The organism is Limosilactobacillus vaginalis (assembly GCF_025311515.1).
GTDB classification, from domain to species: domain Bacteria; phylum Bacillota; class Bacilli; order Lactobacillales; family Lactobacillaceae; genus Limosilactobacillus; species Limosilactobacillus vaginalis.
In genome coordinates, this window is the sequence record NZ_CP104399.1 from 1,263,621 (window position 1) to 1,321,291 (window position 57,671).

General features: G+C 39.7%; 60 protein-coding genes, 2 tRNA genes, 1 pseudogene, 1 riboswitch and 1 other annotated feature (2 of these 65 cut by a window edge). Of the genes and pseudogenes, 14 read left to right on the forward strand and 49 right to left on the reverse strand.

Annotated features, from left to right (window positions below; translation table 11 throughout):
* The 5 genes in view from N4627_RS06345 to polA are tightly spaced (at most 42 nt apart) and all read right to left on the reverse strand, a layout consistent with a single transcriptional unit that may run on beyond the window.
* On the reverse strand, nucleotides 1–30 hold the start of the coding sequence (locus N4627_RS06345) for a replication initiation and membrane attachment family protein (protein WP_003717271.1). The gene continues 1,350 nt to the left of window position 1, outside the view; 30 of the gene's 1,380 nt are visible here — the first part of the coding sequence; the start codon lies at nucleotides 28–30; its stop codon lies beyond the left edge, outside the window.
* A gap of 17 nt (nucleotides 31–47) precedes the next feature.
* Nucleotides 48–509, reverse strand: coding sequence for a transcriptional regulator NrdR (nrdR, locus tag N4627_RS06350; RefSeq protein WP_040531378.1), 462 nt, complete (start codon nucleotides 507–509; stop codon nucleotides 48–50).
* 42 nt (nucleotides 510–551) lie between these two features.
* Nucleotides 552–1,157 carry a dephospho-CoA kinase gene (gene coaE / locus N4627_RS06355; protein WP_003717269.1) on the reverse strand — a complete coding sequence of 202 codons (606 nt, stop codon included), beginning with the start codon at nucleotides 1,155–1,157 and terminating at the stop codon, nucleotides 552–554.
* Nucleotides 1,150–1,992: a DNA-formamidopyrimidine glycosylase gene (mutM, locus tag N4627_RS06360; RefSeq protein ID WP_260964320.1), complete on the reverse strand. Its 843-nt coding sequence runs from the start codon at nucleotides 1,990–1,992 to the stop codon at nucleotides 1,150–1,152. The genes coaE and mutM overlap by 8 nt, the downstream gene beginning before the upstream one ends.
* Nucleotides 1,993–2,010: 18 nt before the next feature.
* Nucleotides 2,011–4,671, reverse strand: a complete 2,661-nt coding sequence (gene polA / locus N4627_RS06365) for a DNA polymerase I (protein WP_003717267.1) — start codon at nucleotides 4,669–4,671, stop codon at nucleotides 2,011–2,013.
* 123 nt (nucleotides 4,672–4,794) lie between these two features.
* Here polA and N4627_RS06370 point away from each other — a divergent pair.
* Nucleotides 4,795–5,463: pseudogene (locus N4627_RS06370) on the forward strand (YoaK family protein).
* 61 nt (nucleotides 5,464–5,524) lie between these two features.
* On the opposite strand, the gene N4627_RS06375 reads toward N4627_RS06370, so the two are convergent.
* The 4 genes from N4627_RS06375 to N4627_RS06390 form a co-directional block, all read right to left on the reverse strand.
* On the reverse strand, nucleotides 5,525–6,238 hold the full coding sequence (locus N4627_RS06375; RefSeq protein ID WP_003717265.1) for a Bax inhibitor-1/YccA family protein: 714 nt from the start codon (nucleotides 6,236–6,238) through the stop codon (nucleotides 5,525–5,527).
* Between the two features lie 80 nt (nucleotides 6,239–6,318).
* A complete protein-coding gene (gene murC, locus N4627_RS06380) occupies nucleotides 6,319–7,626 on the reverse strand; it encodes a UDP-N-acetylmuramate--L-alanine ligase (protein ID WP_003717264.1) in 1,308 nt (435 codons plus the stop codon).
* Between the two features lie 40 nt (nucleotides 7,627–7,666).
* Complete coding sequence (gene ytpR / locus N4627_RS06385; protein WP_260964324.1) at nucleotides 7,667–8,317, reverse strand: YtpR family tRNA-binding protein; 651 nt, start codon at nucleotides 8,315–8,317, stop codon at nucleotides 7,667–7,669.
* 89 nt (nucleotides 8,318–8,406) lie between these two features.
* The gene (locus tag N4627_RS06390; RefSeq protein ID WP_003717262.1) at nucleotides 8,407–8,727 is read right to left on the reverse strand and encodes a thioredoxin family protein; all 321 of its coding nucleotides are present in this window, start codon (nucleotides 8,725–8,727) and stop codon (nucleotides 8,407–8,409) included.
* A 140-nt stretch (nucleotides 8,728–8,867) separates the two neighbouring features.
* Here N4627_RS06390 and N4627_RS06395 point away from each other — a divergent pair, with 140 nt between their 5' ends.
* Complete coding sequence (locus tag N4627_RS06395; protein ID WP_098044758.1) at nucleotides 8,868–9,215, forward strand: PepSY domain-containing protein; 348 nt, start codon at nucleotides 8,868–8,870, stop codon at nucleotides 9,213–9,215.
* Between the two features lie 82 nt (nucleotides 9,216–9,297).
* Here N4627_RS06395 and N4627_RS06400 read toward each other — a convergent pair whose 3' ends face one another.
* From N4627_RS06400 to N4627_RS06415, 4 genes are read right to left on the reverse strand one after another with little or no spacing between them, the layout of a single operon-like run.
* Nucleotides 9,298–9,687 (reverse strand): HesB/YadR/YfhF family protein, encoded by a 390-nt coding sequence (locus N4627_RS06400; RefSeq protein WP_260964327.1) that lies wholly within the window; start codon nucleotides 9,685–9,687, stop codon nucleotides 9,298–9,300.
* Nucleotides 9,688–9,697: 10 nt separating this feature from the next.
* Nucleotides 9,698–10,354, reverse strand: a complete 657-nt coding sequence (trmB, locus tag N4627_RS06405; protein ID WP_260964329.1) for a tRNA (guanosine(46)-N7)-methyltransferase TrmB — start codon at nucleotides 10,352–10,354, stop codon at nucleotides 9,698–9,700.
* 8 nt (nucleotides 10,355–10,362) lie between these two features.
* Nucleotides 10,363–11,565: an ABC transporter permease gene (locus tag N4627_RS06410; RefSeq protein ID WP_260964331.1), complete on the reverse strand. Its 1,203-nt coding sequence runs from the start codon at nucleotides 11,563–11,565 to the stop codon at nucleotides 10,363–10,365.
* Nucleotides 11,558–12,295, reverse strand: coding sequence for an ABC transporter ATP-binding protein (locus tag N4627_RS06415; protein ID WP_003717257.1), 738 nt, complete (start codon nucleotides 12,293–12,295; stop codon nucleotides 11,558–11,560). The genes N4627_RS06410 and N4627_RS06415 overlap by 8 nt, the downstream gene beginning before the upstream one ends.
* A gap of 128 nt (nucleotides 12,296–12,423) precedes the next feature.
* Here N4627_RS06415 and N4627_RS06420 point away from each other — a divergent pair, with 128 nt between their 5' ends.
* Together N4627_RS06420 and N4627_RS06425 are read left to right on the forward strand one after the other, a co-directional pair.
* Entirely contained in the window at nucleotides 12,424–12,861 is a 438-nt protein-coding gene (locus N4627_RS06420) for an HIT family protein (RefSeq protein ID WP_003717256.1), read from the forward strand.
* Nucleotides 12,842–13,066 (forward strand): hypothetical protein, encoded by a 225-nt coding sequence (locus tag N4627_RS06425; RefSeq protein WP_003717255.1) that lies wholly within the window; start codon nucleotides 12,842–12,844, stop codon nucleotides 13,064–13,066. The genes N4627_RS06420 and N4627_RS06425 overlap by 20 nt, the downstream gene beginning before the upstream one ends.
* A 69-nt stretch (nucleotides 13,067–13,135) precedes the next feature.
* On the opposite strand, the gene N4627_RS06430 is transcribed toward N4627_RS06425, so the two are convergent.
* The 6 genes from N4627_RS06430 to argS form a co-directional block, all read right to left on the reverse strand.
* On the reverse strand, nucleotides 13,136–14,068 hold the full coding sequence (locus N4627_RS06430; protein WP_003717254.1) for a peptidylprolyl isomerase: 933 nt from the start codon (nucleotides 14,066–14,068) through the stop codon (nucleotides 13,136–13,138).
* A 106-nt stretch (nucleotides 14,069–14,174) separates the two neighbouring features.
* On the reverse strand, nucleotides 14,175–16,643 hold the full coding sequence (locus N4627_RS06435) for an ATP-binding protein (protein WP_003717253.1): 2,469 nt from the start codon (nucleotides 16,641–16,643) through the stop codon (nucleotides 14,175–14,177).
* A complete protein-coding gene (locus tag N4627_RS06440) occupies nucleotides 16,633–17,838 on the reverse strand; it encodes a metallophosphoesterase family protein (protein WP_260964335.1) in 1,206 nt (401 codons plus the stop codon). The genes N4627_RS06435 and N4627_RS06440 overlap by 11 nt, the downstream gene beginning before the upstream one ends.
* A 94-nt stretch (nucleotides 17,839–17,932) precedes the next feature.
* Entirely contained in the window at nucleotides 17,933–18,307 is a 375-nt protein-coding gene (locus N4627_RS06445) for a YlbF family regulator (RefSeq protein WP_003717251.1), read from the reverse strand.
* Nucleotides 18,308–18,374: 67 nt separating this feature from the next.
* Nucleotides 18,375–20,540 carry a PBP1A family penicillin-binding protein gene (locus N4627_RS06450; RefSeq protein ID WP_003717250.1) on the reverse strand — a complete coding sequence of 722 codons (2,166 nt, stop codon included), beginning with the start codon at nucleotides 20,538–20,540 and terminating at the stop codon, nucleotides 18,375–18,377.
* Nucleotides 20,541–20,692: 152 nt separating this feature from the next.
* On the reverse strand, nucleotides 20,693–22,393 hold the full coding sequence (gene argS / locus N4627_RS06455) for an arginine--tRNA ligase (protein ID WP_098044760.1): 1,701 nt from the start codon (nucleotides 22,391–22,393) through the stop codon (nucleotides 20,693–20,695).
* A 387-nt stretch (nucleotides 22,394–22,780) separates the two neighbouring features.
* On the opposite strand from argS, the gene thiD reads away from it, so the two are divergent.
* Together thiD and N4627_RS06465 are read left to right on the forward strand one after the other, a co-directional pair.
* Nucleotides 22,781–23,608, forward strand: coding sequence for a bifunctional hydroxymethylpyrimidine kinase/phosphomethylpyrimidine kinase (thiD, locus tag N4627_RS06460; protein ID WP_098044761.1), 828 nt, complete (start codon nucleotides 22,781–22,783; stop codon nucleotides 23,606–23,608).
* Nucleotides 23,608–24,540: an L-lactate dehydrogenase gene (locus N4627_RS06465; protein WP_260964339.1), complete on the forward strand. Its 933-nt coding sequence runs from the start codon at nucleotides 23,608–23,610 to the stop codon at nucleotides 24,538–24,540. Before thiD ends, N4627_RS06465 begins: the two co-directional genes overlap by 1 nt.
* Before the next feature lie 51 nt (nucleotides 24,541–24,591).
* Here the strand turns inward: N4627_RS06465 and N4627_RS06470 are convergent.
* Nucleotides 24,592–24,662, reverse strand: a tRNA-Gly gene (locus N4627_RS06470).
* 47 nt (nucleotides 24,663–24,709) lie between these two features.
* Nucleotides 24,710–25,027, reverse strand: coding sequence for a hypothetical protein (locus N4627_RS06475; RefSeq protein WP_003717246.1), 318 nt, complete (start codon nucleotides 25,025–25,027; stop codon nucleotides 24,710–24,712).
* A gap of 140 nt (nucleotides 25,028–25,167) precedes the next feature.
* On the opposite strand from N4627_RS06475, the gene N4627_RS06480 reads away from it, so the two are divergent.
* Entirely contained in the window at nucleotides 25,168–25,509 is a 342-nt protein-coding gene (locus N4627_RS06480) for a hypothetical protein (RefSeq protein WP_003717245.1), read from the forward strand.
* Here N4627_RS06480 and N4627_RS06485 read toward each other — a convergent pair.
* The 8 genes from N4627_RS06485 to N4627_RS06520 all read right to left on the reverse strand — a co-directional run bounded on the left by N4627_RS06485 (nucleotide 25,483) and on the right by N4627_RS06520 (nucleotide 30,350).
* A complete protein-coding gene (locus N4627_RS06485) occupies nucleotides 25,483–25,941 on the reverse strand; it encodes a non-canonical purine NTP pyrophosphatase (protein ID WP_260964341.1) in 459 nt (152 codons plus the stop codon). The two genes, N4627_RS06480 and N4627_RS06485, sit on opposite strands and share 27 nt — an antisense overlap.
* Before the next feature lie 151 nt (nucleotides 25,942–26,092).
* A complete protein-coding gene (locus N4627_RS06490; RefSeq protein WP_003717243.1) occupies nucleotides 26,093–26,488 on the reverse strand; it encodes an ASCH domain-containing protein in 396 nt (131 codons plus the stop codon).
* A gap of 65 nt (nucleotides 26,489–26,553) precedes the next feature.
* Nucleotides 26,554–27,564 carry a hypothetical protein gene (locus N4627_RS06495; protein WP_098044763.1) on the reverse strand — a complete coding sequence of 337 codons (1,011 nt, stop codon included), beginning with the start codon at nucleotides 27,562–27,564 and terminating at the stop codon, nucleotides 26,554–26,556.
* A 381-nt stretch (nucleotides 27,565–27,945) separates the two neighbouring features.
* A tRNA-Leu gene (locus N4627_RS06500) sits at nucleotides 27,946–28,029 on the reverse strand.
* 60 nt (nucleotides 28,030–28,089) lie between these two features.
* Complete coding sequence (locus tag N4627_RS06505; RefSeq protein WP_040531364.1) at nucleotides 28,090–28,374, reverse strand: hypothetical protein; 285 nt, start codon at nucleotides 28,372–28,374, stop codon at nucleotides 28,090–28,092.
* Nucleotides 28,375–28,788: 414 nt separating this feature from the next.
* The gene (locus tag N4627_RS06510; protein WP_199160699.1) at nucleotides 28,789–29,463 is read right to left on the reverse strand and encodes a CPBP family intramembrane glutamic endopeptidase; all 675 of its coding nucleotides are present in this window, start codon (nucleotides 29,461–29,463) and stop codon (nucleotides 28,789–28,791) included.
* On the reverse strand, nucleotides 29,460–29,687 hold the full coding sequence (locus N4627_RS06515; protein WP_040531362.1) for a hypothetical protein: 228 nt from the start codon (nucleotides 29,685–29,687) through the stop codon (nucleotides 29,460–29,462). Before N4627_RS06515 ends, N4627_RS06510 begins: the two co-directional genes overlap by 4 nt.
* A gap of 54 nt (nucleotides 29,688–29,741) precedes the next feature.
* Nucleotides 29,742–30,350, reverse strand: a complete 609-nt coding sequence (locus N4627_RS06520) for a hypothetical protein (protein WP_003717239.1) — start codon at nucleotides 30,348–30,350, stop codon at nucleotides 29,742–29,744.
* Between the two features lie 213 nt (nucleotides 30,351–30,563).
* On the opposite strand from N4627_RS06520, the gene N4627_RS06525 reads away from it, so the two are divergent.
* Nucleotides 30,564–31,199: a deoxynucleoside kinase gene (locus N4627_RS06525; RefSeq protein WP_003717238.1), complete on the forward strand. Its 636-nt coding sequence runs from the start codon at nucleotides 30,564–30,566 to the stop codon at nucleotides 31,197–31,199.
* A 147-nt stretch (nucleotides 31,200–31,346) separates the two neighbouring features.
* Here N4627_RS06525 and N4627_RS06530 read toward each other — a convergent pair whose 3' ends face one another.
* From N4627_RS06530 to pepV, 4 genes are all read right to left on the reverse strand, one after another.
* Nucleotides 31,347–32,402 (reverse strand): glycoside hydrolase family 73 protein, encoded by a 1,056-nt coding sequence (locus tag N4627_RS06530; protein ID WP_098044765.1) that lies wholly within the window; start codon nucleotides 32,400–32,402, stop codon nucleotides 31,347–31,349.
* A 166-nt stretch (nucleotides 32,403–32,568) separates the two neighbouring features.
* Complete coding sequence (locus tag N4627_RS06535; protein WP_098044766.1) at nucleotides 32,569–33,957, reverse strand: L,D-transpeptidase; 1,389 nt, start codon at nucleotides 33,955–33,957, stop codon at nucleotides 32,569–32,571.
* Nucleotides 33,958–34,135: 178 nt separating this feature from the next.
* Nucleotides 34,136–34,633 carry a universal stress protein gene (locus N4627_RS06540; protein WP_098044767.1) on the reverse strand — a complete coding sequence of 166 codons (498 nt, stop codon included), beginning with the start codon at nucleotides 34,631–34,633 and terminating at the stop codon, nucleotides 34,136–34,138.
* A gap of 62 nt (nucleotides 34,634–34,695) precedes the next feature.
* A complete protein-coding gene (gene pepV, locus N4627_RS06545) occupies nucleotides 34,696–36,096 on the reverse strand; it encodes a dipeptidase PepV (RefSeq protein ID WP_260965084.1) in 1,401 nt (466 codons plus the stop codon).
* Between the two features lie 94 nt (nucleotides 36,097–36,190).
* On the opposite strand from pepV, the gene N4627_RS06550 reads away from it, so the two are divergent.
* Nucleotides 36,191–37,051: an NAD(P)H-hydrate dehydratase gene (locus N4627_RS06550; protein WP_098044769.1), complete on the forward strand. Its 861-nt coding sequence runs from the start codon at nucleotides 36,191–36,193 to the stop codon at nucleotides 37,049–37,051.
* Nucleotides 37,052–37,130: 79 nt separating this feature from the next.
* Here the strand turns inward: N4627_RS06550 and N4627_RS06555 are convergent, their stop codons facing one another.
* From N4627_RS06555 to N4627_RS06580, 6 genes are all read right to left on the reverse strand, one after another.
* Complete coding sequence (locus tag N4627_RS06555) at nucleotides 37,131–38,762, reverse strand: putative polysaccharide biosynthesis protein (RefSeq protein ID WP_098044770.1); 1,632 nt, start codon at nucleotides 38,760–38,762, stop codon at nucleotides 37,131–37,133.
* 93 nt (nucleotides 38,763–38,855) lie between these two features.
* Nucleotides 38,856–39,119 (reverse strand): type II toxin-antitoxin system HicB family antitoxin, encoded by a 264-nt coding sequence (locus tag N4627_RS06560; protein ID WP_003717229.1) that lies wholly within the window; start codon nucleotides 39,117–39,119, stop codon nucleotides 38,856–38,858.
* A gap of 102 nt (nucleotides 39,120–39,221) precedes the next feature.
* On the reverse strand, nucleotides 39,222–41,642 hold the full coding sequence (leuS, locus tag N4627_RS06565) for a leucine--tRNA ligase (protein WP_098044771.1): 2,421 nt from the start codon (nucleotides 41,640–41,642) through the stop codon (nucleotides 39,222–39,224).
* A 71-nt stretch (nucleotides 41,643–41,713) separates the two neighbouring features.
* Nucleotides 41,714–41,925, reverse strand: a binding site (T-box leader).
* 44 nt (nucleotides 41,926–41,969) lie between these two features.
* Nucleotides 41,970–43,157, reverse strand: coding sequence for a methionine adenosyltransferase (metK, locus tag N4627_RS06570; RefSeq protein WP_098044772.1), 1,188 nt, complete (start codon nucleotides 43,155–43,157; stop codon nucleotides 41,970–41,972).
* Nucleotides 43,155–43,261: riboswitch (SMK box riboswitch) on the reverse strand. (Overlaps the previous gene by 3 nt.)
* A 44-nt stretch (nucleotides 43,262–43,305) precedes the next feature.
* On the reverse strand, nucleotides 43,306–43,842 hold the full coding sequence (locus N4627_RS06575) for a DNA-3-methyladenine glycosylase I (protein ID WP_003717226.1): 537 nt from the start codon (nucleotides 43,840–43,842) through the stop codon (nucleotides 43,306–43,308).
* A 44-nt stretch (nucleotides 43,843–43,886) separates the two neighbouring features.
* Nucleotides 43,887–45,326 carry an MFS transporter gene (locus N4627_RS06580; RefSeq protein WP_098044773.1) on the reverse strand — a complete coding sequence of 480 codons (1,440 nt, stop codon included), beginning with the start codon at nucleotides 45,324–45,326 and terminating at the stop codon, nucleotides 43,887–43,889.
* A 119-nt stretch (nucleotides 45,327–45,445) separates the two neighbouring features.
* On the opposite strand from N4627_RS06580, the gene N4627_RS06585 reads away from it, so the two are divergent.
* Entirely contained in the window at nucleotides 45,446–45,901 is a 456-nt protein-coding gene (locus N4627_RS06585; protein ID WP_040531347.1) for a Fur family transcriptional regulator, read from the forward strand.
* Between the two features lie 60 nt (nucleotides 45,902–45,961).
* Here N4627_RS06585 and N4627_RS06590 read toward each other — a convergent pair whose 3' ends face one another.
* Nucleotides 45,962–47,296: an amino acid permease gene (locus N4627_RS06590; protein WP_098044781.1), complete on the reverse strand. Its 1,335-nt coding sequence runs from the start codon at nucleotides 47,294–47,296 to the stop codon at nucleotides 45,962–45,964.
* Between the two features lie 150 nt (nucleotides 47,297–47,446).
* On the opposite strand from N4627_RS06590, the gene N4627_RS06595 reads away from it, so the two are divergent.
* The 3 genes from N4627_RS06595 to N4627_RS06605 all read left to right on the forward strand — a co-directional run bounded on the left by N4627_RS06595 (nucleotide 47,447) and on the right by N4627_RS06605 (nucleotide 48,842).
* Nucleotides 47,447–47,977 carry a VanZ family protein gene (locus N4627_RS06595; protein WP_098044775.1) on the forward strand — a complete coding sequence of 177 codons (531 nt, stop codon included), beginning with the start codon at nucleotides 47,447–47,449 and terminating at the stop codon, nucleotides 47,975–47,977.
* Nucleotides 47,978–48,015: 38 nt separating this feature from the next.
* A complete protein-coding gene (locus N4627_RS06600) occupies nucleotides 48,016–48,183 on the forward strand; it encodes a hypothetical protein (protein WP_164476887.1) in 168 nt (55 codons plus the stop codon).
* A gap of 131 nt (nucleotides 48,184–48,314) precedes the next feature.
* A complete protein-coding gene (locus N4627_RS06605) occupies nucleotides 48,315–48,842 on the forward strand; it encodes an HdeD family acid-resistance protein (protein ID WP_003717220.1) in 528 nt (175 codons plus the stop codon).
* 59 nt (nucleotides 48,843–48,901) lie between these two features.
* Here N4627_RS06605 and N4627_RS06610 read toward each other — a convergent pair whose 3' ends face one another.
* On the reverse strand, nucleotides 48,902–49,333 hold the full coding sequence (locus N4627_RS06610; protein WP_003717219.1) for an Hsp20/alpha crystallin family protein: 432 nt from the start codon (nucleotides 49,331–49,333) through the stop codon (nucleotides 48,902–48,904).
* Nucleotides 49,334–49,615: 282 nt separating this feature from the next.
* Between N4627_RS06610 and N4627_RS06615 the strand changes: the two genes are divergently transcribed.
* Nucleotides 49,616–50,464, forward strand: coding sequence for an aldo/keto reductase (locus N4627_RS06615; protein WP_260964352.1), 849 nt, complete (start codon nucleotides 49,616–49,618; stop codon nucleotides 50,462–50,464).
* 77 nt (nucleotides 50,465–50,541) lie between these two features.
* Here the strand turns inward: N4627_RS06615 and N4627_RS06620 are convergent, their stop codons facing one another.
* The 8 genes from N4627_RS06620 to N4627_RS06655 all read right to left on the reverse strand — a co-directional run.
* Nucleotides 50,542–50,865, reverse strand: a complete 324-nt coding sequence (locus tag N4627_RS06620; RefSeq protein ID WP_260964354.1) for a metal-sulfur cluster assembly factor — start codon at nucleotides 50,863–50,865, stop codon at nucleotides 50,542–50,544.
* An 11-nt stretch (nucleotides 50,866–50,876) separates the two neighbouring features.
* Nucleotides 50,877–52,280, reverse strand: a complete 1,404-nt coding sequence (sufB, locus tag N4627_RS06625) for a Fe-S cluster assembly protein SufB (RefSeq protein WP_260964356.1) — start codon at nucleotides 52,278–52,280, stop codon at nucleotides 50,877–50,879.
* Between the two features lie 2 nt (nucleotides 52,281–52,282).
* Nucleotides 52,283–52,738, reverse strand: coding sequence for a Fe-S cluster assembly sulfur transfer protein SufU (sufU, locus tag N4627_RS06630; RefSeq protein ID WP_003717215.1), 456 nt, complete (start codon nucleotides 52,736–52,738; stop codon nucleotides 52,283–52,285).
* Nucleotides 52,725–53,960, reverse strand: a complete 1,236-nt coding sequence (locus tag N4627_RS06635; RefSeq protein WP_003717214.1) for an aminotransferase class V-fold PLP-dependent enzyme — start codon at nucleotides 53,958–53,960, stop codon at nucleotides 52,725–52,727. Before N4627_RS06635 ends, sufU begins: the two co-directional genes overlap by 14 nt.
* Nucleotides 53,953–55,221 carry a Fe-S cluster assembly protein SufD gene (gene sufD, locus N4627_RS06640; protein ID WP_040531344.1) on the reverse strand — a complete coding sequence of 423 codons (1,269 nt, stop codon included), beginning with the start codon at nucleotides 55,219–55,221 and terminating at the stop codon, nucleotides 53,953–53,955. Before sufD ends, N4627_RS06635 begins: the two co-directional genes overlap by 8 nt.
* Before the next feature lie 13 nt (nucleotides 55,222–55,234).
* The gene (gene sufC / locus N4627_RS06645) at nucleotides 55,235–56,032 is read right to left on the reverse strand and encodes a Fe-S cluster assembly ATPase SufC (protein WP_098044779.1); all 798 of its coding nucleotides are present in this window, start codon (nucleotides 56,030–56,032) and stop codon (nucleotides 55,235–55,237) included.
* Nucleotides 56,033–56,595: 563 nt separating this feature from the next.
* Nucleotides 56,596–57,249, reverse strand: a complete 654-nt coding sequence (gene apf / locus N4627_RS06650) for an aggregation-promoting factor (protein WP_124031574.1) — start codon at nucleotides 57,247–57,249, stop codon at nucleotides 56,596–56,598.
* A gap of 400 nt (nucleotides 57,250–57,649) precedes the next feature.
* On the reverse strand, nucleotides 57,650–57,671 hold the final stretch of the coding sequence (locus N4627_RS06655) for a phosphoenolpyruvate carboxykinase (RefSeq protein WP_098045529.1). Its footprint extends 1,676 nt past the window's final position; 22 of the gene's 1,698 nt are visible here — the last part of the coding sequence; the start codon falls outside the window, past its right edge; the stop codon is at nucleotides 57,650–57,652.

A 57,671-nucleotide genomic window follows, 5' to 3' on the forward strand; every position in this document is an offset into this window, starting at 1 on the left:
TGGATCAAATATTGATTTGCTTTTAGTCATTATGGCCTCGTTCCCCTTTACTTCTTATTATTTTTCATCATGGATTCCAACTCGTTCATAAACGCATCAACATCCTTGAATTGACGGTAAACACTTGCAAAACGAATGTAGGCAATTTCGTCAACATCTTTTAATTCTTGCATGACAAATTTACCGATTACCTGACTGGAAACCTCATTTTCGCCAAGGCTACGAACCTCTTTTTCAATTTTATCAGTTACTTTTGTTAGCCGTTCCATGCTAACAGGACGTTTTTCCGCTGATCTAACAATCCCGTTTAAAATCTTTTGACGACTAAATTCTTGTCGTGTTCCGTCTTTCTTTATCACTAATAATGGAGTTTCTTCATACCGTTCAAAAGTGGTAAAACGGAAACCACAGTGAATGCATTCCCGACGTCGTCTAATAAAAGTGCCATCTTCACTTGGCCGACTATCAACAACACGCGAACCGTTTTTATGACAGTGTGGACAACGCATCTGGCCTTCCTCCTTGCTTACTATTAAATAGTTTTCATTTTATCATAACCTATTATTATGCATCTGATCAATTAATCCAGCAACTTGGCGCTTTAATTCTTCCTTACTCCCGTTATTATCAATTACAATATCAGCCAATCGTTTTTTCTCTGCTAATGGCATCTGAGAGTCAATACGCTGCTCTGCCTCAGCTTGCGAATAACCATTTCGTTTCATCAGCCGTTGAACCTGAATTTGATGATCAGTAGCAACAACTACAACCAGGTCACATTCATCAGCATAGTTTTCCTCAAACAGGAGCGGGGCATCTAAAATGACATACGGGATTTGTTGCTTTTGGTAGTTCTTTACCTGTCGCCAAATCTCATCACGAATCAGTGGCTGCATTACCATATTCAACTTAGCTAGTTTAGTTTGATCACTGAAGACAAGGGAACCCAGTGCCTGTCGATTTAACGTCTGGTCAGCATTCAGAATTCCACTACCAAACACTGCTGTCAACCGTTCTAATCCTTTTGAATGTGCCGTTTGCAGCTGACGAACAAGTTGATCCGCGTCAATTACCGGATACCCGCTCAGCCTTAGCAAAGTACTAACGGTTGATTTACCAGTTGCAATTCCACCGGTTAGTCCAATTAACTTAGTCATTTTCACTCTCCAATAGCGGTTGGCAATGTGGACAAAATGTGGTTCCCCGTTGATTAACTTTTATTTTCACCATTTTGGTACCACATCGCGGACAGTGATCGCCACCATGACCATATGCGTTTAACTGCTCCTGAAATGCTCCAGCATCGCCAAACGCATTCTTAAAGGTATGAACAGTTGTCCCTTTGTATTCAATTGCCCTTGATAATTCTTGAATAATGTTGTCATGCAGAGTTTGAATCTGCTTATCAGTAAGGGTATTAGCCGGTTGTTCAGGATTAATTTTGCTCATCCAAAGGACTTCATCAACATAAATATTTCCTAAACCAGCAACGTGTCGCTGATTAAGTAAAAAAGGCTTTATTTTCCCGCGGCTCCGTTGCAAAATTCTCTTAAAATAATCAATCTTAAAATCAGCCGCAGTCGGCTCGGGACCAATTGTCTTTAACCCGCCAACAGTCATCTCATCCCCTGTTTTTACCAGTGTCATCCGGCCGAATTTTCGGGTATCGCGATAGCAGAGTTCTGTGCCGTCAGTAAATTTAAAAACAACGTGGGTATGCTTATCAATTGGAGCATCGACTGGCTGTGTGTAATAGCTGCCCTCCATTCGCAAATGTGAAACCATTGTTAAGTGATTGCTAAAACGAAAAAGAAGGTATTTGCCACGACGGTCAACAGTTTCGAGCGTCTGACCAATCAACGACTGCCGAAATTGTTCAACATCATTAGTGATTGTCTTACCATAGTGAACATCAATCCCATTGATCTTCCGCCCTGCAGCGATCTTTAATAATCCACGACGAACCGTTTCAACTTCTGGTAATTCTGGCATTTGAGTTTCCTCCCCAAATTATTTCTTCAAATCATACCACGTGTCGCCATATTTACTATCGACCTTTAACGGAACAGACAGCTTAACCGCTGAATCCATTACATCAGGAACCAGTTTACTCAATACTGGGATCTCTTCTTTTGGCGCTTCAAAAACCAATTCGTCATGAATTTGGAGAAGCATCTTAGCCTTTAACTGACGCTTTTCTAATTCATCCTGCATCTTAATCATTGCAATTTTAATGATATCTGCTGCACTTCCCTGAATTGGCGTATTCATAGCAGTTCGTTCAGCAAATGAACGCCGACTAAAGCTCTTTGAGTTAATATCCGGCAAGTAGCGGCGACGATGAGTTATCGTTTCAACATAACCATTCTGCCGTGCAAATTCGATCGTGTCATGGATATAATCTTTGACCTTTGGAAATTCCTTAAAGTAATTTTGAATAAATTCGTGAGCTTGACTTCGGCTAACGTGAATTCGTTGGGCTAACCCATAGTCACTAATTCCATAAACAATTCCAAAATTAACCGCTTTTGCCCGACGACGCATATTACGGTCGATTTCTTGGTCCGGTTTCAAATGGAAAATCCGACGAGCCGTGCTGGCATGAATATCTTCACCGTTCTTAAAATCTTCTTGAAGGTTATGATCACCTGTAATATGAGCAAGAACCCGCAATTCAACCTGTGAATAATCAGAAGAGAATATCTGCCAGCCCTCATGACTCGGAACAAACGCCTGGCGAATAAGCCGTCCTTCTGGTAATCGTACTGGGATATTCTGTAAATTAGGATCAACCGATGACAAGCGTCCTGTTTGAGTTAACGTTTGTAGGTAACGGGTATGAATCTTTTGATCACTCGAATGAATAACCTTTAGTAGCCCCTTAATATACGTCGATTGAAGCTTTGAGATCTGGCGATATTGAAGAATATTTTCAACGATCGGTGCCTGAGGGGCTAATTTTTCGAGAACATCAACAGCTGTTGAATACCCCGTCTTCGTTTTCTTAATAACAGGCAACTTTAGCTTTTCAAAGAGAATTTTACCAAGCTGTTTAGTGGAATTAATATTAAACTCTTCACCAGCTTCTTGATAAATCTGTTCCTCAATCTCCGTTAACCGTTCAGTTAACTTGCTCCCCATATTTTTTAACGTTTGTGCGTCAACATGAACACCAGTAATTTCCATTTTGGCTAAAACATGAGTTAATGGTAATTCAATATCGGTATAAAGAGGTAACTGTTCATTCTTTTCTAACTGCTCAAATAGCTGGGGACGTAATTGCTCAATTGCCCGTGCTTTATTGGCAAGGTGCTGGAAGAATAGCTGATCGTCATCAGGAATTGTCCTCTTAGCTCCCTTTCCATAAACCTCTTCATCCGTTTGCACATCGTCATACCCATGCTCATGAGCTAATTTTCCCAGATCATTGCTATTATCATTGGTATTTAAAAGATAGGATGCCAAAAGAAGATCAAAATCAATTCCGTCAAGGGAAATTCCTAATCGATTTAAGCCAACAATCTGCGCTTTAGCATTAAAAACATCCTTTTTAATCTTAGAATTAGTTAGCCAGTTTTGGACTTCAGGCGCCTTCAGTAACTCAGGATCACGACTTACTAACCATTGCTCATCATTACCCAAAGCAAAGCCGGCAAATGGCGAGGTATGGTAGTTAGGATCTGGCATCTCTAAATAAAAGCTTCCCCGATCACCTAATTTAGCAATAAGATCCAGGTTGTCAGCAGTTAATTCCGTATACTTAATCGGCGCAATTTCGGGTTCCTGATCATCTGGCGAAACAGCCATTTTCTTCAAGAATGACTGAAAGTCCATCTTCTGGTAGAAATCAATTAACTTTTCTGTTTGTGGGCCATGATATTCAAGATCGGCTAGCTTAACTTCAATTGGTGCATCACGCAGAATCGTAGCTAACGTCTTGCATTGCCGGGCAATCTCCTCCTCTTCTACTAGATGTTCCTTCATCTTGCTCTTTTTCAATTCATCAATATTTTCATAAATACCTTCGACAGAGCCAAATTGTTTTACCAGCTTAATGGCAGTCTTTTCCCCGATTTTAGTAACCCCAGGATAATTATCAGAGGTATCACCCATCAAGGCCTTCATATCGATAATTTGAGCCGGTGTGATCCCAAGTTTTTCTTGAACATGTTCTGGCGTATAATGTTCAGTGTCGGTAACTCCCTTGTGGGTAACTGCTACCGTAGTGTGCTCACTGGCGAGTTGAGTTAAATCACGATCACCTGTAACAATCAATGTCTCATAGCCAGCGGCATCGCCTTCTTTAGCAAGAGTTCCAATAATATCGTCAGCTTCATAACCCTTTAATTCATAACTATGTAGTCCAGAATCTTTTACTAGTTCACGAACATACGGAAGTTGCTCGGTTAATTCTTCGGGAGTCTTGCTTCGACCACCCTTGTAGTCACCGTACATTTTAGTTCGAAAAGTAACCTTACCAGCATCAAAAGCTACTAATGCTGCATCCGGATGAAAGTTTTCTAAAACATGATCAAGCATCAATTTGAAGCCATAAATAGCTGCCGTATGTAAGCCATCTTTGTTAGTGAACTTATCAATCTGGTTGTGCATCGCAAAAAATGCCCGAAAAACAATGCTGTTACCATCAATTAATAATAGTTGCTTTGCCATTTAATTACCGCTCCTTCTCTTATTCTTAATAATTGTACCAAAGATTGGAAGGCTCCGTTAGTTTCCTGTTCACGAATTTAATGAGATCGTTAGAGTTTTATCATCAGTTAAAGAAGGGATCTTTTGAACAAATTACTTAATACCCATCACGTCGAAGAAGCACGGCTGTTTGCCATCGTCATGACTTTTTGCGGTGGCTTTCTCGATGCATTTACCTATATTCAATGTGGTCATACGCTTGCCGCAGCACAAACTGGAAATATCGTGTTTCTCGCCGCAGCATTAGTTAATCATAACGTTATTGGAATTATTGACCGGTGTGGCGCAATCATCCTCTACGTTCTTGGTATTATCGTTGCCATTACCTTCCAGGCTCATATCAAATACTAGCGAATCTTCTGTCTTTTCCCAATCCTAATCATTGGCGGATTTGTGGGCGCTATGCCTGAAAACTTTCCTACATATCTTTCAGTTGGTCTGGTTTCCTTTGGGCTTGCTTTACTAAATACCGCCTTCAGTAAAATTGAGGGGCTCGGTTATAGCAGTGTTTTTACTACCGGTAACATTAAAAAATCAGTGGTTTTCGGTACTGAATACATCTACCATCATCGTCAACAAGACTTAAAAATTGCTGTCAATTACTTCATCGTCGTTTTAGCATTTACCCTTGGTGCAATTTCATCAGCAATCATTCAGCCGTTTTTCCGGATGAAAACGATTTGGGTTGCAGTCGCAATTATTCTTTTAACTGATATATTTTATTATTATCAAAAAGTCCATGAATCTAATTAAAATAACTACTAAAAAAGGAAGTCAGGAAAAAGCAAATTGCTTTTTCCTGACTTCCTTTTGCTTAATTTCGATCACTCATTCCGAAAATTTGAAGAAGTGAAATGAAGAGGTTAACAAAGTCTAAGTACAATTGAAGTGCACCTAAAACTGCTAATCCAGTCACTGAAACTTGATCACCATGATTAACATAAATCTGCTTCATTTTCTGTGCATCCCAGCCAGTTAACACTGTAAAAATAATTACTGCGATGAAAGAGAAAATGTAAGCAATCGCAGGACTTTGCAGGAACATGTTAATAATGTAAGCAATGATCAAAGCAATTAATGCTGCCATTGCATGTGATCCAAACTTAGTTAAGTCCCGTTTAGTTACGGTCCCGTAAATTGCCATTACAATAAAGATTACTGATGATGAAACAAAAGCTGAAGCAATGCTTGCACCAGTATAAACACCGGCAATCAATGCAAACTCAACCCCATAAATGATTGATATCAGCATCAGCATTACAAAAGCACCAACAGGATTTCTGGTAGCACTGAAACTAATTCCCATTGATAAGGCAATTGGCAACAGTAAGATAAGCCAGATCATTGCTGGATGGGCGCCAAAGTAACCGAAAACTTCACGACGAAATGTGTTCATCGTTAAATAGGCGGAGAATGCAGAAACCAAAATTGCAACCACCATGTTACCGTACATCCGCGTCAAGAACCGATTCAATCCAGCAGAATCGGTAACAATCCGGCGATCCGGTTGTTCAGAAAAGTTATTCATTTATATCATTCCTTTTAATTTGACTTTCTCTGACCTTTACAAAATAATAACAAATCTAATAGCAGTCTTCAACTTTCCAACTACTTGTTCAGTAGCTCTTTATACTTATCTTCATATTTTTCAATATCTCCGGCACCCATGAAGACAATCACAGCATCATGATAATGAAGGAGTTTAGTCATCGTATCCATATCAATTCCTTCACTATCAGGAATCTTTGCTTCAAGGTCTTCACTTGAAACATGGCCAGCTTGCTCCCGAATAGAACCAAAGATTGGCGTAACAAAAACCTTATCTGCCTTTCTTAATGATTCTGCAAAGCCATCAATATAAGCTGCTAAACGTGAGTAAGTATGTGGTTGGAAAACAGCGATCACTTGGCGATCCGGATACTTTTGCCGAGCTGCATCAATGGTTGCCTTAATTTCGCTTGGGTGGTGAGCATAGTCATCAATCAATGTTTCGTCGGCAATGTCGGTCTCGCTAAACCGCCGCTTAACACCAGTAAAGTTTGCCAATTCACGTTTAATATCAGCCATATCGACATGTTCCATGTAAGCAACGGCAATTACTGCTAAGCTGTTAAGAACGCTATGTTCACCATAAAGATGAATGGTAAACGTTCCTAATTTTTGGTCTTTAAAGTAAGCATCATAGGTCGAACCAGCTGGTGTTCGTTGAATATTTTCTGCACGGAAATCGTCCTTGTCATTTGTTCCGTAGTAGTATACAGGAACATCAACATCGAGCTTCCGAAGATTCTCATCATCACCCCAAGCAAAGATCGCTTTTTTAACTTGCTTTCCGTACGTTTCAAAGGAATTGCGAACATCATCAATATCCTTAAAAAAGTCAGGGTGATCAAAATCAATATTCGTCATGATGGCATAGTCAGGATGATATGCTAAGAAGTGGTCACGGTATTCATCCGCTTCAAATACAAAGAACCGGTCCTTAGCATTTCCCTTACCAACACCATCACCTATTAAGTAGCTAGTAGGTTCAACACCGTCAAGAACATGAGCCAAGAGGGCTGTTGTACTGGTCTTACCGTGCGCACCAGCAATCCCAATACTGGTATGGCTAGCGACTTCGTTTTCTACCGCTTCAGGGTAGCTCATAACCGTTAAGCCAAGCTCATGAGCCTTCTTTACTTCTGGATGATCTTCACCAAAAGCATTTCCTTGAATAACAATCATCCCCGGCTTCAAATTGGCCGGATCAAACGGTAAAATCTTAATACCATTCTTCAATAATGGTCCCTGAGTAAAGGTTTCTTTTTCGATGTCTGAACCTAAAACCTCATTTCCCTTATCATGAAGAATTCGGGCGAGTGATGCCATCCCTGTTCCTTTAATTCCAATAAAATAGTAAGTTTTCTTATCCATCAGTCTGGTTCCTTTCACAAATAATTGTCAAATTAGCAGTCTAGTTTTGGGCTGGGAAGTAAGTATTGGCCCGTTCAAAGTCAACTGCCTCACCAGTTTCCTGCCAATCATCAGGAATTATCCATAGCCCTTTCTTATCAGGAGCATTTTTTAAACGAAGCTCGCGAAAACCGCAAAGCATCCCTTCACTTTTGACTCCCATTAATTCACCAGGCCAGATAATTTTACCGCTCGGCATCATTGCACCAGGACGTGCTGCAACAACTTTAATATGCTCTTTAACGTTAGGGGATCCACAAACAATTTGAACAGTCTTGCCGTCTTCTACTCGTGTTTGGGTAATTTTAAGGTGATCTGACTTAGGATGATCCTCAATTTTTTCAACATAACCAACAACAAACTTAGGTGTATAGTCAGCCGTTAATTCATCAGTAAAACCTGCTTGAGTCAATACCTTATTTAACTTAGCAACCTGTTCATCGCTTAAAAATACTTGTCCCCGTTCACTCTTCAACTCTGGCAATACTTCACTCGCATTAAAGAAGTTATAGCCAAGAAGGCTTCCATCTTTAGCAGCAGTAATTTGTGTAACGTTGCCCTTAGAATTTACAATCTGGTCAGCTACATCAGGGCCAGTAATAACAACTAAAACATCACCCATCTCTTGAGGGTTATAACTAGAAATTAACATCAGATTTTCCTTTCTCCATCAAAATAACAATGAAGGGAATCGTGATTAACAATTCACCGACCCCTTCATTCTTTTTACCGTTTACCATTTTACTTCAAATCATTTAAAAAATCTTCTACTTGTTGCTTAGTTTTTCGATCTTTGTTCACAAAGCGACCAATTTCTTTGCCATCACTGTAAACAACAAAGCTAGGAATACCAAAAATATTTAATTCAGCAGCAAGGTCAATGTTCTCATCACGATCGACCTCAATGAAGGTGTATTCTGGAAAATCTTTTTCAATCTCTGGCATTGCCGGCTTAATAAAATGACAGTCGGGACACCACCCAGCATCAAAAAATAGGACGTATTTCCCCTTACTAATCTTTTCTAATAACTGATCTTCTTGCATTTGCGGTAATTTTTCCATGTTTTTACCTCCATGATAAATCTGAAGTAATTATATCATTATGCTATCACATTAGCTCTTAATTAGCTTTTTCTATCCGTTAATGTTAAAATTAACATTATTAATTTTGATACTAACTGACAAAGGAAGCAATTAATTAAATGAATGATTCTAATAATTCACTCAATCCTTGGTTATTACCAGTAACACTCGGTGCATCTGGGGTGGTTGGGTTCCTTGCTGGAAAGTTGTTTGGTCAACGACGAATTTCAGCTGACCAAATTCTCAAAATGATTCGCGATGATTTCAAGCGTGAGGGAGAAGTTACCGGTAGTTGGATTAACCAACGGCGGATCCCCTATCAACGTTTCGCAGTTAAAACCGAAGCCTACGAAGGCGGTGTTACCCGTTTAGAAGATGATCAGCCAGTTGATTATCAATTTATTGCTGACGCAAAAACAGGGAGTCTTCTTTCATTAAAACGGGTTGAGCGATCATTGAACAACTAAAAAAACTATCATAAATAGAAAAAATATAGGGTTCCATAGTTCGGTATTTCCGAGCGTTGGAACCCTATATTTATCTGCTTTATTATTCCCAATAATCTTCAAATTTGCTTGAAGCTCCAGTAGTAGCATCAACATTTTCACCAGTAAAGTTATCAGCAGTTACTGTTTGCCCATTTTCTTCCCGTTGAAAGAAGAAAACAGGCCACTGATCATTATTCCGATAGTCAATTAACGTTACTAGACCCGAGAAAAACCAGCTATCGTTAAAATTAATATGATAGTTAATTCCGTCCTTCTTCTCGACTACCGTTGCCTTTGATAAATCCTTTTCTGGGGTGAATCCCTGCCTTAGGCCATGGTGAACATTTCGTGGTTGAACGGTTTTCCCGTAAATTCTAACCCCATCCCCAGGTTTAAGGGCATAATTATTTTGAAACCATTTACTGGCACTGTTCGTAATAATTAATTTCACTCAATCATCCCTATAGCTTATCTTTTTTAGGCATAGTTGCAGTTAGCTTATAAATTGGCTGACCCTTCGAAGAAAACTTATGTTCATATTCAGTTTCGACATTATGTTCATTTTCATCACTATTATGAAGATTAAGCCAAAGTCCCGCAAACTTCATCCCAAAATTATTCATACTAACAACGGAAAATTCAAAGAATCCCATGTTATCAGTTTTTAGTTCAACTTGTCCTTGTGACTGCAAAATTAATTGATATTCACTTAAAAAGGTGTGATAAGTTAACCGTCGTTTTGCGTGCCGTTTCTTTGGCCATGGATCTGAAAAGTTCAAGTAAAGTTTTTCAACTTCACCGGGTTCAAAATATTCAGTTAACTCCTCACCTTCACCACAAATCAACTGCAAGTTAGGTAGCTTTTCAGGAAGGGCCTTCTTTAAGGCAATCGCAGCAACGGTCCGCTGAATTTCCAAACCAATAAAGTTAGTCTCCGGATGTGCCTTTGCCATTCCAATAATAAACTGGCCCTTTCCCATTCCGACTTCAAGATGAAGAGGCTGTTTCTTAGGGAAACGTGATTGCCACTTTCCTTTAAACTTTGCTGCATCGTCAACCAATAATTCAGGGTGTTCCGCCATTAACGGGTCCGCCCACTTCTTATGTTTTACACGCATAATATTCCTCACTTTGTTATTTTTTTAATTCGACTTTGAAAATAAAATTTAGTTAAAAGGTAGCTTTCTGCAATCCCTAAAACTAAGTTCAGTCCTAACCGTTGCCAATTAAGATCCCGCCCAATACTTGCGATCACTATCAACAACATTTCAATAATAATTACCCTATTCAATAACCGCTGAAAGTCCTTAACCTGAACTTCATGAGTAACCGGATAAATATGAGTAAAGACGTTATTTTGGTACTGCTCGTAAAATGGCATTAGCTGGGTAGCAACAAGGTAGATAAATAGCAGAGCAATAACGGTATTCAACCAATTGACCGGGATAAAGAAGACAACTAGCATCCCAACAATCGTTAATCGGGTTACTAACCCACTTACCTCGGTATTTCGAACAAAACCATGCGCATATAAATATGCCCAAGGATGATTATCATTTTCGAGTATTTTGATTAAACCAGTTGCCCATCTTCGGCGCTTAATGTTTCCCTGAACACTTGGAACGTCAGTGAAGAGGTTAAAGAATCGATAAATACTAAACATCCGATCTTGCTCTGCACGAACAGCCAGTCGCCAATCAATCGCAACATTTCTATAATAAGTAGTCATTGCAATTAATAAGATTACGGATACCAGCAGACCCCAAATAGGCCCCACAAGCCACGTCACTAGCCAGACGATCAATGGATTTATCCAGTATTCAGCAACCGTCCTTCTCCGTTGCGCTCCCCAGCGAATACTGATCGCTTTTCTGGCTGTCCAATGCCACGTTACCTTAGTAATCAGCGCGGTGATTAAAATTAAACTAATATCAAGTCTTGTTAACCGCTCTGTTGTTAAAGCAAACGGCAGTGCAATTGCCGCAAGGGTAAGCATCATGAGCACGCCTAAAACCATACTATAAATAGTTGCTTGTTTCAGATAACGGCTAATAGATTTTACCTGGGGAAGAAGAAAGACAGGATCAGGGCGTTTAAGCAGCGTTGCCAGCCGTCCAACTTGAGTAATTAACACAAACCAAAGGACTAGCAACCATCGTGACCACCAAAGATGATTATTTAATTGCGGCAACCACTGTGAATAACCATAAGCCAGTGCACCAAAGAGGAAGAATAAAGCAATGACAAAGTGATCATTAAATACCAACCGCCAATACTTTAGCAACTCCATAAAATGCCTTTGCCGGCGTTGACTAAATAAATTATTCATTTTGATCATCCCTTGCTAGGCTGAGGTAAATATCATCGAGTGACTCATCAGGCTTATCTGCTTTTTGCCGTAATTCGTCTAATGTTCCCCGAGCACGAACCTTACCGTTAGCTAACAGAACAAAGCGATCACAGTAGCGTTGAGCAGTATCAAGGACGTGGGTTGACATCAAAACTGCAGTACCGGCTTTCTTCCGTTCTTCAATCAATTCCAATAAATCATGGACCGCCAACGGATCAAGACCATAGAAAGGCTCATCGACAATTAATAATTTAGCATTGGTCATTAGGGCACAGCAAATCATTACTTTCTGTTTCATTCCTTTTGAAAAGTTAGCTGGAAACCAGTCAAGCTTATTATCTAACCGAAATGTTTTTAATAATTTCCGGGCCCTTATCCATGCCTCCTCAGTATTTAAGGAGTACGCCTTAATTGTTAACTCAATATGTTCCCGAAGAGTTAGCTCATCGTACAAGATTGGTGTTTCGGGAACATAGGCGATTTGCTTTTTATAGTCAACGGGATCCTGCTGAATATTAATCCCGTTTAAGGTAATTTCGCCTGAAAATGGTCTTAGTAACCCAATTACATGATTAATTGTTGTTGACTTACCAGCACCATTTAGACCAATTAGGCCAACAAGTTCACCAGGTTTAACCTGAAAACTAATCCCCTTTAATACTGGGATTCGGGAATATCCCCCAATCAAATTTTTTATTTCAAGTGCCATTATTTTCCCTCTTTTTATTGACTTATCTAGCGTTGATTATATCATAGGTCACTTATTGACAGCTCTTTTTCAGACTACTTTTGGTATACTTATGGTAACAATAAATTTTTTCAAAGGAGCGATCACTAATGGATGACTGTATTTTCTGTAAAATAGTAAAGGGTGAAATCCCTAGTTATACGGTATACGAAGATGATGTAGTAAAAGCGTTTCTTGATATTTCTCAAGGAACACCTGGGCATACCTTGGTCATTCCCAAGAAGCACGTTCCAGATCTCTTCGCATATGACGAGAAATTAGCCGCTGCTGTCTTTTCACGCCTGCCAAAAATTGCACGAGCAGTTAAAGCATCAAACCCTAAAATTAAGGGTCTAAATGTCTTGAATAATAACGGTAAAGTTGCCTACCAATCCGTTTTCCATTCACACATTCACTTAGTTCCTCGTTACTCCGATCATGACGACTTTAAGATGATTTTTAAGGATAATTCAGGTGAATACAATGACGCTAAATACAAAGAAATTCAAGAATCAATTAAGCGACAATTTGATAACACCAATAACTAATCATTTCCAAGAAGACTTAACTGACATTAAGTTTCTCCTCCGCTCACTTAAGCAACTATCCACCAGCACCCAGGAATTACAAAATGCTGCCAAAGGACTTGAGAAGTACGCTGACGGTGTTAACCGTCTTCGTGAACAGTGGCAATTTAAGAGTCAACCTCATCTTGAAAAGATTCAGCAAATTATTGACAAACTAAAAGAATAGCAAAGGAAGCTCATCGTATTCGGATTAACCGGATACCAAGAGCTTCCCTTTATTTTAGCTAAGATAATTTTAGTTATTAGTTAGGGATGATCCACTGTTTGATTTAGTGGTGCTTGCATTACTATTCAAGTAATCATCCATAATGTTCTTTAGATCGTTATCCTTAATTGAAACGTTCCCCTTCTTAAGGACGTTCGAAACAACCTTATGCAAGAACTTAGAATCATTCATCTTTTCTTGAACGATTTGTGTCTTCAAGTCATTAATGTGTTGACTCTTCTTCCCCTTTGCCGGGTGTTCAATCATGTAGATCACAACATAGCCGTCATCCGTCTTAACTGGCTCAGTAGTATATTCACCAGTCTTCAACTTAAATGCAGCCTTTTTGTATGCTGAGTCAACGGAGGTTGAAGTATTGTCAAATGCAGCTACCTTACCACCAGCATTCTTGGTTGAGGCATCAGTTGACTTAGACTTAACTAACTTCTTGAAAGTCTTGTAAGGGTGATCTGAGTTATTCAGCTGATCAATGATACTTTGAGCATCGTCCTTACTCCCAACAAGGATTTCAGCAGTTTGGACCTTTGGCTCGTACTTCTTCCACTGCTTATTAATTTGAGCATTAGTAATATGAGTATAACTCCGTACAGCAGCTTCCAAGCAGAGATTAGAACGAATCTGTTGTTTCAACTTTTTCTCGGTCAACCCTTGCTGTTGTAACACTGCACTAAATTGTGAACCATATTGATTCTTGTACGTGTTGTATTGGGCATTAACTTGCTTATCAGAAACCTGCTTCCCGTATTCCTTCTCTAAGACCTTATCCAAGATCATTTGTTGAAGAACTTGCTTCCCGTTAGTGGTGGTTTTCATTTCGTTATAGTACTCTTCTTGAGTAATCTTTCCTCCACTAGTAGTTGCAACGGCCTTACTTCCACAAGCTGCTAATGGAAGGACCAGAGTTGCACAGGCAATCATAGCAATTAACTTCTTAGATTTCACAAAAACACTTCCTCAATTAAATTTAATTCTCACAAAAACTTACCAATCTAATATACCACACTCAAAAAGTGATACCATGCCTTGATCCAGAATGTTTAAACGATTTTCAAACTTTATTCTTATTTAGCTGATCAAGATCGACAACTGGTGACCCCAGCTTTTTGATTTGATCGTTAGCAGTAAAGTAAATCACCTGGTTTTCCTCAGCCATCTGGTTTAGCAATTTTAACATCCGTCCCCGACGAACATTATCAAAATTAACAAAACCATCATCCACCATAACCGGTAACTTAATCTGATCACTAATTACCGTGATGAATCCCAAACGGAGAGAAATAAATAATTGTTCTGCTGTCCCAAGCGATAATTCAGCGACCTGGAAGATTTGCTGTTCACGATTTAATACACTAATTCCGTTATCATCAACGACAATTTTCTGGTAACGATCAGCGGTTAAAATTGCAAAAAACTTTTCTGCTTGCTGAAGGATCTTGGGGTAACGATCTTGAGAAGCTAATTTTAACGCCCCATTAATCCACCGAATAGCAAGCTGACTACTTAGCCATTGTTTAGTTTCATTCCAAATTACCGTCTGCAGATTTGTTAATTTCTGGTTTAATTCACTAAATGAGCCCTCTTGTACCAAGGCATTAATTTGAACATTGATTTGGGCTAATGCCGTTTCAAGCTCCGTTTGTTTTTGTTCATTAGCTGCTAAGTTCTGATGGACAAGAGAAACCTTAGTATCAAGTAAATGCTTGCTATCGTAGTGGGCTAACTGTTGACGATCACTAGTCGTTAGTTGCTGACCATAAGCTGAAGCCGTGACCTTCCTAGTTTGGTCAGCTACTTTTTGGGCCTGAAGTTGTTTGAACTCATTATCATTTTTAATTCCAAGCGACTTATATTCGGTCTCCTTAGCTTGACGACACTCGATCAACTGTTGCGTTAATTGATCATTCCGTCTTTGAATTCGGGTTAACTCCTGCTCTACATTATTCAATCGTTGTAATTGATCCTGCATCTCAACAAGCCATCGCTGATAACTGTTAATTAATTCATTAAGAGAATCGGCTGTTAAGCTAACCGGTAATTGTTGCTTAATTAACTCTAGCTGGTGATCAAAATTAGTTTTGCGCTTATCTGCTTGCTCTAGTTGAGCTCTTAAATCATGATAACGATGAAGATCCCCCTGCATCATTAACCATTTACTTGTTGGAAAAGCCGTTAAATTATGGTTCTTTCCAAATGATTGAAGTGTGGAGTTTCGTTCTTCCGTTAACTGTTTTTCGCGTTGTTGCTGTTTAAACCATAATACCCCTGCACCACCAAGAGCAATAATTCCGCAAATCCAAACCAGAGGCTGACGAAGAATCAATCCCAATATAAAAAGGACAATCCCAATTCCAGGAATAAATAAGTTTTGGCTATTGTTAGTTTGAGAGTTAGCCCTAAGTAGTCCCTCCAGTTCGCTCACTGCTCGTTCAGAAAGCGGCTCTGGTAGATTAACACTTCCGTAACGCTCCGCTAGCTGCTTAAGTTCGGTATGCCATTGTTCCTGCTGATTAACTGTTTGACCATTTTTCTGAATTTGTAAGGCCAACAACTGATCTTTTAATTGCTGATAATGTGCTTTGCGTGACCGATAATCATTTACTTCAGGATCACTCAGCTTTTTGACGACTGCTTGTTGTTCAAGCTGCTGTTGGTTAAACGACCTTAATTGAGTATTAAGTTCCCGTTCCCTACTTTGCAGTTCTTGAACCTTAATAATCTCATCATCCGTTAACCGCTCTGTAAGGGATTCCTTCTGGTGGTTTTGCCACTGGTCGTAAATTGGCCATAATCGTTGCAGCCGTTCTTCCTTTTCAACCTGATGTTTGAGTTGTGGCTGTTCCCGCTTTAGTTGTTCTAACTCAGATTGCTTTTCAACTTGTTCCTCAACTAAACGGTGGTAATCACTACTCTGCGATTGGGCTTGGTTAACCCGTTCACGAAGTTCATCATATTCCTTCAAATGACGATTTAAACTTAACTTCCGTCCACGAGGTTTATATAGGGAATCTGCTGCTTTTTCTAAGCGAGCAATTTGTTGGAGCCACTCCTGACTTCCAACCGCTCCTAATCGCTGTAAATGCTGTTCTAATTGTTCCCGATCCAATTCATCATTTAAAATATTATTTTGATTAAAACTATAAATAGCTTGATAAAGTTCACGATCTAAGGGACCAAGCAATTTAGCAAGGAAATCCTGCTTTTCCTTTTTTCCTTTTTCATTGGTAACTGTGACTTTTCCACCATTTTTCCCCTTTACGCGTTTAATAACATACTGGTGCTGATCAGCAATTACTGTTAAAGAGCCGCCATAACTCGAACCATCTTTAGGAATATATTGCTGGTATTTATTTTTTCCTCGACCATCCGCAAATCCAAATAGGATACTCAGGATAAACGCAGCTAAAGTGGTTTTTCCAGCTTCATTGGCTCCGTAGATCAGGACCGGATTGTTGGTAAAACTAAAATCCTGATCATGCCATTTTCCAAAGCCGTCAATGTGGACCTGTTTAATTTTCATCGTGATCCCCCTCACCTAATTTTTGGCTTGCTTCATAACGTAATTGTTCAACCAGTGAAGGATCTGCAAGCTGATCTGCAATAAAGCCATACTTAGCCAACTTATCAGTCAGATCAATAACAGCATCTTGATTAAAGACATCTTGAGCAGACTGGTCCCAATATTCTTGATCTAAATCGGTCATTTTCGGTAAGGCGGTCCCTTTTAAAAGATTAAGCTGGTATGGCCACCACTGATAATCGCCCTTTTCACTCAAATTTTCCTGAAGTCGTTCCAAAATTGTCCCATTAGCTAGCAATTTTTTAGTTAAAGCATTCACCTGATCAGTCAAATGAACATTAAAAGCAATCATCTTAAAACCATCTTCTGCCTCTCCCTTATGAAGAAGCATTTCAATTAATGAATCAACCGTTTGATCGTGGGTTAAATGAGCGTCAATTTCACACCATTCAATTGGTGCCACTGGCTTAAACTCTGCCGTTAACTTATCAGAATTACTTTGAACAAGATAATAGCCATGCTGACCATCCTCATTTTTATGGCGTCCCTGCGGATTACCCGGATAAACAACCAGTGGTTCCTCATTCAGGACCTGGTGCTTGTGAATATGTCCTAACGCCCAATAATCATACCTTTTCTGTAGCAGTTCAGGTAGTGTGAAGGGAGCATAGTGATCCTGATCTGGATTATTCTGTGAGATAGCACCATGAAGCATCCCAATTTGCCAATCAGCGGTTTCCTTTTCAGGAAATTTACTGACCTGGTCTTCAAACAACCAACGTTTCCCGTAACTAAATCCCGTGATTGCTACCGTCTGGTCATCAGCAAGTGTTAATGTTTTGGTTTCAACCTGGTTACCAAATACATGAACATTGTTCGGCAAGGAATCTATTTGTTCCGTTACTGGCTGATAGTCATGATTGCCATAACTCAGATAAACAGGAATCTGCTGTTTTGCTAACCGTTGACACTGGCGGACAAAGAAATCTTCTGCTTCAGCACTATGGTGATCACGATCATAAATATCACCAACAATTAAAATAAAATCAACTTGCTGATTAATTGCAGCATCAACAATCCTTTCAAATGCCGTAAACGTTGACTGATGGACTCGTTGCCAAATTTGTGCTGGCATTTCATCCAGTCCCCGAAACGGACTATCTAAATGTAAATCTGCAGTATGAATAAACTTCATTTTTTCACCCTTTGAATGGAAAAACGGGAAGAGCACTCAGACACGACCGTCATCATTCTTCTTCCCGTTATCATCTTTATAACTAAATTAACAGTTACTTGTCAGTTGGTTGTGGACCTTGTGGCATAACATCCTTGTAAATATCTTGAATAGGACTAGTGATTGTCCGGTTAAGTTGTTGAAGCATGTTGTCAACAGCTCGTTCTTGGTTCATTAAGGTTTGTACTTCAGGCTTAGAACTCATTTCCTTAGCAATGGTTTGGATTGCATTAATTTCGTCTTGAGTAAGCTTTTGACCAGTCATTTGCTTTTGTTGAGCATTTGCTTGCATTTGTTGGAACTTCTTAAAAGTTTCGAAAGTATCCTTTTGGGCCTTTAAGCTATCAAAAGCCTTCTTTAAGCCTTGATATTCTTGGGTTTCTTTTAATTGATTACTAAGTTCATTAGCGGTGTCATAAATATTAACCATTTTTGTAACCTCTTTTCATTTATTCAACAATTCGATTGTATCATACTATCAGTTAATCATCATTCTTTCAGAATAAAGAACGGACATTATTCCATAGCTGACCAGCACGATTGCCAAAGTCATTTACTGATTGATTAAACCGGTTCATCAGGTCGCCACCATTTTTCAGCAGCGATCCCCAGCCCTTACTACTCTTCCCGCTATTTGCGGTTGCTCGTGTTTGGGCATCTTGAACGTTAAATTTAGTATTTGGCGTATTCTTCAAGATCCCGCTCATTTCAGCTTTATAAAGGCTATTAACATTCTTCATTGAAATATCCTGAAGGGCATGGGATGAATTAGTATCATCGTAGCCTTCCCAGGTAGCAACCACAACATCAGGAGTATAACCAACAATCCACTTATCACGATCATCAGCACTATCACTTTTAACCGCTGATTCCGTTGTCCCTGTCTTCCCGGCCAACGTGTAACCAGCAGGCCGCGCAGATTGACCAGTTCCATGTTCAAAGACACCAATTAGCATACTCGTCATGTTTTTAGCAGTATTGGCAGTGACAACCCGCTTAGGTTTAGCCGTCTTAGCAGTAACAATCGTCTTTCCAGAAGCATCCTTGATCTTTGTAATGTAGTGGGTATCAGGCATCTTTCCCTCATTAGCAAAGGTGGCATAAGCACGAGCAATTTGTTCAGGAGAAACTCCCTTAGTCATTCCTCCTAAAGCCAGGGCAAGATTCTTATCCCCCTTTTCCACTGGTAAGCCAAATTTCTGTGCCATCCTATACCCAGTATTAACCCCAATCTTATTTAATAACCATACTGCTGGCGCATTCAGGCTTTCGTAGACTGCCTTATACATCGGAACACTTCCAGCATAAGTATCATCATAGTTTTTTGGTGTATAGTCATTGGTCCCATACGATTGTTTCTTATCCTGTAACGTAGAGTCATAGAAATAACCATGTTCTAAGGCTGGAGCATAAACAACCAGTGGTTTAATCGTTGAACCTGGTTGCCGACGCATTTGCGTTCCCCGATTGAAGCCCCGGAAAACATGCTTCCCTCGACCACCAACAATTGCGGTAACACCACCCGTCTTCGGATTCATCGCAACTGAAGCCGACTGTACCTTAGTCCCATCAACAGAATTACTAGGGAAGTTATCGTCATCTTCGTAAGTTTGTTGCATTGAGCGTTGCTGATCCTGATCCAAGGTCGTATAAATCTTATAACCATTATTCATAATTTCCTTTTCCGAAAGATGATATTTATTAATTGCCTCAGAAATTACGGCATCGAAATAGTATGGATAACGATAAGTATCCGGTGCAACATACCCGTTAGTAACTTCTAACGGCACCTTTTTATACTGATCAGCCGCCGTTTGACTTAATTGATGATTTTCAACCATTAGCTGGAGGACTAAGTTACGGCGTTGCTTGGTTGCATTTGGATGAGTAACTGGATCATAAATTCCAGGCGATGTTAACATTCCTGCCAATGTCGCAGCCTGAGGAACAGTCAGATCAGCTGCATCACAATCAAAGTATCTCTTTGCAGCATCCTGAACCCCCCAAACACCATTACCAAAATAGGCATTATTAAGATACATCGTCAGAATTTGCTTTTTACTATATTGATTTTCAACTTCAACCGCGATAAAAATTTCTCGTGCCTTCCGCGAGAATGTTTGCTGTTGGGTTAAGAAAGCATTCTTAACTAACTGTTGAGTCAAGGTACTTCCCCCACCAGAAATATAATCACGATGTAACAGCTTATTCTTGATCAACAAAAAGCCAGCCCGGCCAAGTCCCTTAACCGAAAAGCCGTGTTCATGATAGAAGTTCCGGTCTTCTGTTGAGATCACCGCTGCTGGAACATTAGCTGAAATCTTATTGAGTGATACGTATGTCCCTTTTTGTGAATATAAACTGCCGGCAGATTGATTATCATGGTCATAGATCATTGTCGGTCGCTGTAAACGATGCTCTAAGTTTTTAACATCCGCTGTCTTCGCAACAAATGTCAGGTAGGTACTAGTTACCAAAAACAATCCTAAAAAAATTACAATTAGCCACCGTGTCAGTTGATACCGGTGCCAAAATTGCTTTAACCAACGAATAAACTGCTGCCAAAGTTCATTAACAACCTCTTTTACCCGTTGCCAAAGCTGCTTTAGCCAGGCAAGCAACCGTTCCTGAAAAGGCGGCTTTTCTTCTGGTTCTCTTCTCATTTATTAATCCCCATATTTAGTAACATTAAGTCTCAATCATTTTACCATAGGAGAATTTTTCCGTAGCCGATTTTCGGCCAGCATAACTAAAATTTAAAATAATAAAAGGAAGCCGAGAAATTCTCGATTTCCTTTTACAAAAAGCTTCTCTCTTACATTTCGTCTGGAGCCTTAACATCAAGAAGAGCCAATGCAGACTTCAAAACATGACTAACAGCTTGAGTTAATGCTAACCGAGCTGGTTGTTGCGGATCATCATTTAAAATCCGGTTATGTGCATAGTATTGGTTAAACTTCTTAGCAAGTTCCAATGCATACTTTGCAACTACTGATGGGTCGTAGTTCAGCGCAGCCCGCTTTACTGCTTCACCGTATTGGCTTAAGAAGCTAATCAATTCCCAAGCACCATCGCCAACTTGAGTTAAGTCAACATCGCTAAAGTCACGAATGCCGCCCTTCCGCAGAATACTCTCAGCCCGTGCTCGTGCATATTGAACGTAAGGACCAGTTTCACCTTCAAACTTAACAACGTCTTCAAGCTTAAAGTTAACTGCATTCCGCCGGTAATTCTTCAAGTCATGGAAAATTACGGCCCCAATACCAACTTGCTTAGCAACCTCGTCAGCATTCTTTAGATCAGGGTTCTTTTCTGCAATTTGCTTCCGGGCAAGATCAACGGAATCGTTAAGAACATCTTCAAGAGAAACAACATTTCCCTTCCGTGTTGACATCTTTTGACCATTTAAGTTCATTAAGCCAAAGGAAATATGTTCAATTTGATCCCACCAGTTAAAACCAAGTTCCTTTAATGCCATCCGCAATTGCTTGAAGTAAACTTCTTGTTCAGCACCAACAACATAAAGTGACTTTGCGTGACCATACATCCGCTTCCGGAATAATGCAGTAGCTAAATCACGGGTAATGTAGGTAGTAGTTCCGTTACTCTTAATAATCAGCAATGGTGGTAAGTTGAATTGTTCAAGATCAACAATCTCAGCACCACGACTCTTCTTTAACAATCCCTTATCACGAAGAAGTTGAATTGGTTCTTCCATCTTTTGTGCTGAGAATGCTTCACCATTAAATGAATCAAACTTGACATCCAACATGTCGTAAACCCGTTGGAACCGTTCCAAAGAGATTTCCCGGAACCAGTGCCAGAGACGCCATGCTTCTTCATCACCGTGTTCGAGCTTAGCAAACCATTCCCGACCTGCATCAGTATATTCTGGATGTTCATCTGCTTCAGTGTTAATCCGAACGTAAAGGTGAAGTAGCGTATTAATTGGATCGTTCTTTAAGCCGTCTTGAACTTCTTGACTATCGCCCCACATTTCGTAGGCAGCCATCATCTTACCAAATTGAGTTCCCCAATCACCAAGGTAGTCAATCCGAATTAAGTTGTAGTTAACTTTTTCAAGGATCCGCGCAATTGCTTCACCAATCATAGTTGAACGAAGGTGACCCATCCCCATTGGCTTAGCAATATTAGGTGATGAATAATCAATTGTTACATTAGATTTGTGACCAAGATCGCTCTCACCATAGTGCTCTGGATCATTTAAAATGTTCTCTAACACACCGGCACCAACTTTGGCTTTATCAAGGAAAAAGTTAATGTATGGACCAGCTACAACAACCTTATCAAAACCAGCTTGGTCAATCTTTTCAATCAATTCACTAGCAATCATTTGTGGAGCCTTATGTAAGCTCTTAGCTAAGAAGAATGTCGGAAAGGCATAATCACCATTATTTGAATCCTTTGGTCGTTCAATCTTTTCTTCGATCTCGTTAAGCTCTAAATCTGGCAATGCAACAGCTAAGGCATTTGCTACTTGTAACTTTTCATCCATAAATTAATTCCTCCTATACAAAAAGTCCCTAGTAAACAACAAAATTTACTAGAGACGAGATTTACCCGCGGTACCACTCTAATTGAATTAGAATTCCACTCATTTATTAAGTTTTACCTATGAGACACGCCTTCATAAGGACTGGCTTCCTGACTTTCACCATCACAGGATCGCTAAGCAACCGTACCTTATTACTACTCCTCAATCATCGGTTTCTCGTCTAGTTTATCATATTCCATTTATTTGTAAACAAGATTTTTCGATTTGCTTTATTATCATCTTTCTTTTCCTTTAATATTTAGTTTTTAACAGGATTTTTATTGAATCATTATTAATCCTTTTATGTTACAATTTTCCCAACACGTTAAAGAAAGGTTGCTGATAGACATGATTAATCAACAAGTACAAGCAGTAACAATTGCCGGTCATGACTCAGACGGTAGTGCAGGAATGCCAGCTGATCTTCACGCATTTTTCATAGACGGTGTTTATGGTCATGGACTCCTTACCGCTGCCGTTTCTGGTAATTCTTACGGAATTGACGCGGCACAAATAATGCCAAAAGATTATATTGAACAGCAATTTAAAACATTATCAACTGATTTCAAGATTTCTGCTGCAAAAACGGGAATGCTTGCTAATGATGATGTAATTAACGTCGTCGCTGATCAATATGCTAAGGTTGATTTTGGCCCACTAGTGGTCGATCCTGTAATTATTACCAAACACGGAGCAATGCTTCTTGAACAATCAGCGTACGAATTATTCCGTGAACGAATTGTTCCCTTAGCCACTGTGATTACACCTAACTTCTACGAGGCACAAAAATTAACCGGGATGCGGCTGAAAAATACCCAAGAAATGTTTGATGCGGCAGTCAAGCTCCATGAGATGGGAGCCAAAAACGTTGTCATCAAGGGTGAACACAACGATCCTACTCAAAAGGAAGTAGTTGATGTCGTCCTATTAGAAGATGGCTCACGGTTTGAACTAACTAAGCCATTCTTCGATACAACCCACGTTAACGGAACTGGGGATACTTTTTCGGCTATCATTGCAGCTGAATTAGCTAAGGGAACGGGCGTGAAAAATGCTGTTATTCGTGCTAAAGATGCCGTTTTTGCTGCTATTTCCCACCCGCTTGAGGTTGGTCATAAATTTGGGCCAATTAACCACTGGGCAGCAGAACGTGAATTAAAGAAGAAGGAATTATAATGATTAATCACTATCGTCATAAAGTAGTCTTAGTTGGAGATGGGGCAGTTGGTTCTACCTTTGCATTTTCTCTTCTCCAATCAAATCGTGAAGTCGACGAATTAGTTATTGTAACTCGTCAACATGATAAGGCAGTCGGGGATGCTCTTGACCTTGCCGATATTACCCCGTTAACCGGACCCACAGACGTCTTTGCTGGTAATTATGAAGATGCTCATGACGCTGATGTCGTGGTTATTACCGCTGGTGTACCGCGAAAGCCTGGCGAAAGTCGTCTAGATCTTATTCACAAGAATGTTGAGATTCTCAAGAAAATCATTAAGCCAATTGTTGCCAGTGGCTTTAATGGGGTTTTTGTAATCTCTAGCAATCCAGTTGATCTCCTAACCACCCTAGCTCAGCAAATCTCTGGTTTCCCAAAGGATCGGGTAATTGGTACGGGAACTTCACTCGACACAATGCGGTTACGATTAATTCTTAGCCAACGATTAAACATTTCAGTTAATGCGGTCGATGTCCAAGTTCTTGGCGAACATGGTGATTCTTCATTCGTCACTTTCGATGAGGCAATGATTAATGGACAACCATTAGATAAAATTATTCAATTCACGCCGGAAGAAAAGAATGAAATTGAGGAACAGGTTCGTCGAGCTGGTGCAAAAATTATCCAGCATAAGGGAGCAACCTTCTACGGTGTTGCTAAGTGTTTATCATCAATTGTCTGTGCAATTATCGAAAACCAAAATACTGTAATTCCTGTCTCAGCTCCCCTCACTGGCCAATATGGAATTAATGATCTTTACCTTGGCTCACCTGCAATTATTAATCGCCAGGGAATCGGTCAAGTAATTGAATATCAGTTATCACCAACTGAATTAGCTAAAATGCATACCTCTGCAGAACAGCTCTCCACAGTTCTGAAAGAAATTTAGGCGGAATGAAAAAAGCAAGGAAAACAAAATGTTTTCCTTGCTTTTTCTATAAGCGGGTAACGAGAATCGAACTCGCGACGCAACCTTGGGAAGGTTAAGTTTTACCACTAAACTATACCCGCATAAACTAAGTAATAGCAATTACTTAGTAAGTATATCGCTAATCCAACTATTTGTCAGCCTTTTTTGATGATTTTTTTGTTGCCTTTGAATCAGCAGATGACTTGGAAGACTTTTCGTCATCATCTTCGTCTTCATCGTCAGCTTTTTCAGTACGTGGAACAGCCTTAATCATCTTGGCTTCACTTTGCCGAATAACAGCACGACTGTTTAATTCATTAACACCATTCTTATCGCTAGGATCAAAGTCCTGAATCGAAATCATAATAGAATTGTTGTAGACTTTTTCAACGATTCCGGTAAAGTCATGATCCATCGGGCCAAATTTCTTTGCCTTAACAAGATCACCAATTTCAAAATCAGCCACAGGCTATCACCCCTTCATTTTTCTAGTAAACACAATAATGTACAATACACTTTTTCCAGCATTTTTTCAAGTAAAGTGTCTCTCTTAAAGCCCATAAATTCTTATCAGTGATAAAATCAGATCCTGAAAGGAGTTTCCCGATGCTAAATCTTCTAATTTTATTTGCAATTGTTATTTTATTCATTTCTTCCACTGCTGGTCTCCATGCCAAAATGGAGAAGCACGTTAGTAATTGGCTAATCATTACCCGTTGTTTTTTCTTTATTCTCCTAACCTGCCAGATAATTCAACTATTCCTTACATGGAAGACTAGCCTTCTTGCTAATCTTATTTGGCTTGTCATTTCTATTGTTCTCTTTATTCTTACCGCGAATGCCTTCCGTGAAAAAATTGTAACGTTTGGCAATCCTCGTCATTCACGACTGGTTTTTGCGGGGATGATTATTAACCTTGGTCTAGCATTGATCACGATTTTCTTTTAAGAATCTAATTAGTTTTTCAGCAGCCCGTGCCCGTGTTAAGTACGGATAGCTTTCATTAAATGTCATCTGGGCTAATGTTTTAGTTGAATCACGTGGAATGAGAATTCGACTAAATCCTTCGCCATTAATTCCACGTTCAGTGCTTGCAATTTGTCCCTTTAATGTGCCATCAACCACTTTAATAATTTTTCCTTGATGAGCACACGCAATACTGGTCTGCATGATAAACGTGCGGTTCTTTCCTTGAACAAGACGAATAATGTGCTGTGCATACTGATGGGGCGTGGGATAATCTGTAAGATCACGTGCTGTCCTCACTCCAAGAATTTCGGGCCTAGCTGTAAGCAGTAGCCCTGAATCATCTGCAATAACTAATCTATCAGGAAGAAGTTTACTAATAAAGAGTGCTTTATCACTCGCATTTTTTTTCATATGACCGGTTCCCCTCTGGAGGGAATTTTATTTTAGGGAGCAAGTCCGTATATGGAATTACTTCATTATTACAAACACGAAAGCTCCGTTGAAGTTCTTCAATTTTATCGTGATTATGACTAGCAACAACAAACTGCAATTGAATCTCCTCCTAATAACGAAGCGGTGCAATTACTTTGTTAATCCATTCCATTGCCGCCTTACTATGAATATTTGTAAATGGGGCCCGTTCAATCAGATGATCATCAACATTAAATAATCGCAATTGCCCCTTAACTTTAATTGGCTTAATCCAATACGATCCATTTTTCGCAAACGGAGCGATCTTCCAAGCATAATAAGAGCCACCCTGGTCTTGCCGTTGCTCAATGCCAACAATTTTAGCAACACAGAGGGCATATCCAGGCACAAAGCCACGAATCTTTTTGGCAGTGTTGCATATCAACAGGTCTCCCCGATACTTAGTTGACCATGAACGGTATTCTTCAGTTTTTGTCCCATTCATAATATCAGCAGCGTAATCCGACCGAATCGATAAGGCTTTCATACTGACACTCCTTCCTAAAATGGCACCACCAATCCTGAAATAGTAGGATTCATAGTGTCATTTATTTAACCTAAAATATGATTAACAAACAGTAATCCCAGAATGAACACTATCCAGCGGACCACCGTTTTCACATTTTTACGCCGATTGAAACGTTTCTTATAGTCTTCAGCTGACTTAACTAACTCTGGCGAAACTTCCAAATGTTCTTCGGTGTACCCACTGATATCAAGGCTCTGTTGATGATTAAAGTCTTCTCCATTCAGGTGGAAGTGGGCACCATAAACGATGTTATAAATCTTCCACTGCGCACTTCCTTGTTTTCGTCCAAAGACAACATAATCTGTCCACTGTTGCCGTTTAAATGACGAATTAAAATCAGAGAGAACATTCACTTCACTATCAATCCCACTTACTTGGACCTTTGCAATAATTAGGTCAGGTGAAATTTTCTGAGCTGACACAACTTTTCCATGGTTAACCAGCACATCATCAATGATCCCGTTCGATGCCTTGGCAATAATTTCATCATGCATTGTTGACAGGGAAAACCGTCCCAGTTGTGATTTCAACTGATCCAAATAATTACTGCTGTCAGCAAAGCACCGACGAATCGACTGGCCATAAACAAATTGTGCCCAAGCATATGTTTCGACTAAGCTCTGTGCTAATTGATTATCAACAGCATCATTTTCTAAGCGGATCTTAGCTCTCTTGAGTCCTTGTTTAAAGTCCTTAATCTTCATATTAGGAATTAACATCCATTTGGACAAACCATTAACTTCCGTGATGTCACGAGTTCTCCGATAAAGTCGTACCACCATTTTGCTGACAGAGCTAAGAATATATAACCCACAGAAAAACAGGACGAACAAGAATGCCTTAAAACTATCTCCAGATTTATCATTTCCACTGCTTATAATACTGCTGCTTGATGAGCTTCCACCACCGCTTGATGAACCGCCCCCTCCACCAGTTGACCCCATTGAGGCAAAAGCTCCATGAAAGGTCAGCAATTTAGTAATGATAACCACCAGAGCAATTTTCCAACGTTTAAAAAAGTTGGCACGTTTCATTTTTTCCTCGCTTTGTTAATCATGCTATAATATTACTCACGGTATTGTATCATAATCTTAGAGTGATGGCCCAATCATTTTAAAGCCAAAATTTGAAATAATAATCTATCAGCAGATTAACGTAAAAAAGTAAGATTCTCTTCAACTGATAGTCTTCTTTCTGTTCATTATTAAATTTGAAAACTAGCTGTAGTAATACAGAAGTGCCCTCATAGTTGCACTATATCCAGTAAAGTATACTCTTACCTAGTAATATCAAAATAAAGCTGAGGAGCAGATTGAAAAACACCTTAAATATATAAAAAAGATCCTTGAATATACAAAAGATGTACATTCAAGGCTTCAATCGTTAATATAACAATGATTGTAGACTATACAAAATGCCCCAAACAGGATTCGAACCTGTACATGGAAACCCATACAACGACCTGAACGTTGCGCGTCTGCCAATTCCGCCACTGGGGCATCGTTATTAATGAAATAACAACAATCTTATTATACTGGAATTTTATTGAATTACAAGTCCTATTTATTTTTAATAAATTGAATCATTGTCCCATAACCAGTTAAAACTAGGAACTTGGGGGCAACCTGAACGTTAGCTACATTGGTATTAAAACGAACCCCGACAATTCCATCAGCTTTCTTTTCAGCTGCTCGTTCGCGTAATTTCTGCTGAACCTCGCTAAATAGCTGATCCAAAGATTCAAATGAGTCAATCGCATCACTTGGCAGCATTAAATGAGCTGTCGCATTAACAACTCCCAGGACTTTATGTGCCTGTGGATAATCTTCTGTTGAAAGGAACACTTCATTCACCTCCTTATTCATTATACCAAACTAACAAAAAGGCTTTAACGCTCAGCAATTCTAAACGTTAAAGCCACATTTGTGTTTATGAGGGGTCCAACCTATTAGTTCCTGTTGGCCGCTTCCTCATAATATCTACGGAAGGAATCTTGCCACTTTGCACTGGAACTTTATTACTAAATACAAACTTTTGATTCTCATCTTCCGCAAAGTCGCTTTTATTCGTTACCGTTCAAATAGTGCACCCTGGTAACCACAATTTAAATCAAGATCTTTCCGGTTACTCTTACGTTGCTTCTAGTCTACTCCTTAACTTCCTTCGACTCTATTAGAACGGGAGACTTAATGTTTTAACATCGTCTCTTTATCCTTCCTCACCAATAATATACCACCTTTAGTAACCGCTTTCAAGGATTAATTAAATAATTGTGATAGCATTAATAATATTGCGACTAAATTATTTAAACCGTGTAATAGCATTGAGTTTCGAATATCCTCACTTTCCCGGTAAATGTATGCTAAAGTCATCCCCAACATACAATACAAGAGGAAACTAATAATATTCGTGCTAACATGTCCAGCCGAAAAAACAATCCCAGATAAAATTACTTTTGGCCAGAAAGTATTGGGCTTAAAGAAAAGATTCATTAATACCCCACGAAAAATCAGCTCTTCCGCTATCGGAGTCAAAATCACCGCTGAAATTGCAAATACAATTGTTACTAATGGGTTATGGCCCAATATCGCCATTAGACTTTGATTATTCGCTGTTTCTGTCTGGTGGTAGATTAATACGTTCAGCACACCAAGAATAAATTCCCCTATTAAAATAAACAGGTACCCACCAAGGATTAACTTCCAGTTAATTCTCTTTCTAATTGGTAACTGGTTATAGCGGTGGTATGTTTGTCGAGCCCATATGATAATAAAACCGAATAATAGAAGAAAAAGGAGAACTAACCCAATGGTCTTAATGGTTACCCTGTTGCTTCGATTAGCAATTTGCATTGCAATCGGCGGTAATTCTATACACAAGAAAAAGGCTGCCATTAAACAGCAACGCTTAATAAGAGAAAAAATTTCACTCATTTTTGTTGCCCCTTTTTTTGTTCTTGAAGGCGCTTTTGTTTTCGTCGTTGGTAACTCCATTTTGCGGTTACCTTCGTTACCATCAAGTTTGCAACCACAAATCCTAAAATCCATAAAATATACATCGACCAGCCAGAAATTACTTTACTAATCGTTAATGCTACTAAAATTGCAAAAATAATTAATGGGGGTAATACTACTTTTAAGATTAATTCTGCTTTCACTCTTTAAATCCTCCATCATCTTGTTCAAAAAGTATCTCTCAGTTACATTGCATCCTAATCCTGATGGAAAACATCTTCCAAAATTTGCTTGGTTGTTGCCATTTGCGTTCCACGAGAACGGACATAATCGATCTGTGAGATAAGAATATCATAACTCCACATTGAAGACAGATCTTTCTCGTTAAAATAGTGGAGATTTAACGTAATCTCATTTAAATCGTGGATCATTCCCGAAAAGTCGTCCATCCCTTGGTATTGTTTTGTTCCAATAACCACCGGCAATTCGTTGTCAGCAGAGTCTTTTAATATGTTCATGAGGATGTTCCCGCTTGTTATTTCTGGATGTTCATCAATAAACTGTTGCACTTGCCAAATATCGAAATAGTGGTGTTCATGAGCTACCTTAGTTTTTTCAGAAACAGTTGTTAAGTAGTCGGTTTGATCATTGACAGTAATAATGCTATCAAGGCGAATTGCAATCAAACCGTTAATTTTTCCATCCCAATCAATACTAATCATCAAGCAAAAATGATTATCAATGCCCACTACAAAACCAACGTTAAAATAATCATCATTTTTGATATTATGTACTTCAATCAATTTTCCCTGCTGTTTAGCAATGGTTAATTGAATTTTAACATCCTGCTTATCTGATTCTCTCAAGTATTTGCCTCCTAATTGTCGTTTGATTAATCAAATAAAAATTTACAAAAAATAGTCTACCAAGAATCATAAGGAAAATTCAATTCTTAAGTAGGTATAAACCGATAAGTAGTTATCTCTTCATACAAAATATATCAAAAATTAAATAGGAATCCACAATATTTTGTAGTAAGATAGTGCTTGTGTTTAAAATTATAGTAAAGAGGGGCCATTATGGTGATAATTACTGCAGGAATGATTGGGGTCGGCAAAACTACCTTAACTGGTAAAATTGCAGAACATTTAAATACAAAAGCTTACTATGAACCAGTTGGTGAAAATCCAGTATTACCACTTTATTATGCAAATCCAAAACAATACGGATTCTTATTGCAAATCTACTTTCTTAACAAGCGATTTTCAATGATCAAACAAGCATTATCCGATGATAACAATGTTTTAGATCGTTCCATCTATGAAGATGCATTATTTACTCGCGAGAATAATGCAGAAGGAAACATTAGCGATACAGAATTAGAGGTCTACCTTAAATTATTAGATAACATGATGGCTGATCTTAATCGGCTACCAAAAAAAGCTCCTGACTTAATGGTTTATTCTGAAACAGATTTTGAAACAATTCTTTATCGCATTAAGAAGCGTGGTCGGGATTACGAACAAGTTGATAAGAACCCTGAGTTAAAGGATTACTATTACAAGATGTGGAATGCTTATAAGGATTGGTATCGTGATTATGATGCCAGTCCAAAGATGAAAATCGATCTAGAAAAGTACGATCTAGAGGATCCACAAAATGTCAAAACTGTTCTTAGTATGATTGATGACCGATTAAAAGATATTCGCAACTAATAAAAGCTTTATTAATCAGTATAGCGATAGCTTAGCTAAAGTTGATCCATTCAGTGAATTAACTTGGGTTAAGCTATTTTTGTATCTAATGTTTACTGGAATAATGAATAACATCCTGTAAATTGGACATTCTCAACTCCCCCTTCTCTAACTCACAAGAAGCTTCTTTAAACCAGTAAGCGCTCCAGCCGATGCGGCACCACCAACAACTGAAACAACTGGTGAAAACTTTTTGTGTTTTGGAGATGTTTGTTGGTGAAGTTCTCTCAAATGAGATCTTCGTGGCATTTTATATTGCCGACTATTTATAATTTGACTTTGAGTATTTCCATCTTTTTTCGGGTCGTCATACCTTGTTAGTTGATAACTATCAATAATCTGATTCAGCTTCTTATCATAATCAGGATCTGTCGCATAACGGCCGACAAGGGCATGGGTTGCTTCACGGTAGCTTTTTACCACCGAACGATGTACTTCCCTATATAAGGGTTGCTGGAGCGTTTTAGCATAGTCCTGTAAGGATTGCTTGGTACTAGTATACGAACGAAAAATGTCCTGAACCTGCGTTGATTGAGAACCAACAAATTCTGTCGTTGGCTTTAATACGCCACGCCCATTATATTTTCCTTTTACACCAAATAAATTATGGTGCGGTGCTAGACTAAGATCGCTCGTTCCCCAATTGCTCTCTAATGCTGCTTGGGCAATGATAATGGATGGGTATAGATCATAATTTTTACCAATTTGTCGTGCATCATCAGCAATCTGATTAATAAAGCGTGCTTGGTTTGGTAATGGCTGCTTCGGTAAATACCTTTTTTGATCAACTAATTGGTCAGAGAAGGTATTTTCTTTTGCTCCCGTTTTTTCCTGAGTCTGTGCTTTTGCCTTTTCAATTCCTCGTTGGTAAGCAGCTTGTTCTACGTGATCACCAAACGCATGGGTTCTTCCCTCCTCCTGATCCGCTATTCCTAACTGAAATGCTTGACGATATTTCTGTGTTGCATTATGGAACTGAAGTAAGAATTCACGTGTATACTCATCACCGTGACTTCGTAGCACTTGTGCGTCTACCACTTCTTGGTTAATCACTGCAACTTCAGCAGCATTTCGTGCGTCATCCTGTTGACTGGCAAGAGCAGGTAACGCTGTATTAAGTGAAACTAGCATTACAACTGTTCCTAAAATCACATTATCATTCATTTCTTATGTCACTCCCTTATTAGTCCTCTAAATAATCAATACGGAATAAATTTAACTTTACATTTTTAAATTCAGAAGTTATTTGAGCACATATAAATCTCCATTAAATAATAAAGGATTAGTAATGTTTCTTTATCGAACATCACTAATCCTTTATATCCTCATACTAGTAAATTATTACTGGTTCATTAACTTCAAGGCTATTATATGCCCCAGCAGCGTCGCTTGGATGCATATTAGCACAACCATTTGAACCGTCATTTAGGTAAGCCGTTTTAGACCAATTATGCCGCCATGAAGCATCATGAAAGCCACAACCACTATCGGTAAATTGAGCCCAGTATTGAACCTTACTGCTGTATTTAGAACCATTATCGCTCGTCCCCTTTAGAACTGAAGGAGATTGCTTATACATGATATACCAGACTCCCTTAGGTGTTTGGTCAGCCTTATTACTCATCTTTCCAGTAACAACGTCTACATCGTCTACACACTTACCATTTTTGTAGAACCAGGCATGCTGATCGGCAATTGAAATAACAGCATAGGTATTACCAATTCCACCATTTTCTGTTACCCCATAACCAGTCCCGCGACGATTATAGCCAATTCCATAAATATCTGCCTTAGCATCTACAGAAGATTTGCCAGTTGCAATTGCGTTAGCTAAAGATTTGCCGGCACGCTCAGCACTTATCTTCCATCCGTAACTACCATCCCTTGTAGTAGTTATCTCCTTACCATCAGGAGTCTTGAATTTAAATGCTTTACCTAACGTTGCTTGCTTTTTATTAATCTGCTTAATCTTCTTATCTATAACAGACGTATTAAAGTGATATTGGCCATCTTTATAGGTAGCACTCGTAATCACGTCACCCGTTGTTAAGTGATAAGTCTGCTTTTCAACTTTATAGCTAACCTTTTTTCCGATTAACTTTTGCAATTGTTTCTTTTCGTTTTGCACAGTTTTGCTATCTGGTGAAAGTGGTTGTTGTTGCTTAGCGGTAAGATAAATCTTACTGTTGGTTGCTTGAGAACTTAATTGGTGAAGAATCCGTTGCTCATCAATCTTTGTTCCCTTTTGTCCCTTATGAACTGTCACCTTGTCGTCACGAAGTTCAGCGTAAGCATCTACTGGCGCCTGTCTGCCTCGATTTTCTCGTTGAAGAATTGACTGGACAGTTGCTTTCTTTGTTTCGTACTGACTGAGATCCTGCTTGCCGGGCTTTAACTCTAGAGAGTAGGGCTTTCGAGAAGGGAAGAATGTAAACTGTTTGTGAAAGACATTCTTTACCTTAGCTTCATCTGCTGATGTAAATACATAATCAGTATCGGATCCGTCATAAATTAAATGACCATTTAGGTAAACCTGATTACTATTTTTCGTTGTCTTAACCTTTTCCAGGGCTTGCTTAGTAGTCAGACCACCAACGTTAATTCCATTAATAGTAACATTCTTGTTAAAGTGGTGTGCCTGATGCCACCAATTAATTCCAAGAACAATGACTAATAACGCAATAATCACTAATAACCAGTGCTTTAATTGAAAACGCATTGAAAATACTCCTCACGTCGAATCAGTAATAGCAAAGTATCGACTGTCATATTTTACCACGATCTAGTAAAATTAGCATATTTTATCGAACATACGTTACTAAATTATTACTTTTACTATAAAAGAAAAGCCCTTGAATTTGGGTAACTCCAAACTTCAAGAACTTTTTAATCAATAATTAAATTTCAGGATAGCTGCTTTCCTTAATATCTAATTTCTGATTGTTTAAGTCGGTTTTAACTACCGTCACATCACAAGGGGCAATCCGAACAGTGTAGGCTGCAGTCGAACCAACAATCAATCGGCCAATTGCGTTTAAGCCGGTGGCACCAATTACAATTAAATCAATCTCGTTGTCCTTTGGGTACTTTTCAGCTAATTCTACCTTAGCATTACCAATTTCAACATCGGTATGAACTTCTTTTACCCCAGCATCCTCAGCCTTTTGCTTATTTTCAGCTAACCGTTTGTTCATCTCTTGAATAGCAGAATCATAAATGCTCTTATCAACAAAGCCAAACCCACTTGGACTTGTTGTTGGATAGCGTTCACCATTAATTACACTAAGTAAGTACAATGCTGCATCGTTTTGCTTTGCAATATCAACAGCCTTTGAAAAGGCCATTTCTGATTGCTTTGAACCGTCAATTCCGACAAGGATCTTTTGATAACTCATATTGACACCTCCAGAAATTCTTCTACCTTTAACCTTATTTTACCATATTGCTTTAGTGGCGATTAATCTGTTACCAGGTTATTAATTGCTTGCATGTAAATTGCCATTGAAGTAATTAAATCGTTAACAGGCTGAAATTCATTTGCTTGATGCATTGTATTTGGTGTATTAGGCATAAGAGCACCAAAAGCAACGCCACGCTTCATTAGCCGGCCATAAGTTCCGCCACCAACTACTTCAGGCTTAGCATTTTGGTCACCACTAATATCAATATATGCTTCCATTAATGTCTTAACAATTGGATCATCAGGATCAACATAGTGTGGTAGTTGGCCGTCACCTTGATTAACAGTGATGGCTAGTGACTTGGTTATCTTTTCAACCTTGGCTTGAATTTCATCTGGAGTAATTCCCTTTGGATAGCGGAAATTCATGTTAATTTTACCGCCATTCTCTTCATCATAATTTAAAATTCCAGCGTTCATCGTTAATTCACCCATTACATCATCGGTAAATGAACAGTCAAACTTCTCCATTCTCGTATCAAGGTGAAGATACTTAGCAAGAAAACTAATGAAACTAGCAGCACCACCAGAAAAATCATACTTATTCAGGAAGGTAGCCAGATATGTCCCAGCATTAATTCCCTTTTCCGGCTCCATCCCATGAGCGGCCTTACCAATCACAGTCAATTTTAAGCCATCCATTGTTTCCTCGACCTTGCCAGTTACTGGATTGTTTTCGATAAACTGTCCAAATTCGCTTGTTACCTGTTCCTTATCTGGTACTGTAATTTCAGCAACTGCTTCACGAGGAACCATGTTGAACCGCAAGCCAGATTGGAAACTCTTAAGTTGAGCTTTGCCGCTATTACCTGCTGGAACGTCAAGGAGCAACGAGAATTGACCCTTTTCACCGTTAATTACTGGAAATTCTGCATCCGGTGAGAAGCCCATTGTCGGTGCCGGTTCAACTTCAAAGTAGCGGTGCATCCCCGTCCAATTACTTTCCTCGTCCGTTCCCACAATAAAGCGGACCTTCTTATTAAACTTAACTCCCTGATCTTTCAAATATTTAAGAGCGTAGTAGCAAGCCATTCCAGGCCCCTTATCGTCAGAAGCGCCCCGAGCATATAAATTACCGTCCTTAATAACGGGATCAAACGGATCAGTATCCCAACCCTTTCCAGCAGGCATCACATCAAGGTGAGCCAGAATTGCTAAGGTTTCATCACCCTCACCCCATTCTGCATATCCTACAAGATTATCAATATTCTTCGTTCGGAAGCCACCTTGCTTTGCCATCTTCAAAAATTCTTGCAGGGCTTTTGCTGGCATCGGTCCTAATGGATATTCATCCGTAGCTGCACTATCATCACGAACACTTGGAATCTTCAACAGGTTAGTTAAATCCTTAAGGTAACTTTTTTCCTGACTTTGTGCTGCTTTCATCCAATCCGTCATTTTATCAACCTCCGTTAATCTTTTCGTTAAAATAATGATACCATGAAAGTAGTAGTTTTCAGCTTGAAAGTACTTGATACAAAGGAGCATTAAAATGAAAAAATTAACTGATCAAATTCTTTTTGATGTTATTAAGCCACGTCCTAACGATAGTTTTAAGGGAACATACGGAAAGGTAACCCTAGTTGGTGGTAACCGCAACTTTGGTGGGGCAATTATTATGGCATCCACTGCCGCTGTTTGCTCGGGTGCTGGATTAGTTACGACTGCTACTGATCCAAGTAATTCAGGAGCCCTCCATTCGCAACTTCCCGAAGCGATGTTTGCTGATTTTAATAATGCTGATCAACTAGCATCCTTAGTTGAACCTGCTACAACGGTGGTCGTTGGTCCAGGTCTTGGGGATGACCAAACTAGTCTAGCCATTCTTAAAAATGTTTTTGAACACACTAACGAAAAGCAAAACGTTGTTATTGACGGTTCAGCAATTACCCTAATGGCCCGAGAAGACCTCGCTCAACCAAAGGGTAATATTATTTACACTCCACACCAAATGGAATGGCAGCGCCTTTCAGGAATTAAAATTGCTGATCAAAGTGAAGAACGAAATCGGGAAGCACAAGCAAAGTTAAATGCTACCGTTGTTCTTAAAAAGCACCATACAGAGATTTACACTAACGATGATGTCTACCAATTAACAATTGGCACTCCTGCTCAAGCCGTTGGCGGAATGGGTGATACGCTTGCCGGAATGGTTGGTGGCTTCACTGCTGAATTCTCTAAGACTCCATTAAAGGCAGTTTTGGCAGCCGTCTACGCTCATAGCGCAGTTGCAGAACAGCTTGCCAAAAATCAATACATTGTTCTTCCGCATCAAATCAGTCGGTCCCTACCATCATTTATGAAAAAAATGGAAAGCGGCCAAACCGAGCACCAAATTGGTTTCCTGAACTAATCGCTTTTACAATTGAATTTAAAAACTGAAGAGGGTGAGAAAAAAGCTAAACTTTTTTCTCACCCTCTTCAGTTTTAGATTAATTCATATGGAATATTTGTCGTAATCTTTGTGCTCGACCGCCAAGCAACTTATCTGCAAGACGGAAATGGAGTGATAGGTAACCATAGACACCTGCACCAACAATAACGCCAATTACTAGAATGAAGAAGGCAGTATAACGCCCATAAGGACTAATAAATAAGCCTAGCAAAAGCATTATACCCTTAGTAATCACTAACATAACAAGTGAATATGCCAAAATTTGGTTGGTTGGCAATGCCATTTGTTCAAAGTTTAACCGGAATTCCTGGTTAAATGAATGAATAATAAGGTAATTAATAACCATCATCGCAATCCCTGTAGACAACAGTGGCCCTAATCCCTGAGCGATCCAAATACATGGGAATTGAATTAGCAGTTTGATTATTAATCCAATCCCCAAATACTTCATCATTCGGCGGTTCTCAGAAATTCCCTGCATCATTGCAGCTGCCACCGTATAAAGTCCAAGGGGAATTGCCATAAATGCTGCAAACTCAAGAACGATTACCCCAGCATGATTGTAACGGTAAAAGACCGTGTATACCTGCTGAGCAACTGCATACAAACCAAGAACTGCCGGGATCATGACAAAATAGAAGAGCATCAGAACGTTCTCAATTTGGTTTCTCATCCCCGTTTGATCATTTTTTGCCCGGGCCATTGCCAACAACGGAATTGCAGTAACCGCTAAAGCATTCGCTAAAGCAATAATAATCATATAAAGCTTATTAGCATTAAATGCGAACAAGGCATACAAAACATCAATCTGGTACTTGGTAAAATGCCCTACCAATGGCATCATTCGTTTAAAGCTGTACTGATCAATTAATTGGAAAAGGTTAATTCCTGATTCAATAATGATAAATGGGATTGATTGGTAAACAATCTTCAGAATTAATTCAGTTGTCGAGACTTCCGTAACTGGCTGTTCAATCGTCCCCGTTCCCTGCATAACTCCTCGATACTTTAGCCATGCTAAACAGAGAACAACACAGGCCCCAATCGCTCCAATAAATGCCGCAAAAGTTGATTGGCTGACGGCACTGACCCAACTACCCTTTTGGATTTTCATGATCAGGTAAGTAGCCCCTAACATGTAAATTATCCGAAAAAGTTGTTCCACAAACTGTGAAATTGCAGATGGTGCCATCATGCTGTAACCCTGGAAAATCCCGCGACTAATTGCCATTAACGGAATAATAAAGATTGCCCAGGCTAACGACCGTAATACCGGGATTAAATTAGTATCGCCATTATAAACGATCGGCCATGAAGCGATATACATCATGACGGTTCCACAAATAACTCCCGACGCAAGCGCCATATACAGCGCAGAACGATTCAACTTCTGGCTAACCCCGTACTCGTTTAACCCATTATAGTGAGCAACAAGTTTCGAGATCGCCGAGGGAATCCCTGCAGTTGAAATGGTAATAAAGAGACTATAGATATTATATCCTTGAGCATACAAGGCATTGGCCTCATCACTATAAGCCCCTAGCCAGGTAACCCAGGGAATAATATAAATAGCCCCAAGAATGCGCGAAGTAATATTCCCCGCCGTCATCCATGCTGAGCCATTCAGCATTTTTGAACGAGCAGTATCTTTTTGCTGTCCTTCACTCATAACTCTTAAATCCTACCTTTTACTTTTTAAAATCAATACTAATCATTCTATCCTTAATAGAGCATCGTCGCAAATTATTTTAAAAAATCTTTGCTAGTATTGCTCCAAATCAACCGTTACCATTTTTACCACTGCTCCTGGATGCGCTGCTTGTACCTCGGCTAATTCACTAACTTGCGGAGCCTTTTCAAAATGGCCTAACTTATCGTTTAACGTAATAGCTAATCCTAGCTTAGCAAATTCCATTGCTGTTTCCATATTCTTCCCTTGAGTAAATGCTTCGGGAAGATCCGGAAAATCAACTTCAATCTGGTTATTTTTTTGTTGAAAAATTGCGGGATAACTAACAATTTCCATTTTAATTCCTCACTTTTTCTTTTTGAAACAACCAATATTTTACCACGAGCGAAAAAAATGAGACCGGAAAGTTAACTTTCCGGTCTCATCCTTTATGATTTTCTACTTAGCAACGATATTTACGATCTTGTTTGGAACAACAATAACCTTCTTAATATCCTTGCCATCCGTAAACTTTTGAACATGTTCATCAGCAAGTGCTAATTTTTGTGCTTCTTCACGGTCAATATCCTTTGCCATCTTAATCTTTGAACGAAGCTTTCCGTTAACCTGAACGATTATTTCAACTTCGTCTTCTTCTAATGCCTTTGGATCATATGTTGGCCATGGTTGGTAAGCAATCGTGTCACTGACATTAAAGTGACTCCATAATTCTTCAGCAACGTGAGGAATTACCGGTGAAATCATCTTAACGAACCCTTCCATGTACTCAACAGGAAGATCGTCAGCCTTAAATGCTTCGTTAACGAAGACCATTAATTGAGAAATAGCAGTATTGAAGTGCATCCGTTCGTAATCTTCAGTAACCTTCTTAACGGTTTGGTTGTAAACCTTAGTTAACTTCCCGTCATTGAAGGTTGAAACCCGATCACGAAGGTGGTTATTTTCATCCATCAACAAGCGCCATACACGTTGAATCCACTTGTATGAACCATGAAGCCCTTCCTCATCCCACGGAACAGATTCAGTTAATGGTCCCATGAACATTTCGTAAAGCCGAAGAGTATCCGCACCGTACTTCTCAACAATATCATCTGGATTAACGACATTTCCTTTAGACTTGGACATCTTTTCGTGGTTAGCACCAAGAATCATCCCCTGGTTAACCAACTTCATAAATGGTTCCTTAGTAGGGACAAGTCCTAAGTCATAAAGGACCTTATGCCAGAACCGAGCATAGAGAAGGTGAAGAACAGCGTGTTCCGCACCACCAACATATAGATCTACTGGAGACCAGTAATCTAATGCTTCTTTTGAGGCAAATTCCTTATTGTTGTGTGGATCAGTATACCGGAGCCAGTACCATGATGAACCAGCCCATTGTGGCATTGTGTTAGTTTCACGAAGGCCATGCCGACCTTGATCATCATAAACATTGACCCAGTCCTTAACGTTAGCCAATGGACTTTCACCAGTACCAGATGGTTCAATGTTATCAGTATCAGGCAGCTTCAATGGCAATTCGTCTTCTGGAACTAAGGTAGTCCGACCATCATCCCAGTGAATTACTGGGATCGGTTCACCCCAATAACGTTGCCGACTAAAGATCCAATCACGAAGACGGTAATTGACCTTCTTGTGACCTGCATTATGTTCGTCAAGCCATTCAATCATCTTCTTTTTGGCATCAGCAATATTCAAGCCATCCAAGAAACCAGAATTAATGTGCTTACCATCACCGTCAAAGGCACCTTCTGAAAGATCAGCACCTTCTATAATTGGCTTAATTGGTAAATCAAACTTTTTGGCAAAGTCATAGTCACGTTGATCACCAGATGGAACTGCCATTACAGCACCTGTACCGTATGATGCTAGGACATAGTCACTAATCCAAATTGGTAACTTTTCACCATTAACCGGGTTGATAACGTATGAACCAGTAAATACCCCAGTCTTATCCTTATTCAGATCGGTCCGTTCAAGGTCAGAACGCCGGGAAGCTTCTTCTTGATACTTCGTAACAGCTTCCTTATTTTCAGGAGTAGTTAATTGATCAACTAACTCTTGTTCAGGAGCAAGCACAACGTAAGATGCACCAAATAACGTGTCCGCACGAGTAGTAAAGACTTCAATCTTAGTATCTTCGTCTCCCGCAACTGGGAAGTAAACAGAAGCCCCTTCTGAACGCCCAATCCAATTACGTTGCATCTCCTTAACGCTTTCTGGCCAGTCGACAAGATCCAGATCATCAATTAAACGGTCTGCATAGGCAGTGATTTTCAAGACCCACTGCTTCATTGGCTTCCGGTAAACCGGGTAGCCACCACGCTTTGTCTTACCGTCTTCAACTTCTTCGTTAGCGACAACGGTTCCACCCATAAAGTCAGGTGCCCAGTTAACCATGATCTCGCTTTCGTAAGCTAAGCCCTTCTTATAGAGCTGCTCAAAGATCCATTGAGTCCACTTGTAGTATTCTGGATCAGTCGTATTAACTTCCCGATCCCAATCATATGAGAAACCAAGTGATTGGATTTGGTTGCGGAAATGATCAATGTTTTGGTTAGTAAAACTCTTAGGATTATGACCAGTCTTCAATGCGTATTGCTCTGCAGGAAGACCGAAAGCATCCCAGCCCATTGGGTGTAAAACATTGTATCCCTGCATCCGCTTCATTCGTGACATCACATCAGTCGCGGTATAACCTTCTGGGTGACCAACGTGAAGTCCCTGGCCAGATGGGTAAGGGAACATATCCAAGGCATAGTATTTCTTTTGATCCTTGTTTAAGTTAGCCTTAAATGTCTCATTCTTTTTCCAGAATCGTTGCCACTTATTTTCAATGGCAGTGTGATCATAAGCCATATCTTTCTCTCCTTTATATTTGCATAGTTCTTCTGTTTGATCGTAATAAAAAAGCCCCGTAGAAACCTGTTCTACGAGACGAATTTACTCCGCGGTACCACCCGAATTTCCATGGTTAAGTCCATGACACTTCACGCCATAACGCGGCAGACGTTATTACCTACTAAATTTCAGCAATAATCTTTTTGGACGAGTTCATTGTTAGTAACCCTCGTGTTTACAGCACCACACGATCTCTGAAGAATTAACTAACAGTTACTATTTCCAATTCGATCAAATATTTAATAAATATTCTAACAACCAGCATTCGTAAATGCAAGCACCAAACTAGCCAAGAACCTTCTTTAGTTCTTCAACCTTATCCAGTTGTTCCCATGGTAGTTCAACATCAGTCCGGCCAAAATGACCATAAGCTGCAGTTGGTTCGTAGATTGGTCGCTTAAGGTTAAGCATCTTAATAATTCCCGCAGGACGAAGGTCAAATACCTTACGAACCGCAGCAATTAAGTCTGCTTCAATTCGGGTACCAGTACCATAAGTATCAATTGAAATTGAAACTGGCTCAGCGACCCCAATGGCGTAGGCAACTTGAATTTCAAGTTTTTTTGCATAACCGGCAGCTACTAAGTTCTTAGCAATGTAACGGGCAGCATAACTAGCTGACCGGTCAACCTTAGTAGCATCCTTACCGGAGAATGCACCGCCACCGTGATGGGCAGCACCACCATAAGTATCAACAATAATCTTTCGACCAGTTAAGCCGGCATCCCCTTGAGGACCACCGATAACAAAACGACCAGTTGGGTTGATAAAGTACTTGGTTTGGTCATCAAGGTATTTTGCAGGAATAACCGCCTTAATAACCTGTTCCATAACATCCTTCTTAATTTGGTCAAGTGATACTTCTGGATCATGTTGCGTACTTAACACAACAGTATCAACCCGTAAAGGCTTGTCGTTTTCGTCATATTCAACGGTAACTTCAGCCTTTGCATCTGGACGGAGATAAGGAATAGTATTATCCTTACGAAGCTTAGCAATCCGTTGCATCAACTTATGACTAAGCATCAAAGTTAACGGCATGTATTCTGGTGTCTCATCAGTTGCGTAACCAAACATTAATCCTTGGTCACCGGCACCAATTTGATCAAGCGGATCAACTTCCCCTTCACGAGTTTCAAGAGAATCGTCAACCCCTTGAGCAATATCAGGTGATTGTTCATCAATTGCGGTAATTACTGCACAGTTGTCAGCATCAAAGCCATACTTACCATCTGTGTAACCGATCCGCCGAATTGTATCACGAACAACCTTTTGAATATTAACGTATGCCTTAGTTGAAACTTCTCCAAAAACCAATACGAGTCCGGTCGTAACGGAAGTCTCAACAGCGACCCGTGAATCAGGATCTTGTTCAAGCATTGCGTCTAAAATCGCATCACTGATTTGATCAGCAATCTTATCAGGATGTCCCTCAGAAACAGATTCTGAAGTAAATAAATGTTTTTCTACCATGTGTGTTAATTCCCCCATATGCAAGTTACAATTGAAACATTTAGTGGTTACAAGGCATCTTCACAGTAAAGTGAATCCTATCGGGAATTTGCTTTATAACGAGACCCATCTTAGCATAATTTGCTGACCATATTCAAACATAAATTGACTAATCCTCACGAGCATTAACCATCCCAACCGCAGTCATAAACGAATAAGCAGTCGTTGGTCCAACAAATTGAAAACCATCCGCCTTCATTTTTCGGGCCATCTTTTTCGATTCACTTGTTTGTGACGGTAGCCGCTTTCCGTTTAACTGTAACCGCTGAGGCTTAAAGTTAACGAATGACCATACATAGTTATTTAATGTTTCACCATCTGCTAATAGTTCTTGAATTACCTTAGCATTGTTGATCGTCGCCATGATTTTCCGCCGATTACGAATAATTGTTGAATCGTTCATCAAGCGCTTAAAGTCTTCCTGATCAAATACTGCCACCTTAGCTGCATCAAAATTAGCAAACGCCTTTTCAAAGGCAGCCTCGCGTTTCCAAATTGTTGACCATGACAGTCCAGACTGAAATAACTCTAGTGTCAGCATCTTAAATAATTCGCGATCATCATGTTCGGGAACCCCCCATTTTGTATCATAATAATTACGCATTAATTCAGATGTTTCCGCCCACAGTGGTCGTTTTGTTGTCATTTAATCACCTCATTAAATCTCTCTATATATTCAAAACGAGATAATTAAGCTTTTGCATCTTTTTTAACAGTATTCTTTAGCGCAAGAGCCAAAAGCAAACCAATAATTTCCACGAATAGCATTGTTAAGAAGACATAATGGTAACCACCAAGAGCGGCACTGAGGTTTCCCATTCCGTGGCTGAGGTTATGACTAGTTACGGTTGTCAAAATAATTGTTGATACAGCCACTCCGGTAGAACCAAGGACTTGCCGTACCGTTGTTATAACGGCTGTCCCATGGGGAACCAATTCATTAGGCAGAGAATTAGCCCCTAAAGTAACGGCAGGCATCATCACAAAGGCATTTCCACCCTCAATTACCATTGCACAGAGAATCATGATCCATAAACTCATTTGGTTAATTAAGAAGAGACCCACAAACCAGCCAGCAACTATCATTGCCATTCCGACAAGCATTGTTGGTTTAAAGCCAATTTTATCGGCCAGTTTCCCCGTTAACGGATTTAGAATACTTAGCAAGGCCGCCCCAGGAACAAGCGACATCCCCGAAACAAACGGACTGACTTTAAGCACTCCTTGGTAATACAACGGAAAAATAATTGTCGTAACAATCAAAGCAATGTAAGAGATTGAAGTTAGTAGAATTGCTAAATCGTAATTAAAGGTTTTCATTACCCGAAGTTCCAATAGCGGATTCTGGAGCTTTAATTGCCGAATGCAGAACCAAATAATTGCTAAAATACTTACAAGCAAGATTGTGCCACTGATTGTCCAGTTAATCTTAGTTTTACCGATTTGGTTGATTACGTACATTACACCAATCAAACCAATAGACAAGAAAACTGAAAGCCAGTCAAGGCTACTTTCGTGTCTCTGCATAACGTCCCGGATAAGTCCCGAGCCAGCCATAATAATGATCACAGTAATGATGATCATAAAGAAAACAAACAGACTCTTCCAAGTAAAGAATTTTAGAATAATCCCAGAAACAATTGGGCCACAAGCTAATGCCGAACCCATTACTAAGCCGGCAATTCCCATTGTTGTTCCCCGGGCTTCTCGCGGTGTTATCTCAAGAAGGACTGATTGATACGATGGGAAGAGGACGCCCACAGCAAAGGCCTCCATTGCTCGACCGATCATCATAAACCAGAAGCCAGATACTCCCCAACTAGCAGGTGTCAAAATAATCATCAATGAACCAATATCAAACAGAGCTAACGCACCAATAAACATGGTCTTAAAATTAAGATTATTCAACATCCACGGACTAATTGGCATGCTGACACACATGACTAACATAAAACCGGTTGTTAGCCACTGCACTGTCGAGGCAGAAATTCCAAAGGCTCGCATTAACGTTGGATAAGCTGTCGACAAGGATGATTGACTAATCGACATCGTAAAGGTTCCAATTAATAGTGTAAAAATAAACCAGAACCGACTATATGGTCGGCCATTTTGATCAATTGACTCTCTCATGAAATCCCCTTCTTTAGAATTATTATTAATAATCAAATTGTATTATAAAGTTTAAAACCACAATTGTAAATGTTATACTTAACGTAAATTAAAGCTCTTAAACTAGTGAGGTGAGTAAATTGGCTGAAGCAGAATTTGATCGAGCAATTGAACAACTTAGAGAAAATCACGTTAGGGTTACTCCTCAACGAAAAACGATTCTAAACTACCTAATCTCTCATCATACTCATCCTAGTGTGGAAATGATCTATGAGGATTTGAAAGGTAGCGTTGATAACATTAGCATGGCTACGGTCTATAATACGTTAAAGCTTTTCGTCGATTATAACCTTGTCATCGAATTGAAGAATGGTGATGGCAGCACTCATTATGACTACTTTGGTCATCCTCACTACCACGTTATTTGTGATAATTGTGGCCAAATTACCGATGTGTTTGACCCTCACTTTACAGAAATCAATAAGGATCTAGCCACCATGACCAGGGAAAAAACTGGTTATCTCGTCACTGGTAATAATATTGAAGTCCATGGTATTTGCCCTAACTGCCAACGAAAATTACATTTGAATAGATAAATTAAAAAAGAGTGGAACCCAACAGAGAACTTATCATAGTAAGTCTTGTTGATTTCCACTTTATTTTTGTTTTCGTGGCTGAGATAATGACGCAACTGCTAAAATTGCAAACCAGATCAAGGTAAAGATTAATGCTCCCAGCGTTTGTTTATCAAGACACAGGACAACCAAAACAAAGGCTAAAAAAGCTAATACTAAGTAATCAGTATACGGTGCCCCAGGAACCTTAAAAGGCCGTTCTTGTGGTTTTGATTGAAGGTACTTTAGGTGAGTCACAATGATTGTGGCCCAAATAAAAAGAAAACTGGTTGTGGCAATACTAGAAATTACCTTAAAGACTCCACCAGGCATTATCAAGTTTAAGACCGCTGCAATGGCAATCACCCCAGCAGAAATAATAACTGCCAGTGCCGGAACAGAATTTCGTGATAATTTACTTACTAACCTAATTCCTGGTCGATGCGACGTTGATGTTAACTCCGCAAGCATCCGCCCCGTTGTATAAAGCGAACTATTACATGCAGAAGCTGCCGCGGTGACAACGACAAAGTTAATTAAGCTGGCTGCTCCGCGTAAACCAATATCATTAAAGACCATTACAAAGGGACTTTTTGATGGTGCTAACCGATCCCAAGGATAGATACACATGATAACTGCCAGTGCAGCAACATAAAATAGCAAGATTTGAAACGGAATGGCATTTATTGCCCGGGGAATAACGTGACGTGGATTTTCCGCTTCGGCTGCTGTCATTCCAACCATTTCAATACCAACAAAGGCAAAAACCACCATTTGAAATGAAAGAATAAATCCTTTTGTACCAGCTGCAAAGAATCCACCATTATTAAATAAGTTCTCTGGTGAAGCAACATAACCACTGGTACTCTTAAAGCTAACCAGCATCATTCCTACCCCAACAAGAACCAGCAATGCAATTGCCAAAATTTTAATTAACGCAAACCAAAATTGTAACTCACCAAATGCACTGACAGTGATTAAATTAATGCATAGAAGGACAATTAACGTTAACAATCCTGGTATCCATTGAGGAACATGAGGAAGCCATAGCTGAAAATACATCCCAATTGCAGTGATTTCAGCCATCGCCAGTGCAATCCAACAAGCCCAATATGCCCAGCCTGTAATAAAGCTTACCCGTGGTCCAAGATAAACACGAATCGCATCAACAAATGAACGGTAATTAAGATCCGCCATTAAGAGCTCGCCAAGTGCCCGCATAATCCAAAAGCAGACAATTCCGGTAATAATATAAGCAAGTAAAATTGCGGGCCCTGCAGAGTGGATTGCTTGACCAGACCCTAAGAATAACCCGGTCCCGATTGTGCCCCCAAGCGCCATTAGTTGAATATGGCGGCTTTTTAGGCTACGCTTCATTTTATTTTGTGCCAATATAGTTCAATTCTCCTTAAATTTAATTTCTCATAAAAGCCATTAATAAACTATCGCTTTTTAGATTGTTTTATTTAATAATGGTAAATAGTTTATCCGAATTTTTATTGTATACCTTTTTCATGAAAGGAGGGAATGAATTTGTTACACTGGTTTCCATTTTGCGGCTACTTTGTTATCGCACTCGTTTTAACAATCAATGCTTTTTCACGTTATCAGCAGTTTAGTAAACGATTAACGATTTTTGCTTTTCTCTGCTATTTTGTTATTATCCTTCGTCTTTGTTTAACTCCAGTTACTTTCAGCTTTATTACCGCTAATCGAAATTTACGCTACTTTCACGGGGTGCCATACAATCTTCTTCCCTTTCAACAGTTAGATTTAGAATGGTTCTTAAATGTTATAATGACAATTCCTTTAGGTGTTTTATTATATCTGGTCGGCCGAAAAAGTTCTTTTATTACTGTTCTTGCCTTAAGCTTTCTGTTCACATTTTTTATTGAAGGAAATCAATTTGTCTGCGACTTTCTTTTTCACATTGGTCGAGTAGCAGATATTGATGATATTATTACCAATACTATTGGTGGAGTAATAGGGTTTTACGGGATAAAATTGGTAGATCGAGGATTTATTGATAAAATAATTCATCCTTTTTTCCTATCATAAAAAAGTTTGGTACACTATTATTGATGAGGTGATTATAAATGATTTCAAACGAACAACGGGCCCATGACATTGCTATTGCCTTAGTTCAAGCAAATGGTAAAGACATGAAGCCAATCGAAGCTTATCACGAATATATCAACTACCTTCTACCAATTCTCAAAGAAATCGACAAGGATTTTAAGAACGGTATCAAGGAGCACATTTAAGAATCAGAAAAGCTGGAAGTTAATTTTCTCGGAGGCCAGGAAAAGTTTTTTTTCTGACCTCCTTTTTTAGTACAACCATTATTTTCTTTTTTGCGGTATGATTAACTTGTCAGAGAAAGGAGCTATGCGCTATGAATAATGTTTCGCATCGGCGGTTCGACTGGTTTAGTTTACTGATTGGAATTCTTTTTATTCTTGGAGGATTTCTTTCGTTCTCACGACCAGATAAAACCTTACATTTATTGTCTGTTATTATTGGGGTTGTCTTTCTTTTTGATGGAATCTTTGAACTAACAATTCGGCGTCGCTTTCTTCGTTCACTTGGTGAGGGTACTGGCTGGATTGTAGTTCTTGGTATATTGAACATCATCTTAGGGATCATCTTTATCTTCCACCCCGGCTTCGGCACATTATACATTGCAATTATTTTTGCTATCTGGTTTATTTTGGATTCCATTATGGAATTTTCCGTTGGTCGTCTCTTCAAGGGTGTCAGTGGTGGTTACTACTGGTTAACTATTATCTTTAGTATTTTAGGAATTGTTCTAGGAGTAATCCTTCTCTTTAGTCCTGTTGTTTCAGCCTTAACAGTTGTTTGGATTATTTCTGTGTTCCTAATTATCTTCGGTGTCCTGAAGATTGTTCAAGCTTTTAATTAAACGAAAAAGATCCTAGCATTCAGTTTTTGAACGCTAGGACCTTTTTCGTTAGTCATCAATTAATCAATTTCAATCCGCGTATCGTCATCACTTTCAGCCTGCTTCTTTGGTAAAACAAGTGAAAGAACACCATTTTCATAATGAGCAGTAATGTTCTTCCGTTCAACATCTGGCAAACGGTATTGCCGACTCATTTGACCATAACGCCGTTCGCTATGAAGAATGTGACCATTCTTATCTGACTCGTCATCAATAGTGTCACGGTGACCAGTAATGGTTAAAATATTATTTGTGTAACTAATATGAATGTCTTTCTTGTCAAAGCCTGGCATATCAATCTTTACTTGATACTGCTTATCATTTTCTTCAATGTCAGTCTTCATGTGATCTTCAACTGGCGTAAAGTCAGAGAAGAAATCATCATTCATTAAGTTCCGCATGTTCATCATGTTATCCAAAAAGTTATTCCGACGTGTTAAATCGTTAGCCATAATAAAGCTTCCTTTCCGTTAACTTGATCTTGATTACATTACCTATCTTAATCACTAGAAGAGAAAGCGCAACTATTTTTAGCACTTTAAGCCAAGGAGTGCTAAAAATAGTTTTACCTTTATTGACCAATCCCTATATGACAAGCTTTAAGGGATTACTATTTCCACACAAAAATATAAATTTTAATTTAAATATATGAAATAATAATCATATGTTGTTCGGATGTATTTATAAAAAAAGAATGGTAGGATCAAATCGTAGTTAATTTAAGGAGGAATTTGATGATCACAGTACAACTAGGTCAGACAACTGTACCAGCAATTGGCGTTGGTACGTGGAATATTGGTGAAGAACCAGCAAAACACGCCGAAGAGGTAAAAGCAATTCAAACAGCAATTGATGCGGGAGCAACTGTCATTGACACTGCCGAAATGTATGGTCAAGGACGTTCAGAAAAACTTACCAGTGAAGCGATTAAGCCATTTGACCGGTCAAAACTTTATCTCATCGACAAGGTACTACCCCAGAATGCCAGTCATCAACGATTGGAAAAAAGTCTTGATCGGAGTCTTAAGCTAATGCAAACTGATTATTTCGATCTTTACCTACTTCACTGGCGAGGCGGAATCCCCCTTGCAGAAACGGTAGATGAACTAGTTAAGATGCAAACTAAAGGAAAGATTCGTCACTGGGGCGTCTCTAATTTTGATGTTGCTGATTTAAAAGAATTATGGGCACTTCCTCATGGTCGAGAATGCGTTGCTAACGAAGATCTGTATAACCTTGATCGCCGGGGAATTGAATATGATCTTCTCCCTCTGATGCGGGATAATAACTTACCATTAATTGCTTATTCACCGCTTTCTCAAGGGGATCGATTAAGCGGCAATTTAGCAGCCAATCCCCTACTAAAAGAATTAGCTGCTAATCACCAAGCAACTGTCTACCAAATAATGTTAGCCTGGGTAATTCGTGATCAGCATACCTTAGCAATTCCCAAGGCTGCTAGTCCGAAACATGCTCGTGAAAATATTGAGGCCTTAAATATCACATTTAGTCATGATGAGTTAACTGCCTTAGCAAAAGCTTTTCCTAAGCCAACCCACAAAGAACCATTAAGCGTAATTTAAAATAATTTCACTAAAAATGGCTTTAGAAGTCCACGATTTTGGTCTTCTAAAGTCATTCTGTATTTATTCTTTTTCACTTAAAAATGAACTTCTAGTGCCATCCGGGCAAAGCGACTCATCTTATCTGGCCCCCATGCTGGCTCCCAGACGAGGTTAATTTTACATTCCGTGATCTCCGCTACCTGGAGAACGGCCTCCTTAATCATTTTATAAAGCAAATCACTGATCGGACAGCCCATTGTCGTTAAGGTCATCGTAATTTTACATTGTTGATCATTAACCTCAATGCCGTAAATAAGGCCCAAATTGACTAAATCAATCCCCAACTCCGGATCAATCACGGTTTGCAATTGCTTAAGGACCTCCTGCTCAACAGGGCTTAATTTCTCTTTATCTAACATAATAGCCCTCCTTAGCCAATCGAACCTTCCATTTCAAAACTGATCAGTCGATTTAGCTCAACTGCATACTCCATCGGTAATTTTTTCGTAAAGGGTTCTACAAAGCCCATGATAATCATTTCCGTCGCTTTTCGTTCGCTAATTCCCCGACTCATCAAGTAGTAAAGTTTCTCTTCGGAGATTTTCGAGACCTTGGCCTCATGTTCCATCGTGACATCCGAATTATTAATTTCATTAATTGGAATCGTATCGGAAGATGACTGGTCATCCATAATAATCGTGTCACATTCAACATGGGCCTTTGAACCGTTAGCTTTTTCGGTAAAGCGGATATTGCCCCGATAATCCGTTGAGCCACCCGTCCGTGCGATCGACTTGGAAACGATTGAACTAGAGGTGTTCGGGGCATTGTGGATCATCCGCGCTCCCGAGTCTTGATGAATGTGATCACTAGCCACTGCAATCGAAAGCATTGTCCCACAAGCTCCCTTGCCATTAAGGTAGACACTCGGGTACTTCATGGTAACTTTTGAACCGAGGTTTCCATCAACCCATTCCATTGTGGCGTTCTCGGCTGCAGCTGCCCGCTTCGTCTCCAAACTATAAACATTCTTTGACCAATTTTGAATCGTCGTGTAACGGCAATAAGCGTTTTTTAGAACATTCACTTCAACTACTGCGGCATGCAGACTATCAGACGAATAATTTGGCGCAGTACAGCCCTCAACGTAATCAACACTAGCACCTTCATCAACAATAATCAGTGTCCGCTCAAACTGCCCCGTATTCTCCGCATTCAACCTGAAATAAGCCTGGATTGGCGTCTTAACCTTGACGCCCTTAGGAACATAAATAAAGGATCCCCCAGACCAAACGGCACCGTTCAACGCAGCAAATTTATTATCAGCTGGTTTGACTAACTTTCCGAACCACTTTTTGAATAGGTCTGGGTACTTTTGTAAGGCAGTGTCAGTATCAGTGAAGATGATCCCTTGTTTAGCAAACTGTTGCTTCATGTTATGATAAACAACTTCTGACTCATACTGGGCAGCTGAACCAGCTAAATATTTTCGTTCTGCCTCTGGCACCCCAAGACGATCAAAAGTTCGTTTCAGTTCTTCAGGAACATCCTTCCAATCCCGGTACTTCTTATCGGTCATTTTCTGGTAATACAACATATTCTCCAAGTCCAAACCAGATAGATCTGGGCCAAATTTAGGCATCGCCATTTTTTGATAAGTATGAAATGATTCTAAGCGATAATCTAGCATCCACTGCGGCTCATGCTTTTCTGCCGAAATCTTCCGGACTGTTGCTTCAGTTAATCCGCGTCCCGTTGAATAAAGCGGCTTCACGTCATCATGAAAGCCATACTGATAATCTTGATTACCGAGGACATTATTTACATCTGTCACGATTACTTGTCTCCTTTTGCATTCTTGAGCAAGGCTTCTTGCAGAGCCCACCAGGCTAAAGTTGCGCACTTGATCCGGGCAGGAAACTCCATGATTTGGGTTAGCACCTGGGCATCCCCTAATTTTTTCAATTCATCTCTAGAGTGCTTTTCACCAATTGCTTCATCGGAAAAAATTTTAGCGATTGCTAGCGCTTCTTCCGTTGTTTTACCCATCATTACATCGGTTAGCATACTTGCTGAAGCCTGACTAATCGTGCACCCCTGACCAGTAAAACCAATATCAGTTATTTTGTTATCGGCATCCAGGTGAAGACTTAGGTTTATTGTGTCACCACAGGTTGTATTATGGAGCGTCTTTTTATTAGTAGCATTTGGCACAGCATAGTGGTGATGGGGGTTAGCTGCATGTTCTAAAATTACTGCTCGGTATAATTGATTTAATTTATCTAAGCTCACCCTTAAAGAACTCCTTTGTTTCTTTGATTGCATTAATTAACTGGTCACAGTCAGCTTGATAATTATAAAATGCCAAGCTAGCGCGAACGGTCGAATTAGTTCCAAGTGAATGGACGAGTGGTTCAGCACAATGATGGCCTGCACGAACAGCTACTCCTTCCATATCTAGTGCTGTTGCGACGTCATGGGGGTGAAGAGTACCGAGATTGAACGAAACAACCCCAACATGCTGCTGAGGATTCTGGGAACCGTAAATTTTAACTCCAGGAATTGCCATTAACTTAGGCAATAAATAAGCCATCAATTCTGCATCTCGTGCCTTTACCTGCGCCATTCCAACTTGCTCTAAATACTTAACTGCCGTTGCTAATCCGATAGCCCCTGCAATATTAGGCGTGCCCGCTTCAAACTTATGCGGGATCTGATCCCACTTACTGTTGTCGAGCTGAACATCCTCGATCATTTCACCGCCAAACTGGTAAGGCGGCATTTGTTCAAGGAGTTTTTGCTTCCCATATAGAACACCAATTCCGGTTGGTCCCAACATCTTATGCCCCGAAAAAGCATAGAAATCAGCTGCTAATTCTTGTACGTCTACCGGAAGATGGCAGACTGCTTGAGCACCGTCGACAACAATAATTGCTCCATTCTGGTGAGCCAACTCCGCTAGTTTCCTGATTGGACTAACATTACCGAGAACATTACCAACGTGGGTCACCGCAACAATTTTCGTTTTAGCGGTAATCTTTTGTTTGGCATCGGCTAGATCAATTTCACCCGTTGAGGTTAAATTAATGTATTTTAAGGTTGCCTTTTTTCTGAGAGCTAACTGTTGCCAAGGAATCAAATTACTATGATGCTCTGCAAGTGAAATTACAATTTCGTCCCCCGGCTCGATATTCTGTTCGCCGTAAGTACTAGCAATTAAATTAATACCTTCTGTTGTTCCCCGAGTAAAAATAATTTCACGGGCAGCCGCAGCATTAATGAAATGCTGAATGACTTTACGAGCATCCTCATACTCTTCAGTTGCCTTGAATGATAGCTGGTATGTTCCCCGGTGGACATTAGCATTCTCTTGTTGGTAAAAGCTTAATAACCGCTCAATAACGGATTTCGGTTTTAAGCTTGTCGCTGCATTATCAAGATAAGCAAGCCGTTCACCGTTCATTGTTTGACGTAATTCAGAGAAATCTTGACGAACAAGCTCCCAATTAGGCATTTTCCAGTAACTTCCTTTCCAAAATATCAACCATTTCTTGGCGGACGTTTTTATCAGGGACGGCAGTAATTACCGCACTCAAGAAGCCCCGGATTACCATTCGTTGTGCTTGATGCAGGGGGATTCCCCGACTTAATAGGTAGTAGAGCTGATCCTGATTAATCTTGCCGACACTTGCTGCATGCCCTGCTTCAACGTCATTTTCATCAATCAACAAAATGGGGTTGGCATCACCAGTTGCGTGTGGTGACATCATCAATAACCGATTTTGCTGTTCAGCTTCAGAACCATGTGCCCCGTGAACAATTTGACCAATTCCGTTAAAAATCAGCCGTGAATTACCAAGGGCGACCCCGCGCTGATTAATTAATCCCTGTGAATGAGGGCTGCGATTTGTTACTCGATTATTAATCCCAAGTTGTTGGTCGTTTGCGGTTAAGGCAATCAGCTGGGAATTAGCATACGCTCCTTGACCAACTAATTCTGAATCAATTTCACCGACAGTGTTACATTCGTTCATTAGGCCAATTGCCCAGTCGACTTTAGCATAATTTTTTATAGCTGCCCGGTATTGATAATAGCTGGGACTTTGTTGTGCTAAGTGATCAAGTGAGGAAAAATGGACCTCACTATTTTCTTCAGCCATGATTTCCACAAAATTGGTTAACGGATTAGTTTGCTGACGAGAGGAAACTAAGTGATCAATAATCTGGAAACGACTATTTTCTCCCGCAACAATTAACAGGTGAAAATTAATTGTTCCTTTGACAGTCTGATTAAAGTTAATCGTCAGGTGAATTGGCTTTTTCAATTCAACGTTACGGGGAACATATACAAAAAGGCCCTGATTAATAAAGGCAGTATGGTAAGCTGCAAGAAGATTTTCATCCGGTCGAATTACCGTTGCTAAGTACTTAGTTAGAATTTCAGGATGGGTCTTAATTGCTGAACCTAGCTCACTAATAATAACCCCCTGTTCCTTTAATGAATTAGGGAGCACAACCGTTACTTCCTCTGAACTCGCTTTTACTGTAACTTGATCAGGGTCCGTTAGCTGTTCAATCACTTTAGGAAACTGAAGAGGTGAAGACTGCTCAGAAATAAGCGGCCAATCTTGAAAATTAAATTTTGTTACTTTGGGCAACTGTGCAGTGGTTACATTCTGAAATGCCCTTTGGCGCAACTGAGTCAGCTCTTCTGGCTCCTTATTTGCTGCATACTGTTGAAGTTGAGACTTAAGGTGTGAATAATTAAAATTCATAATATCTATACCCCTACTCATCTTCATCAACTAAGTCAACTTTTAAGCCAAGCTCATCACGTAAGCCAGCATACCCCTCAGCTTCTAGTTTCTTTGCTAACTCAGGGCCACCATCTTTAACAATTCGACCGCCCATCATTACATGAACCGTATCGGGGACAATATAGTTTAACAGGCGTTGGTAGTGGGTAATAATTAGTGAGCCAAAATTAGCACCCCGCATGGAATTAACTCCCCGGGAAACGACTTTTAGAGCATCAATATCCAATCCTGAATCAATTTCATCTAAGATCGCAAAACTTGGTTTGATCATCAATAGTTGAAGAATCTCATTCCGCTTTTTTTCACCACCCGAAAAGCCTTCGTTAAGATAGCGTTCCGTCATTGATTCCTTCATGTCTAACAATGCAAGCTTTTGGTCAAGTTCTTGGAGAAAATCCATAATTGAAATCTGATCATCCTTTGGTCGTCGCGCATTCATTGCTGCTCGCAAGAACTCGGCATTGGTTACCCCTTGGATTTCTGCCGGATACTGCACTGCCAAAAACAATCCTTTTCGGGCACGTTCATCAACGGGCATCTCGAGGATACTTTCACCATTTAACAAAATATCACCTTGCGTAACGTGATAATTGGGTTGTCCCATAATTGTCTGGGATAAGGTTGACTTTCCCGTCCCATTTGGACCCATGATTGCATGAATTTCCCCGGTTTGCATTTTAAGATTAACGCCTTTGAGAATTTCTTTTTGTTGATGAGTTTCCTCGTCTTCAACCGCAACGTGAAGATCCTTTATCTGTAAAATAGCCATATTTAGTGTTCACTCCCTAATAAAACACAATATCATGATGTCAATTACCTATTTTACCAGTTTATCTCGGGGATGAATAACTAGATTGAGAAAAAGAAGTTTGATTCTCGTAATTAGACTCAGTAAGTTCGAAATCATTAAGTGGTTGTTGGAGGATCGAAAAAAGCTAACTAGCGATGGACACTAATTAGTTTCTTCACTGTTATATAGCTAAGATCTGTTCCTCAGGAACTTGCTAGAGCTAGCAACCTCCTGCCTAGGCGCAAGTCGCCTTCGGCAGGAGAAATTGCTAGCTTTCCGCAAGTTCTTTGCTGAGTCACACTCTATTTAAACGTGTTCGCAGGAAAGCCCTTAGAGACAACAAACTCCCTCCCAGGTGCTTTCAGCACCCAGTCGGGAGAAATTGTTGTCTTACAGGACTTTTTTATCCTGCTCACACTCTATCTTAAACGCGCTCACCCTAAATTCACTCGAGATAACGAACTCCCGCCAATGGTGATTAACCACCATTGACGGGAGAAATCGTTATCAACCGTGAATTTTTTACGGGTTCACGCTCTATTTTAATACCAACCGTGTGATTGCCAGAATGATTGTGCGGCACTCCAGGATCCGTAACGGCTAGCTACGTATTGGTCGGCTACTCGTTCTTGGTTTGCGGCGGAGTAGTCACCATTAAGGTATGATGCGGATAATTGGTACTTACCAATGTATTGACCGTTTTGGGCACTGTAACTACCACCTGATTCACGGGCAGCAATCCATGCCTTAGCGGCGGCATCGTTACCGGATACGCTTGATGTGTAGTTGATGTAACTTGCAGCATTGCTTGCTGAAGTTGTTGCAGTTGCAGTTTGTGCAGCTGAGTTGTTAGTAGTAGCTGCAGAACTAGTTTGATTGTTTTGAGTTGTGGTGTTTGCTGATGGTAAAGTTTCAACTTGTTGTTGAGTAGCAGGTGCAACTTCACCGTCATCCTTGATTACTAACTTTTGACCAACGTAAATCAGGTTCTTGTTAGCAATGTTGTTGTTTGAGGCCAAAGTATCAACGAAAGTTAAATCATGACCCAGCTTGTAAGAAATCCCAGAAAGGGTATCGCCTGATTGAACAGTGTAAATGCTGTCGGCGCTAGCGGTGGTTGCAGTAGCTACAGTACCTAAAGCAACGGCACCGGCAATGGCTGCTGTAATCTTAGCTGCTTTCTTAGATAACTTCATAAAAAAATCAATCCATCCTTTTCTCTTGTAAGTTTGTAAGTAATATGATGTTAATTGTTTTGGAAATTGATGTTTTACATATCATCAACGCTTATATACTATACAGATTCAGCGTTACGGATGGGTTACCACGATTTTTCAAATTCCGCTATTTTTGTAATTTTTTGTAACAAATATGCATCTTTTTCTTATATATTCATTTTACTGGTAGAGCTATTTGCTGATATATCAGCGTTCTTCGGTTATCCTAAAATTTTCCTTCGCTAATTTGGAAATCAACCAAATGTTCTATTATTTTACCCATTTTTAATTTAAAATCCCGATTTTAAGCTAAAAAAAGCCCCATAACACGCGAATGTTACAGGACTATTGCAAAGATTGACGTCTTTGTAATTTGAATTTAGTTGTTCATTAGTACATCA

Coding starts and splice junctions, on each gene's coding strand:
- trmB (WP_260964329.1), bottom strand. CDS start 10,354: ATGCGTGTAAAACATAAGAAGTGGGCGGACCCGTTAATGGCGGAACAC.
- coaE (WP_003717269.1), bottom strand. CDS start 1,157: ATGACTAAGTTAATTGGACTAACCGGTGGAATTGCAACTGGTAAATCA.
- N4627_RS06530 (WP_098044765.1), bottom strand. CDS start 32,402: ATGAATGATAATGTGATTTTAGGAACAGTTGTAATGCTAGTTTCACTT.
- mutM (WP_260964320.1), bottom strand. CDS start 1,992: ATGCCAGAATTACCAGAAGTTGAAACGGTTCGTCGTGGATTATTAAAG.
- N4627_RS06450 (WP_003717250.1), bottom strand. CDS start 20,540: ATGAGAAGAGAACCAGAAGAAAAGCCGCCTTTTCAGGAACGGTTGCTT.
- apf (WP_124031574.1), bottom strand. CDS start 57,249: ATGAAGTTATCTAAGAAAGCAGCTAAGATTACAGCAGCCATTGCCGGT.
- N4627_RS06420 (WP_003717256.1), top strand. CDS start 12,424: ATGGATGACTGTATTTTCTGTAAAATAGTAAAGGGTGAAATCCCTAGT.
- N4627_RS06480 (WP_003717245.1), top strand. CDS start 25,168: ATGCTAAATCTTCTAATTTTATTTGCAATTGTTATTTTATTCATTTCT.
- N4627_RS06620 (WP_260964354.1), bottom strand. CDS start 50,865: ATGTTAGATAAAGAGAAATTAAGCCCTGTTGAGCAGGAGGTCCTTAAG.
- N4627_RS06435 (WP_003717253.1), bottom strand. CDS start 16,643: ATGAAAATTAAACAGGTCCACATTGACGGCTTTGGAAAATGGCATGAT.
- N4627_RS06600 (WP_164476887.1), top strand. CDS start 48,016: ATGATTTCAAACGAACAACGGGCCCATGACATTGCTATTGCCTTAGTT.
- N4627_RS06485 (WP_260964341.1), bottom strand. CDS start 25,941: ATGAAAAAAAATGCGAGTGATAAAGCACTCTTTATTAGTAAACTTCTT.
- metK (WP_098044772.1), bottom strand. CDS start 43,157: ATGGTAGAAAAACATTTATTTACTTCAGAATCTGTTTCTGAGGGACAT.
- N4627_RS06525 (WP_003717238.1), top strand. CDS start 30,564: ATGGTGATAATTACTGCAGGAATGATTGGGGTCGGCAAAACTACCTTA.
- N4627_RS06560 (WP_003717229.1), bottom strand. CDS start 39,119: ATGGAAATTGTTAGTTATCCCGCAATTTTTCAACAAAAAAATAACCAG.
- N4627_RS06575 (WP_003717226.1), bottom strand. CDS start 43,842: ATGACAACAAAACGACCACTGTGGGCGGAAACATCTGAATTAATGCGT.
- N4627_RS06445 (WP_003717251.1), bottom strand. CDS start 18,307: ATGGTTAATATTTATGACACCGCTAATGAACTTAGTAATCAATTAAAA.
- sufC (WP_098044779.1), bottom strand. CDS start 56,032: ATGGCTATTTTACAGATAAAGGATCTTCACGTTGCGGTTGAAGACGAG.
- N4627_RS06550 (WP_098044769.1), top strand. CDS start 36,191: ATGAAAAAATTAACTGATCAAATTCTTTTTGATGTTATTAAGCCACGT.
- ytpR (WP_260964324.1), bottom strand. CDS start 8,317: ATGTTAATTTCTAGTTATAACCCTCAAGAGATGGGTGATGTTTTAGTT.
- N4627_RS06465 (WP_260964339.1), top strand. CDS start 23,608: ATGATTAATCACTATCGTCATAAAGTAGTCTTAGTTGGAGATGGGGCA.
- N4627_RS06390 (WP_003717262.1), bottom strand. CDS start 8,727: ATGGAAAAATTACCGCAAATGCAAGAAGATCAGTTATTAGAAAAGATT.
- N4627_RS06590 (WP_098044781.1), bottom strand. CDS start 47,296: ATGAAGCGTAGCCTAAAAAGCCGCCATATTCAACTAATGGCGCTTGGG.
- N4627_RS06375 (WP_003717265.1), bottom strand. CDS start 6,238: ATGAATAACTTTTCTGAACAACCGGATCGCCGGATTGTTACCGATTCT.
- pepV (WP_260965084.1), bottom strand. CDS start 36,096: ATGACGGATTGGATGAAAGCAGCACAAAGTCAGGAAAAAAGTTACCTT.
- N4627_RS06540 (WP_098044767.1), bottom strand. CDS start 34,633: ATGAGTTATCAAAAGATCCTTGTCGGAATTGACGGTTCAAAGCAATCA.
- N4627_RS06605 (WP_003717220.1), top strand. CDS start 48,315: ATGAATAATGTTTCGCATCGGCGGTTCGACTGGTTTAGTTTACTGATT.
- leuS (WP_098044771.1), bottom strand. CDS start 41,642: ATGGCTTATGATCACACTGCCATTGAAAATAAGTGGCAACGATTCTGG.
- N4627_RS06635 (WP_003717214.1), bottom strand. CDS start 53,960: ATGCCTAATTGGGAGCTTGTTCGTCAAGATTTCTCTGAATTACGTCAA.
- N4627_RS06495 (WP_098044763.1), bottom strand. CDS start 27,564: ATGAAACGTGCCAACTTTTTTAAACGTTGGAAAATTGCTCTGGTGGTT.
- N4627_RS06610 (WP_003717219.1), bottom strand. CDS start 49,333: ATGGCTAACGATTTAACACGTCGGAATAACTTTTTGGATAACATGATG.
- N4627_RS06490 (WP_003717243.1), bottom strand. CDS start 26,488: ATGAAAGCCTTATCGATTCGGTCGGATTACGCTGCTGATATTATGAAT.
- N4627_RS06510 (WP_199160699.1), bottom strand. CDS start 29,463: ATGAGTGAAATTTTTTCTCTTATTAAGCGTTGCTGTTTAATGGCAGCC.
- N4627_RS06395 (WP_098044758.1), top strand. CDS start 8,868: ATGAATGATTCTAATAATTCACTCAATCCTTGGTTATTACCAGTAACA.
- polA (WP_003717267.1), bottom strand. CDS start 4,671: ATGGCAAAGCAACTATTATTAATTGATGGTAACAGCATTGTTTTTCGG.
- N4627_RS06580 (WP_098044773.1), bottom strand. CDS start 45,326: ATGAGAGAGTCAATTGATCAAAATGGCCGACCATATAGTCGGTTCTGG.
- N4627_RS06410 (WP_260964331.1), bottom strand. CDS start 11,565: ATGAATAATTTATTTAGTCAACGCCGGCAAAGGCATTTTATGGAGTTG.
- N4627_RS06535 (WP_098044766.1), bottom strand. CDS start 33,957: ATGCGTTTTCAATTAAAGCACTGGTTATTAGTGATTATTGCGTTATTA.
- N4627_RS06555 (WP_098044770.1), bottom strand. CDS start 38,762: ATGAGTGAAGGACAGCAAAAAGATACTGCTCGTTCAAAAATGCTGAAT.
- N4627_RS06595 (WP_098044775.1), top strand. CDS start 47,447: ATGAATTTGTTACACTGGTTTCCATTTTGCGGCTACTTTGTTATCGCA.
- nrdR (WP_040531378.1), bottom strand. CDS start 509: ATGCGTTGTCCACACTGTCATAAAAACGGTTCGCGTGTTGTTGATAGT.
- N4627_RS06440 (WP_260964335.1), bottom strand. CDS start 17,838: ATGAAGTTTATTCATACTGCAGATTTACATTTAGATAGTCCGTTTCGG.
- thiD (WP_098044761.1), top strand. CDS start 22,781: ATGATTAATCAACAAGTACAAGCAGTAACAATTGCCGGTCATGACTCA.
- murC (WP_003717264.1), bottom strand. CDS start 7,626: ATGGATAAGAAAACTTACTATTTTATTGGAATTAAAGGAACAGGGATG.
- N4627_RS06415 (WP_003717257.1), bottom strand. CDS start 12,295: ATGGCACTTGAAATAAAAAATTTGATTGGGGGATATTCCCGAATCCCA.
- sufD (WP_040531344.1), bottom strand. CDS start 55,221: ATGAATTTTAATTATTCACACCTTAAGTCTCAACTTCAACAGTATGCA.
- N4627_RS06615 (WP_260964352.1), top strand. CDS start 49,616: ATGATCACAGTACAACTAGGTCAGACAACTGTACCAGCAATTGGCGTT.
- argS (WP_098044760.1), bottom strand. CDS start 22,393: ATGGATGAAAAGTTACAAGTAGCAAATGCCTTAGCTGTTGCATTGCCA.